Source organism: Kitasatospora sp. NPDC028055 (assembly GCF_040637885.1).
GTDB lineage: Bacteria > Actinomycetota > Actinomycetes > Streptomycetales > Streptomycetaceae > Kitasatospora.
In genome coordinates this window covers 729,208-784,912 of sequence record NZ_JBEZXE010000001.1, presented here as the reverse complement: position 1 = coordinate 784,912, position 55,705 = coordinate 729,208, and the positions used below count along the sequence as shown (strand labels likewise).

General features: G+C 73.7%; 49 protein-coding genes, 2 tRNA genes and 2 pseudogenes (2 of these 53 running past the window's edge). 31 read left to right on the top strand and 22 right to left on the bottom strand.

The window, feature by feature from the left end; translation table 11 throughout:
* The 11 genes and pseudogenes from AB0F71_RS03810 to AB0F71_RS03760 form a co-directional block, all read left to right on the top strand.
* Positions 1–443, top strand: partial view of an NAD(P)H-dependent oxidoreductase gene (locus AB0F71_RS03810; protein WP_360227552.1) — the 3' portion only. It extends 205 nt beyond the left edge of the window; only the last 443 of its 648 coding nucleotides appear in the window; its start codon lies beyond the left edge, outside the window; the stop codon is at positions 441–443.
* 110 nt (positions 444–553) lie between these two features.
* On the top strand, positions 554–1,621 hold the full coding sequence (locus AB0F71_RS03805; RefSeq protein WP_360227549.1) for an MBL fold metallo-hydrolase: 1,068 nt from the start codon (positions 554–556) through the stop codon (positions 1,619–1,621).
* A pseudogene (locus AB0F71_RS03800) lies at positions 1,551–2,211 on the top strand (molybdenum cofactor guanylyltransferase); the annotation flags it as partial. The gene AB0F71_RS03805 and the pseudogene AB0F71_RS03800, both read left to right, overlap by 71 nt.
* 113 nt (positions 2,212–2,324) lie before the next feature.
* A pseudogene (locus AB0F71_RS03795) lies at positions 2,325–2,606 on the top strand (DUF6457 domain-containing protein); the annotation flags it as partial.
* 50 nt (positions 2,607–2,656) lie between these two features.
* A complete protein-coding gene (locus AB0F71_RS03790) occupies positions 2,657–3,811 on the top strand; it encodes a molybdopterin molybdotransferase MoeA (RefSeq protein WP_360227731.1) in 1,155 nt (384 codons plus the stop codon).
* Between the two features lie 53 nt (positions 3,812–3,864).
* Entirely contained in the window at positions 3,865–4,866 is a 1,002-nt protein-coding gene (locus AB0F71_RS03785; protein WP_360227728.1) for an NAD-binding protein, read from the top strand.
* A 36-nt stretch (positions 4,867–4,902) separates the two neighbouring features.
* Positions 4,903–5,880 carry an NAD(P)H-quinone oxidoreductase gene (locus tag AB0F71_RS03780; protein WP_360227546.1) on the top strand — a complete coding sequence of 326 codons (978 nt, stop codon included), beginning with the start codon at positions 4,903–4,905 and terminating at the stop codon, positions 5,878–5,880.
* A 166-nt stretch (positions 5,881–6,046) separates the two neighbouring features.
* A complete protein-coding gene (locus tag AB0F71_RS03775; RefSeq protein WP_360227543.1) occupies positions 6,047–6,871 on the top strand; it encodes a hypothetical protein in 825 nt (274 codons plus the stop codon).
* A 302-nt stretch (positions 6,872–7,173) separates the two neighbouring features.
* On the top strand, positions 7,174–7,788 hold the full coding sequence (locus AB0F71_RS03770; protein ID WP_360227540.1) for a bacterial proteasome activator family protein: 615 nt from the start codon (positions 7,174–7,176) through the stop codon (positions 7,786–7,788).
* A gap of 318 nt (positions 7,789–8,106) precedes the next feature.
* Positions 8,107–9,510: a protein kinase gene (locus AB0F71_RS03765; protein ID WP_360227537.1), complete on the top strand. Its 1,404-nt coding sequence runs from the start codon at positions 8,107–8,109 to the stop codon at positions 9,508–9,510.
* Positions 9,511–9,775: 265 nt separating this feature from the next.
* Positions 9,776–11,323 carry a protein kinase gene (locus AB0F71_RS03760; protein WP_360227725.1) on the top strand — a complete coding sequence of 516 codons (1,548 nt, stop codon included), beginning with the start codon at positions 9,776–9,778 and terminating at the stop codon, positions 11,321–11,323.
* A 4-nt stretch (positions 11,324–11,327) separates the two neighbouring features.
* On the opposite strand, the gene AB0F71_RS03755 is transcribed toward AB0F71_RS03760, so the two are convergent.
* Both AB0F71_RS03755 and AB0F71_RS03750 read right to left on the bottom strand, forming a co-directional pair.
* Positions 11,328–12,431 (bottom strand): phosphotransferase, encoded by a 1,104-nt coding sequence (locus AB0F71_RS03755; RefSeq protein ID WP_360227534.1) that lies wholly within the window; start codon positions 12,429–12,431, stop codon positions 11,328–11,330.
* A gap of 64 nt (positions 12,432–12,495) precedes the next feature.
* Complete coding sequence (locus AB0F71_RS03750) at positions 12,496–13,155, bottom strand: response regulator transcription factor (RefSeq protein ID WP_360227531.1); 660 nt, start codon at positions 13,153–13,155, stop codon at positions 12,496–12,498.
* Between the two features lie 426 nt (positions 13,156–13,581).
* Between AB0F71_RS03750 and pdhA the strand changes: the two genes are divergently transcribed.
* From pdhA to AB0F71_RS03735, 3 genes are read left to right on the top strand one after another with little or no spacing between them, the layout of a single operon-like run.
* Positions 13,582–14,736 carry a pyruvate dehydrogenase (acetyl-transferring) E1 component subunit alpha gene (gene pdhA / locus AB0F71_RS03745; RefSeq protein ID WP_360227528.1) on the top strand — a complete coding sequence of 385 codons (1,155 nt, stop codon included), beginning with the start codon at positions 13,582–13,584 and terminating at the stop codon, positions 14,734–14,736.
* Positions 14,736–15,707, top strand: a complete 972-nt coding sequence (locus tag AB0F71_RS03740) for an alpha-ketoacid dehydrogenase subunit beta (RefSeq protein ID WP_360227525.1) — start codon at positions 14,736–14,738, stop codon at positions 15,705–15,707. Before pdhA ends, AB0F71_RS03740 begins: the two co-directional genes overlap by 1 nt.
* Positions 15,708–15,722: 15 nt before the next feature.
* Positions 15,723–17,183: a dihydrolipoamide acetyltransferase family protein gene (locus tag AB0F71_RS03735; RefSeq protein WP_360227522.1), complete on the top strand. Its 1,461-nt coding sequence runs from the start codon at positions 15,723–15,725 to the stop codon at positions 17,181–17,183.
* Positions 17,184–17,263: 80 nt separating this feature from the next.
* On the opposite strand, the gene AB0F71_RS03730 is transcribed toward AB0F71_RS03735, so the two are convergent.
* Positions 17,264–18,196: an LAETG motif-containing sortase-dependent surface protein gene (locus AB0F71_RS03730; RefSeq protein WP_360227519.1), complete on the bottom strand. Its 933-nt coding sequence runs from the start codon at positions 18,194–18,196 to the stop codon at positions 17,264–17,266.
* A 207-nt stretch (positions 18,197–18,403) separates the two neighbouring features.
* Here AB0F71_RS03730 and AB0F71_RS03725 point away from each other — a divergent pair, with 207 nt between their 5' ends.
* The 3 genes from AB0F71_RS03725 to AB0F71_RS03715 all read left to right on the top strand — a co-directional run bounded on the left by AB0F71_RS03725 (position 18,404) and on the right by AB0F71_RS03715 (position 22,524).
* On the top strand, positions 18,404–19,669 hold the full coding sequence (locus AB0F71_RS03725; protein ID WP_360227516.1) for a benzoate/H(+) symporter BenE family transporter: 1,266 nt from the start codon (positions 18,404–18,406) through the stop codon (positions 19,667–19,669).
* 158 nt (positions 19,670–19,827) lie between these two features.
* Entirely contained in the window at positions 19,828–21,060 is a 1,233-nt protein-coding gene (locus AB0F71_RS03720; protein ID WP_360227513.1) for a M64 family metallopeptidase, read from the top strand.
* A gap of 126 nt (positions 21,061–21,186) precedes the next feature.
* The gene (locus AB0F71_RS03715; RefSeq protein WP_360227510.1) at positions 21,187–22,524 is read left to right on the top strand and encodes an MFS transporter; all 1,338 of its coding nucleotides are present in this window, start codon (positions 21,187–21,189) and stop codon (positions 22,522–22,524) included.
* Positions 22,525–22,583: 59 nt separating this feature from the next.
* Here AB0F71_RS03715 and AB0F71_RS03710 read toward each other — a convergent pair whose 3' ends face one another.
* Both AB0F71_RS03710 and AB0F71_RS03705 read right to left on the bottom strand, forming a co-directional pair.
* Positions 22,584–22,808: a hypothetical protein gene (locus AB0F71_RS03710; protein WP_360227507.1), complete on the bottom strand. Its 225-nt coding sequence runs from the start codon at positions 22,806–22,808 to the stop codon at positions 22,584–22,586.
* 194 nt (positions 22,809–23,002) lie between these two features.
* On the bottom strand, positions 23,003–23,824 hold the full coding sequence (locus tag AB0F71_RS03705; RefSeq protein ID WP_360227504.1) for a maleylpyruvate isomerase family mycothiol-dependent enzyme: 822 nt from the start codon (positions 23,822–23,824) through the stop codon (positions 23,003–23,005).
* Positions 23,825–23,997: 173 nt separating this feature from the next.
* Between AB0F71_RS03705 and AB0F71_RS03700 the strand changes: the two genes are divergently transcribed.
* The 3 genes from AB0F71_RS03700 to AB0F71_RS03690 all read left to right on the top strand — a co-directional run bounded on the left by AB0F71_RS03700 (position 23,998) and on the right by AB0F71_RS03690 (position 26,786).
* Entirely contained in the window at positions 23,998–24,795 is a 798-nt protein-coding gene (locus tag AB0F71_RS03700; protein ID WP_360227501.1) for a carbon-nitrogen family hydrolase, read from the top strand.
* 148 nt (positions 24,796–24,943) lie between these two features.
* A complete protein-coding gene (locus AB0F71_RS03695; RefSeq protein ID WP_360227498.1) occupies positions 24,944–26,026 on the top strand; it encodes a GntR family transcriptional regulator in 1,083 nt (360 codons plus the stop codon).
* A 112-nt stretch (positions 26,027–26,138) separates the two neighbouring features.
* Positions 26,139–26,786, top strand: coding sequence for a hypothetical protein (locus AB0F71_RS03690; RefSeq protein WP_360227495.1), 648 nt, complete (start codon positions 26,139–26,141; stop codon positions 26,784–26,786).
* A gap of 61 nt (positions 26,787–26,847) precedes the next feature.
* Here the strand turns inward: AB0F71_RS03690 and AB0F71_RS03685 are convergent, their stop codons facing one another.
* Complete coding sequence (locus tag AB0F71_RS03685) at positions 26,848–27,633, bottom strand: SLATT domain-containing protein (RefSeq protein WP_360227492.1); 786 nt, start codon at positions 27,631–27,633, stop codon at positions 26,848–26,850.
* A 366-nt stretch (positions 27,634–27,999) separates the two neighbouring features.
* Between AB0F71_RS03685 and purD the strand changes: the two genes are divergently transcribed.
* From purD to AB0F71_RS03665, 4 genes are all read left to right on the top strand, one after another.
* Positions 28,000–29,247: a phosphoribosylamine--glycine ligase gene (purD, locus tag AB0F71_RS03680; RefSeq protein WP_360227489.1), complete on the top strand. Its 1,248-nt coding sequence runs from the start codon at positions 28,000–28,002 to the stop codon at positions 29,245–29,247.
* 688 nt (positions 29,248–29,935) lie between these two features.
* Positions 29,936–31,516: a hypothetical protein gene (locus AB0F71_RS03675; protein ID WP_360227486.1), complete on the top strand. Its 1,581-nt coding sequence runs from the start codon at positions 29,936–29,938 to the stop codon at positions 31,514–31,516.
* A gap of 235 nt (positions 31,517–31,751) precedes the next feature.
* Positions 31,752–33,290 (top strand): N,N-dimethylformamidase beta subunit family domain-containing protein, encoded by a 1,539-nt coding sequence (locus tag AB0F71_RS03670; RefSeq protein WP_360227483.1) that lies wholly within the window; start codon positions 31,752–31,754, stop codon positions 33,288–33,290.
* Positions 33,291–33,401: 111 nt separating this feature from the next.
* Complete coding sequence (locus AB0F71_RS03665; protein WP_360227480.1) at positions 33,402–34,301, top strand: phosphoribosylaminoimidazolesuccinocarboxamide synthase; 900 nt, start codon at positions 33,402–33,404, stop codon at positions 34,299–34,301.
* A gap of 31 nt (positions 34,302–34,332) precedes the next feature.
* On the opposite strand, the gene AB0F71_RS03660 is transcribed toward AB0F71_RS03665, so the two are convergent.
* The 7 genes from AB0F71_RS03660 to AB0F71_RS03630 all read right to left on the bottom strand — a co-directional run bounded on the left by AB0F71_RS03660 (position 34,333) and on the right by AB0F71_RS03630 (position 39,048).
* Positions 34,333–34,953 carry a response regulator transcription factor gene (locus tag AB0F71_RS03660; protein ID WP_360227477.1) on the bottom strand — a complete coding sequence of 207 codons (621 nt, stop codon included), beginning with the start codon at positions 34,951–34,953 and terminating at the stop codon, positions 34,333–34,335.
* Positions 34,954–35,047: 94 nt separating this feature from the next.
* On the bottom strand, positions 35,048–36,274 hold the full coding sequence (locus AB0F71_RS03655) for a sensor histidine kinase (RefSeq protein ID WP_360227474.1): 1,227 nt from the start codon (positions 36,272–36,274) through the stop codon (positions 35,048–35,050).
* A gap of 91 nt (positions 36,275–36,365) precedes the next feature.
* Complete coding sequence (locus AB0F71_RS03650; protein WP_360227471.1) at positions 36,366–37,220, bottom strand: ABC transporter permease; 855 nt, start codon at positions 37,218–37,220, stop codon at positions 36,366–36,368.
* Entirely contained in the window at positions 37,217–38,239 is a 1,023-nt protein-coding gene (locus AB0F71_RS03645; RefSeq protein ID WP_360227468.1) for an ABC transporter ATP-binding protein, read from the bottom strand. The genes AB0F71_RS03650 and AB0F71_RS03645 overlap by 4 nt, the downstream gene beginning before the upstream one ends.
* 161 nt (positions 38,240–38,400) lie before the next feature.
* A tRNA-Gly gene (locus tag AB0F71_RS03640) sits at positions 38,401–38,476 on the bottom strand.
* A gap of 39 nt (positions 38,477–38,515) precedes the next feature.
* Positions 38,516–38,588: transfer RNA gene (locus tag AB0F71_RS03635), tRNA-Gly, on the bottom strand.
* 142 nt (positions 38,589–38,730) lie between these two features.
* Positions 38,731–39,048 (bottom strand): Lsr2 family protein, encoded by a 318-nt coding sequence (locus AB0F71_RS03630; RefSeq protein ID WP_030056585.1) that lies wholly within the window; start codon positions 39,046–39,048, stop codon positions 38,731–38,733.
* Between the two features lie 468 nt (positions 39,049–39,516).
* Between AB0F71_RS03630 and purS the strand changes: the two genes are divergently transcribed.
* The 4 genes from purS to AB0F71_RS03610 all read left to right on the top strand — a co-directional run bounded on the left by purS (position 39,517) and on the right by AB0F71_RS03610 (position 43,579).
* Positions 39,517–39,771 carry a phosphoribosylformylglycinamidine synthase subunit PurS gene (gene purS, locus AB0F71_RS03625; RefSeq protein WP_030278336.1) on the top strand — a complete coding sequence of 85 codons (255 nt, stop codon included), beginning with the start codon at positions 39,517–39,519 and terminating at the stop codon, positions 39,769–39,771.
* A complete protein-coding gene (gene purQ / locus AB0F71_RS03620; protein WP_360227465.1) occupies positions 39,768–40,445 on the top strand; it encodes a phosphoribosylformylglycinamidine synthase subunit PurQ in 678 nt (225 codons plus the stop codon). Before purS ends, purQ begins: the two co-directional genes overlap by 4 nt.
* Positions 40,445–42,700 carry a phosphoribosylformylglycinamidine synthase subunit PurL gene (gene purL / locus AB0F71_RS03615; RefSeq protein WP_360227462.1) on the top strand — a complete coding sequence of 752 codons (2,256 nt, stop codon included), beginning with the start codon at positions 40,445–40,447 and terminating at the stop codon, positions 42,698–42,700. Before purQ ends, purL begins: the two co-directional genes overlap by 1 nt.
* Before the next feature lie 66 nt (positions 42,701–42,766).
* A complete protein-coding gene (locus tag AB0F71_RS03610; RefSeq protein WP_360227459.1) occupies positions 42,767–43,579 on the top strand; it encodes a sterol carrier family protein in 813 nt (270 codons plus the stop codon).
* Between the two features lie 206 nt (positions 43,580–43,785).
* Here the strand turns inward: AB0F71_RS03610 and AB0F71_RS03605 are convergent, their stop codons facing one another.
* Positions 43,786–44,505: a hypothetical protein gene (locus AB0F71_RS03605; RefSeq protein ID WP_360227456.1), complete on the bottom strand. Its 720-nt coding sequence runs from the start codon at positions 44,503–44,505 to the stop codon at positions 43,786–43,788.
* 118 nt (positions 44,506–44,623) lie between these two features.
* Positions 44,624–45,406, bottom strand: coding sequence for a DUF3152 domain-containing protein (locus AB0F71_RS03600; RefSeq protein WP_360227453.1), 783 nt, complete (start codon positions 45,404–45,406; stop codon positions 44,624–44,626).
* 252 nt (positions 45,407–45,658) lie between these two features.
* On the opposite strand from AB0F71_RS03600, the gene AB0F71_RS03595 reads away from it, so the two are divergent.
* Positions 45,659–46,090 (top strand): DUF3151 domain-containing protein, encoded by a 432-nt coding sequence (locus AB0F71_RS03595; RefSeq protein WP_360227450.1) that lies wholly within the window; start codon positions 45,659–45,661, stop codon positions 46,088–46,090.
* 139 nt (positions 46,091–46,229) lie between these two features.
* Here AB0F71_RS03595 and fbaA read toward each other — a convergent pair whose 3' ends face one another.
* On the bottom strand, positions 46,230–47,252 hold the full coding sequence (gene fbaA, locus AB0F71_RS03590) for a class II fructose-bisphosphate aldolase (protein ID WP_360227447.1): 1,023 nt from the start codon (positions 47,250–47,252) through the stop codon (positions 46,230–46,232).
* Positions 47,253–47,598: 346 nt separating this feature from the next.
* Here fbaA and AB0F71_RS03585 point away from each other — a divergent pair, with 346 nt between their 5' ends.
* Entirely contained in the window at positions 47,599–48,318 is a 720-nt protein-coding gene (locus AB0F71_RS03585) for a VTT domain-containing protein (protein ID WP_360227444.1), read from the top strand.
* Positions 48,319–48,457: 139 nt separating this feature from the next.
* Here the strand turns inward: AB0F71_RS03585 and pyrE are convergent, their stop codons facing one another.
* The 5 genes from pyrE to AB0F71_RS03560 form a co-directional block, all read right to left on the bottom strand.
* Complete coding sequence (gene pyrE, locus AB0F71_RS03580) at positions 48,458–48,994, bottom strand: orotate phosphoribosyltransferase (RefSeq protein ID WP_360227441.1); 537 nt, start codon at positions 48,992–48,994, stop codon at positions 48,458–48,460.
* A gap of 53 nt (positions 48,995–49,047) precedes the next feature.
* Positions 49,048–50,133, bottom strand: coding sequence for a hypothetical protein (locus AB0F71_RS03575; RefSeq protein WP_360227438.1), 1,086 nt, complete (start codon positions 50,131–50,133; stop codon positions 49,048–49,050).
* A gap of 296 nt (positions 50,134–50,429) precedes the next feature.
* Positions 50,430–51,986, bottom strand: a complete 1,557-nt coding sequence (locus AB0F71_RS03570) for a polyamine aminopropyltransferase (protein WP_360227722.1) — start codon at positions 51,984–51,986, stop codon at positions 50,430–50,432.
* Positions 51,987–52,270: 284 nt separating this feature from the next.
* On the bottom strand, positions 52,271–52,798 hold the full coding sequence (locus AB0F71_RS03565) for a DUF2617 family protein (RefSeq protein WP_360227435.1): 528 nt from the start codon (positions 52,796–52,798) through the stop codon (positions 52,271–52,273).
* A gap of 937 nt (positions 52,799–53,735) precedes the next feature.
* Positions 53,736–54,896 carry a pyridoxal phosphate-dependent aminotransferase gene (locus AB0F71_RS03560; protein WP_360227432.1) on the bottom strand — a complete coding sequence of 387 codons (1,161 nt, stop codon included), beginning with the start codon at positions 54,894–54,896 and terminating at the stop codon, positions 53,736–53,738.
* Between the two features lie 39 nt (positions 54,897–54,935).
* On the opposite strand from AB0F71_RS03560, the gene AB0F71_RS03555 reads away from it, so the two are divergent.
* The gene (locus tag AB0F71_RS03555; protein WP_360227429.1) at positions 54,936–55,073 is read left to right on the top strand and encodes a hypothetical protein; all 138 of its coding nucleotides are present in this window, start codon (positions 54,936–54,938) and stop codon (positions 55,071–55,073) included.
* A 331-nt stretch (positions 55,074–55,404) separates the two neighbouring features.
* Here AB0F71_RS03555 and AB0F71_RS03550 read toward each other — a convergent pair whose 3' ends face one another.
* On the bottom strand, positions 55,405–55,705 hold the 3' portion of the coding sequence (locus AB0F71_RS03550; protein WP_360227426.1) for a hypothetical protein. It continues 227 nt past the right edge of the window; only the last 301 of its 528 coding nucleotides appear in the window; the start codon falls outside the window, past its right edge; its stop codon occupies positions 55,405–55,407.

Sequence of the window (55,705 nt, the reverse complement as noted above, 5' to 3'; positions counted from 1 at the left end):
AGCAGGCCGCCGCCTTCGCGCTGCGCGAGCGGCTGATGGTCGAGCTGGAGACCGCCGACGCGGTGCTGATCGGCGCCCCGATGTACAACTTCACGATCCCGTCGACCCTCAAGGCCTGGCTGGACCAGGTGATCCTGATGGGCCGCACCGCCGGCGAGCAGCCCTCCGCCAAGGGCACCCCCGTCACCGTGGTCGCCTCCCGCGGCGGCTCGTACGGCCCGGGCGCCCCGCGCGAGCCGTTCGAGTTCGTCACCACCTACCTGGAGAAGGTGCTGGCCGGCGGGCTCGGGCTGGAGGTCGACTTCATCGTCCCGGAGTTCACCATGGCGCCGAACGTCCCGGCGCTGGCCGAGTTCGTCCCGGCGGCCGCCGAGTCCAAGGCCAGGGCCCTGGAACTGGCCGCCACCCGGGGCAAGGAGCTCGCCGCCCGGGCCGCGGTGTGACGTGCGCCGGACGGCGCGCCCCGCCGGGCGCGCCTTCCGCGCAATCGGCCGCCGGTACTCCCATGCTGTAGGGCGCAGGAAGTCCGACCGCCGACCAGAGGGAGCAGCCCGTGACGTCGTCCCCGCCCGAGGAGAGCGCCGGCGCGGAACGGGTGGACGCCGAGCCCGTCGCGGCCGGACTCCCCGACGACACCGAGCGGACCGCCCGGCCGCTGGAGGTCGCGGTCTTCACCGGGCCCGAGTCGGCCTTCTTCGCCACCTCCACGCTGATCCTCGGCGAGCACACCGCGATCCTCGTCGACGCCCAGCTCACCCGCAGCGCCGGGCGCGAACTGGCCGAATGGGTCGCGGGCAAGGGCCGCCGGCTGCTCGCCATCGTGGTCACCCACCAGCACCCGGACCACTACTTCGGGGCCGAGGAGGTGCTGAGGCTCTTCCCGGACGCCCAGCTGCTGGCCGCCCCGGCCGTGGTCGAGGGCATCCGGCGCACCGTCGCGGCCAAGGTCGCCCAGTGGAAGCCGGTCTACGGCGACGACATCCCGGACCACCCGCTGGTGCCCGCCCCGCTGCTGCCGCAGCCGCTGATGCTCGACCGCCAGGTCATTCCGGTGCTGCTGCTCGGCCAGGCCGACTGTGGGGAGTCCACCGTCGTCCACGTGCCGAGCATCCGGACCGTGATCGCCGGGGACTTCGTCTGCAACGGCACCCATGTGTGGACCGCCGACACCACCCCGGCCCAGCGCACCACCTGGGGCCACAACCTCGGCCGGATCGCCGACCTCGGCGTGGACCGGGTGATCGCCGGGCACCGCGCCCCCGAGCAGGGCGACGACGCGGCCCGGGTGCTCGCCTTCACCGGGGAGTACCTCCGGGACTTCGACCGGCTGCTCGCCGAGCACCCGGACGACCCGGAGGCGCTGGTCACGGCGATGAACGAGCGGTACGGGGAGCTGACCCTGCCGGCCTTCCTGGACCTGGGGGCGGCCGCCAACACCGCCCGGTCCGCCGCCGCTTCGGCGGCCGGGGCGGAGACCGGGGCCGAGGCCGAGGGTGAGGGTGAGGGCGACGACGGGACGGCCGAGGCCGAGGCCGGGGCCGAGGCCGAGGGTGAGGGCGAGGGCAAGACGGCCGGGACCGAGGGAGAGGCCGGGACGGACCGGGACGGGGACGGCCGGTAGGGCGGGATACTGGCCGCATGACGACGCCGTACGACGTGATCGTTCCGGCGGGCGGCGCGGCCCGGAGGCTGGGCGGCGTCGACAAACCAGGCCTGACCGTCGGCGAGACCACCCTGCTGGACCGGGTGCTCGCCGCCTGCACCGGCGCCCGGACCACCGTGGTGGTCGGCCCCGCCCGGCCCACCGCGGACCCGGGCGTCCGCTGGACCAGGGAGCAGCCGCCCGGCGGCGGGCCGGTCGCCGCCGTCGCGGCCGGGCTCGACCTGGTCACCGCGGACACCGTGCTGCTGCTCGCCGCCGACCTGCCCTTCCTGGACCGCCGTACGGTGGACCGGCTGGTCGCCGCCCTCGACCGGGCCGGACCGCACGTGGACGCCGCCGTGCTGGTCGACGCGGGCGGCCGCGACCAGCCGCTCGCCGCCGCCTACCGCACCGCCCCGCTGCGCGCCGCGCTCACCGCGCTCGGCGACCCGGCCGGGCAGCCGCTGCGCCGCCTGGTCGGCGGGCTGAGCGGGCTGCGGGTCGCCGACACCGACAACGTCGCGTACGACTGCGACACCTGGGAGGACCTGGAACGGGCCCGGGAGCGGGAGAAGTCCTGACCTGGGGCCGGGCGGTGGGCGGGCCTCACCCGGCCGGGCCGCCGGTGGTGCGGGAAGCGACGCGCGCCGCACACGGGGCGAACACCTCGGGGAAACCACCGATCGGGCAGCATGGGCGCATGGAGCGCACGCTGGAAGACTGGATCGCCGAGGTCAAGGCCGACCTGGGCATCGACCTGGACGTGGACGTCCGGGGACTGCTCGACCTGGCCCGGGTGGTCGCCCACGGGGTGGCCCGGCCCGCGGCGCCGCTGACCGCCTTCCTGATCGGCTACGCGGCCGCGCAGCAGGGCGGCGGGGCGCAGGCCGTGGCCGAGGCGTCCCGGCGGACCGCGGCGCTCGCCGAGCGGTGGAGCCCGGCCGACGGCCCGGGGGAGCCGTGAGCGAGGTCGGACGGACCACCGTGACCGTTCCCGCCACCGGCCCCGGCGTGCTGAGCTGGTCGCGTGCCCGGGAGGCCGCGCGCCGGGCCGGACTGCGGCCGCTGCCGGTGATCGGGCTGCCGCTGGCCGAGGCGCTCGGGCACGTCCTCGCCGAACCGCTCGGCGCGCTCACCGACCTGCCCGCCTTCGACACCTCCGCGATGGACGGCTGGGCGGTCGCCGGGCCGGGGCCCTGGCGGGTCACCGGCCGGGTGCTGGCCGGCCGCACCGAGGTGGCGCCGCTGGCCGACGGCAACGCCGTCGAGATCGCCACCGGCGCCCAACTGCCGCCCGGCGCCACCGCCGTACTGCGGCGCGAACACGGCCGGGCGGAGGGCACGCTGCTGCGCGACAGCGGCCCCCAGCAGCTGACCACCGGCCAGGACGTCCGCCCGCGCGGCCAGGAGTGCCGCCGGGGCGAGGAGTTGCTGCCGGCGGGGACGGTGATCGGGCCGGCCGTGCTCGGCCTGGCCGCCGCCTGCGGCCACGACCGGCTCGCCGTGCGCCGCCGTCCGGTGGTCCAACTGCTGGTGCTCGGTGACGAGTTGCTCGACACCGGGATCCCCGGGCCGGGACTGGTCCGGGACGCGCTCGGGCCGCTGCTGCCGCCCTGGCTGCGGGCGGCCGGCGCCGAGGTGGCCGAAGTCCGTTGCGTCCGGGACGACTTCGGGCTGTTGCGGGACGCCCTGCGGCACTCCACCGCCGACGTCGTGGTCACCACCGGCGGGACGGCCGCCGGTCCGGTGGACTTCCTGCACCGGGCGCTCGCCGAGGCCGGCGCCCGACTGCTGGTGGACGGCGTGGCCGTCCGGCCCGGACACCCCATGCTGCTGGCCGAACTCACCGGCGGGCGCCACCTGGTGGGCCTGCCGGGCAACCCGCTCGCCGCCACGGCCGGCATGGTCACCCTGGCGCTGCCGCTGCTGCACGCCCGCGCCGGCCGGGCCGCCGCCGCGCCCGCGCTCGCCCCGGCGGCCGTCCTGCTGCCCGGGCACCCGGTGGACACCCGGCTGCAACCGGTGCGGCGCACCGCCGGGGGCGTGGTGCCGCTCGCCTTCGACGGGCCCGCGATGCTGCGGGGCCTGGCCCGGGCCGAGGCCCTGGCCGTCGTCCCGCCCGGCGGCGCGGCCGCGGGGGAGACCGTCGAGCTGGTGGAGGCCCCGTGAGCAGGCTGCGGCGGATCTCGGCGCCGGGGACGGAACCGTGGGCGGACGCCGGGATCGTGCTGCCCGCGCGCCGTACCGCGCCCGCCCTCCGGCAGGTCGGCTCGCGGCTGCTGCTCGCGCTGGCCGTGCTGGTCGCCACCTCGGTGATCGTCTACCTGGACCGGGCCGGCTACCACGACAACGCGGGCGGCGAACTCAGCTTCCTGGACGCGGCGTACTACGCCACCGTGACGCTCTCCACCACCGGCTACGGCGACATCACCCCGTACAGCGACGGCGCGCGGCTCACCAACATCTTCGTGATCACCCCGCTGCGCGTGGTGTTCCTGATCATCCTGGTCGGCACCACGCTGGAGGTGCTCACCGAACGGACCCGCCTGCAATGGCGGTTGAACCGCTGGAGGTCCACCGTGCGCGAGCACACCGTCGTCATCGGCTTCGGGACGAAGGGGCGCAGCGCCGTCGACACCCTGCTCGGGCAGGGGGTGAAGGCCGAGGAGATCGTCGTCGTCGACCCCCAGCGCAAGGTGATCGAGCACGCCTCGCAGCACGGCCTGGTCGGGGTGGTCGGCGACGCGACCCGGACCGACACCCTGGTGCGGGCCGCCGTCCCCGCCGCGGCCCGGATCGTGGTCGCCCCGGAACGGGACGACACGGCGGTGCTGATCACCCTGACGGCGCGGCAGCTGAACAAGGGCGCCACCGTGGTCGCGGCCGTCCGGGAGGACGAGAACGCACCCCTGCTGCGGCAGAGCGGCGCCGACGTGGTGGTCACCAGCTCCAGTTCGGCCGGGCGGCTGCTCGGGCTGTCCATGCTCAGCCCGCACGCCGGGGCGGTGATGGAGGACCTGCTGACGTACGGGAACGGGCTGGACGTGGTCGAGCGTCCGGTCACCCGGGCCGAGGCGGGACACAGCCCGCGCGAGAGCGAGGAGCTGGTGGTCGCGGTGGTGCGGGGCCGGCGGGTGCTCAACTACACCGAGCCGGAGGCCGCGGTGCTGCAGCTCACCGACCGGGTGATCGTCATCAAGTCGGCCGCGCAGGGCGGGGCCTGAGCCCCGGAGCGCCGTGCGCCGCAGTAGGTTCGGGGCATGCATGCGATGACGATTCCCGTACCCGGCGGCCCCGAGGCACTGGTGTGGGCCGAGGTCCCCGACCCGGTGCCCGGCGAGGGCGAGGTCCTGGTCGAGGTGGCGGCCACCGCCGTCAACCGCGCCGACCTGCTCCAGCGGCAGGGCTTCTACAACCCGCCGCCCGGCGCCTCCCCCTACCCCGGGCTGGAGTGCGCCGGGCGGATCGTCGCGCTCGGCCCGGGCGTGGCCGGCTGGGCCGTCGGCGACGAGGTGTGCGCGCTGCTGGCCGGCGGAGGCTACGCCCAGCGGGTCGCGGTGCCGAGCGGGCAGCTGCTGCCGCTGCCGAAGGGGCTGAGCCCGGAGCAGGCCGCGGCCCTGCCGGAGGTGGCCTGCACCGTGTGGTCCAACGTCTTCCTCACCGCGCACCTGCGGCCGGGCGAGACGGTGCTGCTGCACGGCGGCGCGAGCGGGATCGGGACGATGGCGATCCAGCTGGCCAAGGCGGTCGGCGCCCGGGTCGCGGTGACGGCCGGCAGCGCGGCGAAGCTGGCCCGGTGCACCGAGCTGGGCGCGGACATCGCGATCGACTACCGCGAGCAGGACTTCGTCGAGGCGCTCCGGGAGGCCACCGACGGGGCCGGGGCGGACGTGATCCTGGACATCATGGGCGCCAAGTACCTGCAGCGGAACGTGGACGCGCTGGCCGTCAACGGGCGGCTGGTGATCATCGGGCTGCAGGGCGGGGTGAAGGGCGAACTCGACCTCAACGCGCTGCTGCGCAAGCGGGCGGCGGTGATCGCCACCAACCTGCGCGGGCGGCCGCTGGCCGAGAAGGCGGCGATCGTGGCGGCGGTGCGGGAGCACGTGTGGCCGCTGGTGGAGTCCGGGGTGGTGAAGCCGGTGGTGGACCGGGTGCTGCCGCTGACGGAGGTCGGCGAGGCGCACCGGGTGCTGGAGGCGGGGGAGCAGGTCGGGAAGGTCGTGCTGACGGTCTGAGCACGGGGGCGGCGGGGCGCCGTGGAGGCGGGGTGCCGGGGCGGTGGGGCGGGGCTGCCAGGCTGTCCGAAATGCCGCGATTGTCGGACTGTGTGAATCTGGTGCGGAGCTGTCCCGCTGCCGAACCCGCCTCCGGGCGTGGTCGGCCGTCGGAAGGACTCCGACCGTGGCCGCACCCCCGCACGCCGTCCTCGGGCCGCTGCCCGCCGCGCTCCACCACTGTTTTGACCGCTGTGCCCGTCGTCCTCGCCGAGCCCGTCCGACCGGTCGGGCCCGGCGGCTGGTCGCGGCGGCCGTGCTGGGGCTGACGCTCCCGCTGGCCGCCGCGACCGGCGCGGTGGCGGCCCCCGCGCCGGGTGCCTCGGCACCGGCGGACGCGCGGGCGGACGCTCCGGTGCCGGGCGGCAAGGCGCAGCGGGCGGCGCAGCCCGATCAGTCGGACCAGTCGGACCAGTCGGATCAGCTGGACCAGTCGGATCAGCTGGATCAGGTGGATCTGTCCGCCCAGGCGGACGGGGCGGACCAGGGCTGGTCCTCGCCGAAGGCCGCACCGCCGCAGTACGGGGTGCCCGACCGGTCGCGCCCCGACCTCGCCGAGCTCAGGGCGCACCGCCACCACCCGGCCGCCGTCCTGGAGCGGCCCGACCAGGCCGTCGGGCAGGTGCCGGACCAGGCGCCGGACCAGGCTGCCGCGCAGGCCCCGGACCAGGCCGTCGAGCAGCCCCCCGAGCAGCCGCCCGCGCAGGCCCCGGACCAGGGCGCCCAGGCCGACCGGCCGGACCCGGCCCCGGACACCCAGGACGCCCAGGACCCGGCCGTCGACCAGGACACCGTCACGACGGCCGCCCAGCCGCTGACGGCCACGGCGGCCAGCGGGGTCCTCCCCGCCCGCTGGCAGGACCCCTCCACCCTCCAGCTGCCGCTGGGCGTGGGCCTGGGGCTGATCGGCTGCGGCCTGGGGCTGGTGGGCCTGCGCCTGCGGAAGGGTTGAGGGGGTGGTGCCAAGGCCCGGGGGCGGGCCGGTGGCGTGGAGGTTCGGTGCGGGTTCGCGGGGGACGGGCCCGCGGTGAGGGGTGGGTTTCGCGGGGTGGTCGGGGAGGTGCTGTGTGCGACCGGGCGGCGCGCGGGACGGCGCACGCGCGGGCGCGGACGGTCGGGTCAGGGCGGGAACTGAGTATCCGTACGGATTCCCGGCCGGGCCGCGGGGGCGTACCGTCGTGACGGGGTGGCGCAGGACGGCGGGACGCACGGGGGCTTCCGCCCGACCAACCCCAGTGAGAGAGAATGTTGTTCATGACGAATCCGATGAACGAGCGCTCGTCGCAGGAGCCCTTCCGGGCCGCCGGCGGGCAGTCGCAGGACGGCCAGAAGGTGCTGATCGTCGGACCGGACGGGCTGCCCGTGGGACAGGGGTTCGCCGGGGCGCCGATCGAGGGGCACGAGGACTCGGAGATGCCGCGGGAGCTCCCGGTGACCGAGATGGTCGAGCAGCCCGCCAAGGTCATGCGCATCGGCAGCATGATCAAGCAGCTGCTGGAGGAGGTCCGGGCGGCGCCCCTCGACGAGGCCAGCCGGGTCCGGTTGAAGGACATCCACGCCAGCTCGATCAAGGAGCTGGAGCTCGGGCTGGCCCCGGAGCTGGTCGCCGAGCTGGAGCGGCTCTCGCTGCCGTTCACCGACGACACCATCCCGACCGAGGCCGAGCTGCGGATCGCCCAGGCCCAGCTGGTGGGGTGGCTGGAGGGCCTGTTCCACGGCATCCAGACCGCCCTGTTCGCGCAGCAGATGGCCGCGCGGGCGCAGCTGGAGCAGATGCGGCGCGCGCTGCCGCCCGGCCTGCACGGCGGCGAGCCGGACGAGGAGGAGCCGGGCCAGGGCCGCGGCATCCGCTCCGGTCCGTACCTGTAGGCCCGTACCTGTGGGCCCGACCCCGCAGGACCGTACCCGTGAGCCCGTGGGTACGGTCCGGGGCCGGTCCGGGGCCGGACGTACCGTGACGGTCCGCCCCGGGCCGGGGCGCGGGGACCGGGCGCCGACGGTCCGGGGGCGGGACCGGCCCTGGGCCGATCACCGTCGGCGGGAGCCGATACCCTGACCCCTGTCGCAGGCCGGTGGAGCCGCCGCGACAGGGGTTCGCCGGGCCAGCGGGCCGGGCCACCACGCACGGACGAGACCGAACGTCACCGGTTGCGGCAGGACCACCGCGCCGAGGGGGAGCAGAGGACCATGAGCGAGCACGGCAACGCGGCGGCCGAGGGCTTCTCCCTGGGCAACGGCCGCTATGTGCTGCAGCGGCTGCTGGGCGAGGGCGGCATGGCCTCCGTGCACCTCGCGTACGACAGCGTGCTGGACCGGCAGGTCGCGTTGAAGAGCATGCACAGCGAGCTGGGCCGGGACGACTCGTTCAAGGAGCGGTTCCGCCGTGAGGCCCAGGCGGTGGCCCGGCTGGAGCACCCGAACATCGTCACGGTGTACGACAGCGGCGAGGACGTCGCCCCGGACGGCTCCAGCACGCCGTACATCGTCATGCAGCTGATCGACGGCAAGGGCCTGCGCGAGGCGATCAACGAGGCGGTCGCCCAGTACGGCGCGATGCCGGCCGACGAGGCCCTGAAGGTCATCGTCGGCGTGCTGAACGCGCTGGAGGCCTCGCACGACATGGGCCTGGTGCACCGCGACATCAAGCCCGGCAACGTCATGTTCGACCGCAAGGGCAACGTCAAGGTCATGGACTTCGGCATCGCCCGGGCGCTGGAGTCCGGGGTCACGTCGATGACCCAGACCGGCATGGTGGTCGGCACCCCGCAGTACCTGTCGCCCGAGCAGGCCCTCGGCAAGCCGGTGGACGCCCGCTCCGACCTGTACTCGGTCGGCGTGATGCTCTTCGAGATGCTCACCGGCCAGCTGGTCTTCGACGGCGACTCGGCCTTCTCGATCGCCTACAAGCACGTCCAGGAGGAGCCGCCGGCGGCCTCCAGCCTCAACCGGTCGATCACCCCGGTGGTGGACGCCTTCGTGGCGCAGGCGCTGCGCAAGGACCCGGCGCACCGGTTCCAGAGCGCGGCCGCGATGCGGGACGAGGCGGAGCGGCTGATCGCCGAGTTGAAGGGCGGCGGCGCCGGGCACGCGCTGCAGGCCAGCTCCCCGCTGGTGATCAAGGAGGGGCCGCGCTCGGTGCACGCCACCCCGCAGGCGCCGCAGACCCCGCACCCGTTCCCCCAGCAGCAGCCGCCGCAGTACCAGACCCCGCCGCCCGCGTACCAGACGCCGCACCCGCAGTACCTCCAGCAGGGCGGCCCGCAGGCCCAGCCGCAGTACCGGACCCCGCCGCCCGCGTACCAGACCCCGGTCCCGCAGGCCCCGCACACGCCGCAGCCCTTCCAGCGGCCGATGCACACCCCGGGCCCGCAGCCGATGCCGCCGTACCAGCAGCCGAAGCCCAGCAGCGGCGGCTGCTCCACGGCCTTCGTGGTGATCGCGATCATCGTCGGTGTGCTGGTGCTGGCCGGCATCATCATCGCGATCGTGGTCAACAAGGCGCAGAACAACACCAACGGCAAGTTCCACTCCGAGCGCCCGGCCGCGGTCGTGGTGGTGGACCCGCAGGCCGACCGGGGCGGTCTGCTCTGACGTTTCCCGCTCCTCCGCGCGTGTCACGGCTGCGCGCCGGAAGCGGTAGCGTTCGGGGATACGTAAGCGACAGGGCACCGCGAATCCGAGCGAACGCCCGGGGCGAGGAGCGATGGCACAGACGCAGCAGCCGGACGACGAGACGGGTGCCCGAGCGAACGGCCGGACCGGCGGCGCGCCGAGGATCCCCGAGCCGGGCAGCGAATCCGCGACCTCCGCGCTGCCGCCGTTCGGCGGTTCGCAGACGCCGGGCCGCGGGGTGCCGATGGGCACGGTCGGCGACGGCCGCTACCGGCTGACCCACCGGCTCGGCCGCGGCGGCATGGCCGAGGTGTTCGCCGCCGAGGACGTGCGGCTGGGCCGCACCGTCGCGGTCAAGCTGCTGCGCGGCGAGCTGGCGCAGGACGACATCGCCCGGGTGCGCTTCACCCGCGAGGCGCACGCCGTCGCGGCGCTCAACCACCATTCGATCGTCGCGGTCTACGACACCGGCGAGGAGTACGTCGGGGACGAGTCCACGCCGTACATCGTGATGGAGCTGGTCGAGGGCCGGACGGTCCGCGAGCTGCTGGCGGACGAGGAGGCGCCGCCGGTCGACCAGGCGCTGATCATCATCGCCGGGGTGCTGGAGGCGCTGGCCTACAGCCACCGCAACGGCATCGTGCACCGCGACATCAAGCCCGCCAACGTGATCATCACCAACGCCGGCGCGGTCAAGGTGATGGACTTCGGCATCGCCCGGGCGCTGACCGGCGGGGCCACCACGATGACCCAGACCGGCATGGTCATGGGCACCCCGCAGTACCTGTCGCCCGAGCAGGCGCTCGGCAAGCCGGTCGACCACCGGTCCGACCTGTACGCGGCCGGCTGCATGCTCTTCGAACTGCTCACGCTGCGCCCGCCGTTCACCGGCGACACCCCGCTCTCGGTGGTCTACCAGCACGTCCAGGACCCGCCGATGCCGCCCTCGCAGGCCAACAGCCGGGTGCCGGTCGGCCTGGACCCGCTGGTGCTGCGCTCGCTCGCCAAGAACCCGGACGACCGCTTCCAGGACGCCGACGAGTTCCGCGCCCACCTGCAGCACGCGCTGCGCGAGATGCACGGCGCGGGCGGGGCCGGCTGGGTCGGCGCGGGCACCGGGCTGCCCGGGGACACCGGGGCCACCCAGGTGCTCCGGCCGGACCAGGCGGCCGCCACCCAGGCCTTCGGCGCGGTCGGCGCCGGTGACCAGACCTCGGTGCTGCCGTACTCCACGGGCGGCCCGCACGCCCCCTCCCCGTACCAGGGCGGCGGTTCGTACGGCGGCGGTGGCGGCGAGGACGACCACGGTGACCACGGCGGTCGGCGGCGCGGGCCCTGGGGCTGGGTGGCCGGCGGGATCGCCGTGCTGGTCGCGGCCGGGGCCGGGATCGCCTTCGCGCTCAGCGGCACTGACGTGAAGACGCCGGTGGTGCCCAACACACCCGAGCCGGCGGTCAGCACCGTCGAGTCGACCACCCCGACCCAGAACGGCCAGCCGACCCCGCCGCCGTCCACCTCCGGCAGCCGGCGGCCGCAGCTGCCGAGCGACCCGGGGACGTACAGCGGGAACGGCGGCGGGGGCGGCAACAACATGTCGCCGTCGCCGACGGGGAAGCACACACCGACCCCGACGCCCACGGCGACCCACACGCCGAGCGCCTCCGCGACGGCGACCGGTGGGGCGAGCACCTCGCCGTCGGCGCCCTCGGGTGACGGTACGGCGTCCTCGAAGCCGCAGCCGTCGCAGACCCCGGTCAAGCCGCCGGTGACGCCGCCGGTCGGCGGCAACTGACGGATCAGTTGGCGAAGGCGTCCAGGACCTGCTCGTACTCCTGGCACCACCACGCCAACTGGCCCGCCGAGGCGGGGTAGAGCGGGTCGGCCCGGTGGTCGGCCCGCTGGTAGCGCCACTGCAGCATCCAGAAGTCGTTCAGCCGCTCCCACCAGACCCGGTGGACGGCGGCGGCCAGGTGTTCGGGGGTGGCCGCGCCGGAGGCCCGGTAGGCCTGGGAGTAGCGGCGGACCCGGACCAGGTCGAGGGCGCCGGTGGTGCGGTCGTTGAAGAGCAGGGTGGCGGCCCGGACGGCCTCCTCGGCGCGCGGCTGCGGGCCGAGCTTGTCCCAGTCGAGCACCGCGGTGACCCGCTCGCCGCCGTCCGGGCCCGCGGTGTGGATCAGGTTGAGACCGTGGAAGTCGCCGTGGGTCCAGCCGGTGGGCGGGGCGGCGAGCGGGTCGGGCCGTCGGTGGGCGTGCTCGGCGAGCAGTTCCAGCCGTTCGTCGAGCCGTCGGACGACGAGGGCGTCCAGCTCGCCGTACGGGCGGTGCTCGCGGGCGCGGCGGCGCAGGTCGCGGGCCAGTTCGGCGCTGTCGAGGGGGTCGGCGCTGCGGTAGCCGTCGGGCTGGTCGAGGGGGGCGCAGACGTCGTCGAGCGCGCCGTGCAGTCGGCCGAGCAGCGCGCCGAGGGCGTCGCACTGCGGCGGTTCCAGCTCCGTACCGTGCCGGTGTCGGCCATCGGTCCAGGGGAACAGGGCGAACAGCCGGCCGTTCAGGCCGGCCACCGTCGCGCCGCGGTCGGAGCAGCTCAGCGGGGGCGCCACCGGCAGGCCGAGGGCGTGCAGGTCGGTCATGGCGCGGTGGTGGGCGAGGATCTTCGGGCGGTTGGCGGTGGCCGCGTCGACGTAGCACTTCAGGAAGTACGTGCCGGCTTCGGTGGTGACCCGGTAACCCCGGTTGAGCAGGCCTTCGGCGACCGGTTCGGCGGTGAGCAGCCGCCCCACCCGGAAGCGGGCCAGGACCTCGGCGAGTGCGCTGCGCGGTACCGGTGGGCTGAGGGTCCCTATCGGCGGTGCGGAGAGGTCGGGGCGGGCCGGGGCGCAGGCGAGGGTCTGGCTGAAAGTCACGTGCAGAGGTTATGGCCCCCTGGTGGGGGCCCTTGACAAACCGTCACATGTGTGAAGGGAAGTATCAGTACTGATGATCGGCCTGGTGCCGCGCCACGTACGCCGCCGCCTGGGTGCGTCGCTCCATGCCCATCTTGGCGAGCAGACTGGAGACGTAGTTCTTCACCGTCTTCTCGGCCAGGTGCAACTCGTTGCCGATCTGACGGTTGGTCATCCCCTCGCCGATCAGATCGAGGATCCGCCGCTCCTGCTTGGTGAGTTGGGCCAGCCGCTCGTCCTCCTTCCCGCCGCCGTCGCGCAGCCGGGCGAGCACCCGGCTGGTGGCGACCGGGTCGAGCAGGGAGCGGCCGGCCGCGACGTCCCGGACAGCGGTGATCAGGTCGGTGCCGCGGATCGCCTTCAGGACGTAGCCGGAGGCGCCGGCCATGATCGAGTCGAACAGTGCCTCGTCGTCGGAGAACGAGGTCAGCATCAGGCACTTGATCCCGGGCAGCCGGGACCGGATCTCGCGGCAGACCTCGACCCCGTTGCCGTCCGGCAGCCGGACGTCGAGCACCGCGACGTCGGGGTGGACCGCGGGGATCCGGGTGAGCGCCTCGGCGGCCGTGCCGGCCTCGCCGACGATCTCGATGTCGTCCTCGACCGACAGCAGGTCGTGCACGCCCCGTCGGACGACCTCGTGGTCGTCGAGCAGGAACACCCTGATTTGTCCGTTATCAGTCACGCCCAAAGCCTCCCATACCACCGTACAAAAGGCCTATCGTCCCCAGTGCCGTAAAGGCGTGATCCAGCCACACCCGACCGAAACCGATACCGAGAACCCCCTTACGCACGGGCTTCCGCCCGGATAACGTGCGCTGGTGTCCTGAAGGCGCTCGAATTGAGAGCTGCGTCACGCCGACCGTCACCCCCACCCTTCCGACGGCGAGCCGGACGCGGCACCCTCGGGGTTGTAGGCCCTGAACAAGTAGGACGTCCTAGCGCAAGCGCGCCAAGGGCGGACGCTGGGTAACGTTCTCGTGAGGGACGCCGTCGGAACAGGATCACCACCTGCCACGCAGTAGGTGCGCACACCCACGCGCGCCCCGCGAGGCGGTGACCGGACCGGTCACCGGCGACCCCGGGCGGCCGGACAGACCGAGGAGTGAACGTGACCGTCAAAAGCACGGCGAGGACCCGCAAGAAGGCGGCTCCCGCTGTTCCTGACACCCTCCGCGCCACGGGGACGGACGCCCAGCCGGAGCTCGTCCAGCTGCTCACGCCGGAAGGCGAGCGGGTCGAGCACCCGGACTACCCCCTCACCACCACCCCCGAGGAGCTTCGCTCCCTCTACCGCGACCTGGTGCTGGTGCGCCGGTTCGACGGCGAGGCGACCTCGCTCCAGCGCCAGGGCGAGCTGGGCCTGTGGGCCTCGCTGCTCGGCCAGGAGGCCGCCCAGGTCGGTTCCGGCCGGGCCATGCGCCCCGGTGACTACGCCTTCCCGACCTACCGCGAGCACGGCGTCGCCTGGTGCCGCGACGTCGACCCGTTGAACCTGCTCGGCATGTTCCGCGGCGTGAACCACGGCGGCTGGGACCCGAACGAGAAGAACTTCCACCTCTACACCATCGTGATCGGCGCGCAGACCCTGCACGCCACCGGCTACGCGATGGGCATCACCAAGGACGGCACCGACGACGCGGTGATCGCGTACTTCGGCGACGGCGCGTCCAGCCAGGGCGACGTCAACGAGGCCTTCACCTTCGCCTCGGTCTACAACTCGCCGGTGGTGTTCTTCTGCCAGAACAACCAGTGGGCGATCTCCGAGCCCACCACCACCCAGACCAGGATCCCGCTGTACCGCCGCGCCTCCGGCTTCGGCTTCCCCGGCGTCCGGGTCGACGGCAACGACGTGCTGGCCTGCCTCGCGGTCACCCGCTGGGCGCTCGACCACGCCCGCAGCGGCAACGGCCCGGTGCTGATCGAGGCCTTCACCTACCGGATGGGCGCGCACACCACCTCCGACGACCCCACCCGCTACCGGGCCACCGAGGAGACCGAGGCCTGGAAGGCCAAGGACCCGATCCTGCGGCTGCGCACCCTCCTGGAGAAGGAGGGCCTGGCGGACGAGGAGTTCTTCGCCTCCGTCGACGCCGAGAGCGAGCAGCTGGGGCTGCGGGTGCGCGAGGGCGTGCGCAGCATGCCGGACCCGGACCCGACGCTGATCTTCGACCACGTGTACAGCGAGCCGCACGCGCTGGTCGATCAGGAACGGGCCGAATACGTCGAGTACGCGGCCTCCTTCGAGGCGGGGGAGAACCACTGATGGCCGGTCAGAGCATCGCCAAGGCGCTCAACGACGCGCTGCGCAAGTCGCTGGAGAACGACCCGAAGACCGTCCTGATGGGCGAGGACATCGGCAAGCTCGGCGGCGTCTTCCGGATCACCGACGGCCTGCAGAAGGACTTCGGCGAGGACCGGGTGATCGACACCCCGCTGGCCGAGTCCGGCATCATGGGCACCGCGATCGGCCTCGCGCTGCGCGGCTACCGCCCCGTCGTGGAGATCCAGTTCGACGGTTTCGTCTACCCGGCCTTCGACCAGATCGTCTCCCAGCTGGCGAAGATGCACGCCCGCGCGCTCGGGCACGTCAAGATGCCGGTCACCGTCCGCATCCCCTACGCGGGTGGCATCGGCGCGGTCGAGCACCACAGCGAGTCGCACGAGGCGTACTTCGCGCACACCGCCGGTCTGCGGGTGGTCACCCCGTCCAACGCGCACGACGCGCACTGGATGCTGCGGCAGGCCATCGAGTCCGACGACCCGGTCATCTTCCTGGAGCCCAAGCGGCGTTACTGGGACAAGGGCGAGGTCGGCGCCGCCGCCGACCTGGGGCTGCACCAGGCCCGGATCGTCCGCCCTGGCACCGACGCGACGCTGATCGCGTACGGCCCGATGGTCAAGGTCTGCCTGGAGGCCGCCGCGGCCGCCGAGGAGGACGGCCGCCGACTGGAGGTCGTCGACCTGCGCTCGCTCTCCCCGGTGGACTTCGCCGCCCTGGAGGAGTCGGTCAAGCGCACCGGGCGGGCCGTCGTGGTGCACGAGGCCCCGGTCTTCCTGGGCATGGGCGCCGAGCTGGCCGCCCGGCTCACCGAGCGGTGCTTCTACCACCTGGAGGCACCGGTCCTGCGGGTCGGCGGCTACTACGCGCCGTACCCGCCGTCCCGCGTCGAGGAGGCCTTCCTCCCCGACCTGGACCGCGTGCTCGACGCCGTCGACCGCGCGCTCGCGTACTGATACCGGGGAGCGTAGATGACCACCGAAGTTCGCTCGCTCCGCGAGTTCAAGATGCCCGACGTGGGCGAGGGCCTCACCGAGGCCGAGATCCTCAGCTGGTACGTCAAGCCCGGTGACACCGTCACCGACGGGCAGGTCGTGTGCGAGGTGGAGACCGCCAAGGCGGCGGTGGAGCTGCCGATCCCGTTCAACGGGGTCGTCGAGCAGCTCTTCTTCCCCGAGGGCGCGACGGTCGACGTCGGCACCGTGATCATCTCGGTGGCGGTCGCCGGGGAGGCGGGGGCCGCTCCGGCCGCCGTGCCCGCGCCCGTGCCCGCGCCCGCGCCCGCTGTCGCCGCGGCTGCGGAGCCGGCCGCCGAGGCCGAGCCGGAGCGGCGGGAGGTGCTGGTCGGGTACGGCCCGCGCACCGGCACCGCCCAGCGCCGAGCCCGGCGGACCGGTGCGGCCACCGGTACGGCCGCTGGTACGGCGAAGGCCGCGGCTCCGGCTGCTCCGGTCCTTCCGGCTGCCGCCCCGGTTCCGGCCGCTCCGGCCGCGTCCGTCGAACTGCCCGCCGGTGAGCGGCCGTTGGCGAAGCCGCCGGTGCGCAAGCTGGCCAAGGACCTGGGCATCGACCTGCGGTCCGTCACCCCGACCGGTGTGGGCGGGGTGATCACCCGCGATGACCTGCACGCCCACGCCGCGGCCCAGGCCGCTCCGGCCGTCCCGGCCGTCGAGCCGGTCGTGGCCGAGGCCGTCGAGGCCGTGGCGGCTCCGGTGCCGGTGTCCGGTTCGGGCGACGTCCGGGTGCCGATCAAGGGCGTCCGCAAGGCGACCGCGCAGGCGATGGTGGCCTCGGCCTTCACCGCCCCGCACGTCACCGAGTTCGTCCAGGTCGACGTGACCCGCACGATGAAGTTCGTCCGCAAGCTCAAGGAGAGCGGCGAACTGGGCCGCGACGTCCGGGTCAGCCCGCTGCTGCTGGTCGCCAAGGCGCTGCTGGTGGCGATCAAGCGGCACCCGGAGATCAACGCCCAGTGGGACGAGGCGGCCCAGGAGATCGTGGTCAAGGGCCAGGTGAACCTCGGCATCGCCGCGGCCACCCCGCGCGGCCTGATCGTCCCGAACATCAAGGACGCCGGGTCCAAGACCCTTTCCGGCCTGGCGACTTCGCTCGGCGAGCTGGTCGAGACCGCCCGCCAGGGCAAGACCTCGCCGGCCGACATGCAGGGCGGCACGGTCACCATCACCAACGTCGGCGTCTTCGGCGTCGACACCGGCACCCCGATTCTCAACCCGGGCGAGGCGGCCATCCTCGCCTTCGGCGCGGTCCGGGAACTGCCGTGGGTGCACAAGGGCAAGGTGGTCCCGCGCCAGGTCACCACGCTCGCGCTCTCCTTCGACCACCGCCTGGTGGACGGGGAGTTGGGCTCCCGGGTGCTGGCCGACGTGGCCGGGCTGCTGGAGTTCCCGAAGCGCCTGATCACCTGGGGCTGACGCCCCCGGAGACATGACGAAGGGGCCCTGCTCCGCACCGCCGTGCGGACCAGGGCCCCTTCGTCGTACCCGCCCGGCGACTACCGCTGGCGGCGGAGGCGCCGGACGGCGAGCAGGACACCGCCGCCGATCGCGAGCAGCACGGCGGAGGAGGTGGCGAGGAAGGCGTTGGTGGAGGAGGCGCCGGTGTGGGCGAGCTCCGGGGTGCCGGCGGGCGCGGTGGTGGCCGGTGCGGCGGACGGGGTGGCGGTGGGGGCCTTGGCGGGCTCGGTGGCCTTGGCGGGGGTGCGGTCGGCGGCCGGCTCGGCCAGGGCGGCGGGCCTGGCCTCCTTGGTCGGCGCGGGCTTCGGCTTGGCCGGTGCGGTGGGCCCGGTGGTCTCGGCGGAGGCCTGGCGTACGACCTTGACCGTCGTCATGGCACCCGAGAAGTTGGCGCCGGCGCCGTACACCTGGAGTTCCTTGACGTCCTTGGGGGCGTCGGCCGAGATCGAGACCCGGAACAGGTAGCGGCGGGCGTGGCCGACCGTGAGCGGCTCGGCGACGGACTCCAGCCCGGTGGCGTGGATGGCCGGGTCGCAGCCGCCCGCCATGGTCAGGTGCTTCCACTGGCCGTGGTCCATGACGTCCACGCTGACCTGGGACGGCTTGGGGGTGGCGCCGCTCGGGTTGAAGAGCCCGAAGCCGGCAACGGCCTTGTGGAAGTCGGCCTTGCTGAAGTTCGCGATCTCCACCCCGAACTCGGCCTTGGGGCCGCCGATGGTGATCGTGGCCGGGGTGGGGCTGATGAACGCGGACTTCGCACCGGGGCCGTGCAGGTCGAAGTCGTTGTCCTGGGCGACCTCCTGGGAGACCGGGGCGGTGGCGACGCCGTCCCCGCAGGCCCAGCCGGTGTCGGCGGCGATGAACTGGACGCCGCCGGCGAGGACGGTGGTGGCGGCGAGGACGGCGATGCGGCGGCGGCCGGAGAAGGCGCGGTCGTTCTTCGCAAAACGGTTGATAACGGACGTACGCATGACGTGACTCCCCAAGGTCATGAGCCTGACGGTGTGTTGGATGAAGACGACCGGCTCCGCTCCTGGTGAGCGGAAGCGCCCCCCGGCTCCGCCGGTCTCGCTCTCCGTGCCTTCACCCTGATAGACGTCCATCCCCGCCGGGGGTTGCAGGTGGATCGAAAAGTTTTTTCGGCGGCTCCCGCAGGGCGGTTTCGGGATACTGCCGGAATGACGGATGAGCTGACGATTCGACCGGAACAGACGGCGGCCGGGGACGGCGAACGTCGGTCGCTGCGGCGGGACGCGTCGGTGCCGGCCTTGCTGGCGGGGCTGGTCTGCGTCGCGGTGTCGTTCTCCGGGCCGCTGGTGGTCGTGCTCGCGGCGGCTGCCGCCGGGCGGCTGGACCCGGCGCACACCACCTCCTGGATCTGGGCGGTGGCGATCGGCAGCGGGGTGAGCGGCTTCGCGCTCAGCTGGTGGACCAGGACGCCGGTGATCACCGCCTGGTCCACGCCGGGGGCGGCGCTGCTGGTGACCAGTCTGGGCCACTACCCGTACCGGGAGGCGATCGGGGCGTTCCTGGTGAGCGCGGCCGTGGTGGCGCTGTTCGGGGTGACCGGGTGGTTCGGCCGGCTGATCGCGGCGGTGCCGGTGGGGATCGTGAACGCGATGCTCGCGGGCATCCTGTTCTCCTTCGGCGCCGGCATCTTCGGTGCCGTGCACGGCGCTCCGGTGCTGGTGGTGGGCAGCTTCGCGGCCTTCCTGCTGGCCAAGCGGTTCACGCCGCGGTACGCCGTGCTGATCGCGCTGGTGGTCGGCGGGGTGCTGGCGGCACTCACCGTCGGGCTGCCGCTGCACCTGGGCTCGGGCGGTCCGACCGTGCCGGTGCTGACCGCGCCGGCGTTCTCCTGGTCGGCCCTGGTGGGGCTGGCGCTGCCGCTCACCATCGTCACCCTGGCCTCGCAGAACGCGCCCGGACTCGGGGTGATGCGGGCCTTCGGCTACCGGGCCGACGACCGGCTGCTGATCGGTGCGACCGGGGCGATGTCGGTGCTGGTGGCGCCGTTCGGCTCGCCGGGGGTGAACCTGGCGGCCATCACGGCGGCGATCTGCTCCGGCCCGGAGGCCCACCCGGACCCGCGCCGCCGGTACGTCGCGGGGATGTCCTCGGGCGTGCTGTACGTGCTGGTGGGCAGCTTCGGCGGGGTGCTGGTGAGCCTGTTCACCGGGCTGCCGAAGGAGCTGATCGCGGTGATCGCCGGGGTCGCGCTGCTGGCCTCGCTGCAGGGCAGCCTGGCGGCGGCGGTCTCGGCGGAGCGCGGGCGGGACGCGGCGGTGGTGACCTTCCTGGCGAGCGCCTCGGGGATGAGCCTGTTCGGCATCGGCTCGGCCTTCTGGGGGCTGCTCTTCGGGCTCGGGACGCACCTGGTGCTGGAACTGGGCAGGGCGCACCCGGTGAGCCCTGCGGGAGGCCCGCCGGGAGCCCGGGGGTGAGCCGCCGAGATTCATTGGTATGACAGGTACAACGGGAATCGTTCGGCCAGGTCGGTGACATTTTCTTCGGCCGGTGGGGGCGACACGCCGGTGCGGGTACGTCTCCGCTCCACCACCCGGGCGACACCGGGTGACCGGAGCCCCGAGGACGCACCCGTATGCCTGCTGGCAACCCTGGCCGTCTCGTCCGGAGTCTGGCCGCCCTCGTACTGGTGTCCACCGCCGTACTCCCGGCCGCCCTGGAACTCGTCGGCCCCTCGCCGTTCGGCGTGATCGGGGCGGGCGCCCCCGTCGACCGGGCGGTCCCCCCGCACACCGCCCTCCGCGCCGACCAGCGGACGCTCGCGGCCGCCCCGACCTTCGACATACGCCGCACCGGGGACCCGGCCAACCGGATCACCCTGGTCCTGCTCGGCGACGGCTACACGGCGGACGAGCAGGAGACGTTCCGGCAACAGGCCGACAAGGCCTGGCACGCGCTGATGGACATCGAGCCGTTCCGCACCTACCAGGGGTTCTTCAACATACGTCGGGTCGAGGTGGTCTCCCCGACCTCCGGGATAGCCGAGACCGAGAGCCGCGGCCGCCACCCCACCACCCCGCTGGGCATGCACTTCTGGTGCGAGGGGACCGCCCGGCTGCTCTGCGCCGACGAGGGCGCCACCGCCCGCTACGCCGGGGACAGCACCGGCCCGCAGTACCTGATCGCGCTGGCCAACTCGGTCGAGTACGGCGGCGCCGGGGGCACCGGGGTGACCACCCTGGCCGGGGGCAGCCCGGACGCCGGGCGGATCATCCAGCACGAGATCGGCCACACCGTGGGGGACCTCGGCGACGAGTACGACAGCGCCCCGGACGACGCCGACTACCCGAACCTCTCCACCCTCAACGCCGAGGACATGCTCAAGAAGCAGACCAAGTGGTGGCGCTGGCTGGGCGCCGTCTCGCCGGACGGCGCCGGCGTCGTCGGGGCGTACCGCAGCGCCAACGGCCTCTACCGGCCCACCCCCGACTCCGTGATGCGCACCCTGGGCAGTGCCTACAACCTGCCCTCCCGCGAGGCGATCGTCGAGGAGCTGTACCGCAAGGTCCGGCCGACCGACGCCCCCTCGCCGCCGCCCGGCGAGGTCGCCGGGCTCCCCCGGCTGGACGTCCGGCCGCTGCCGCTGACCGGCGCCCGGCAGCTGACCGTGGACTGGAAGGTGGACGGCGCCCCGGCCGCCCCGCAGGCCGTGGACGGGGGCCGGCTGGACACCGCGCTGCTGGGCCTCGCCCCGGGCCGGACGGCGACCGTGACGGCGACCGTCCGGGACACCACGGACTGGGTGCGGGACGAGGCCTTCCGGGACCGCTACATGACCCGGTCGGTGTCCTGGACGGTCACCGGCTGAGAGTCGGCGGGTTGCCGGCCGGTCGCCGGTCGCCGGTCGCCGGTCGCTGGTCGCCGGCCGGGGTTCGCGAGCTCACACCGCAGGGAGCTGGGCGTCCAATCATGGGATGACTAGTCTGGACGGACTATGACCGTGGAGCCCGCTCGTTCAGCCGCGTCCCTGTCCGTCCCCGCTCCTCGATCCGCCGTCGAGCCGCCGACGGCCGGGGCCCCCGTACCGCCCGGCGGCCGCGCGGCCTGGCTGGCCTGGTCCGTCGGCGTCAGCGTCTACGTCCTGGCCGTCATCCACCGCACCAGCCTCGGCGTGGCCGGACTGGACGCGGCCGAGCGCTTCGGCATCGGCGCCTCGGCGCTGTCCACCTTCTCGATCCTCCAGGTGCTGGTCTACGCGGCCATGCAGGTCCCGGTCGGCCTGCTGGTCGACCGGTTCGGGCCGCGCCGGGTGCTGCTGCTCGGCGTGCTGCTGCTGAGCACCGGCCAGCTGGCCTTCGCGTTCAGCTCCTCCTTCGCCCCGGCGCTGGCCTCCCGGGCGGTGCTCGGCTGCGGCGACGCGATGACCTTCATCAGCGTGCTGCGGATCGCCGCCCGGTGGTTCCCGGCGGCGAAGAACCCGTTCGTCGCCCAGCTGACCGGCCTCGCCGGGATGGGCGGCAACCTGGTCACCACCGTGGTGCTCGCCCAGGCGCTGCACAGCGAGGGCTGGACGCCCACCTTCACCGCGATCGCGCTGCTCGGCGTGGCGGTGTTCGCCCTGGTCGCGCTCTTCCTCAAGGACGCGCCGGCGGTCGTACGACCGGTCGGGCCGCCCGCCGCCCGCCCGAAGGTCCGACGGCAGATCCAGGACTGCTGGCGGGAGCCGGGCACCCGGCTGGGCCTGTGGATCCACTTCACCACCCAGTTCCCCGGCAACGCCTTCGGCCTGCTCTGGGGCATGCCCTACCTGATCGAGGCCCAGGGCATGTCCCGGGGCGAGGCCGGCGGGCTGCTGACCCTGCTGGTGCTCTCCAACATGTCCTTCGGCTTCCTCTTCGGCCGACTGCTCTCCCGCTCCGCCCGGGCCCGGATGCCCATCGTGCTCACCGTCGTCGCCACCACCGCGTCCGGCTGGGCGCTGGTGCTCGCCTGGCCCGGCGGGCACCCGCCGATGTGGCTGCTGATCGGGATCATCCTGGTAATGGGCAGCAACGGCCCCGCCTCACTGGTCGGCCTGGACTACGCCCGCACCCGCAACCCGGCCGAACGGCTCGGCACCGCCTCCGGGATCGTCAACATGGGCGGCTTCATCGGCACGATGATCACCCTGTTCGGCATCGGCGTGCTCCTGGACGCCCTCTCCCCGTCCGGCGCCGGCGCCTACTCCGCCGACGCCTTCCGCTGGGCCTTCTGCTGGCAGTACGTGCCGCTGGCGCTGGGGACGGCGATGATCCTGCGGCTGCGCCGGAGGCTTGCGGCGGCGGATGCGTAGGGTTTCCGACCTGCGGAAATGCCGCTAACCATCATTGAAAGTGATGGTTAGCGGCGGGATCAGCGGCCGTACTCCCTCATCAGCTCGGCGATCTGCGGCGCGGTTCCGTAGATCCGGGCCCCGTGCATCTCCACGGTCAGGGTTCCTTGCCGTGGCACTCGGCTGGGTTGGGGCTTCGCCGCTTTCCGCAGGCGGATCAGGTCCACCAGCTTCAACTTCGGGCACCCCGGGACGATCCGGCTGCCCCGGATGCCGACCCGCTCCCCGCCCGGGCAGGCGGGCATTGGGTTTCCTCGACCTCATGATGAGGAGATAGAGCCCCGCCTCGCTGATGAGGCTCAGAGATGGATCTCCACGGACGGATCCATTCCCACCTGCGGAAACGTCGTATGAGTGAGTTGAACTCACCCATACCGAGCGCATGTCGATGGTCCCGCCGGGTGGTGCGCGCCGGTTGGGCCGGGTGCGCCGATGGGCGTCAGATGGTGACGGCGAAGTTGGCCAGCACCCGCTCGGCCAGCTCCTTGTCGCCCTCGACGCTCACCGGCCCGGGTCGGCCGCGGCCGCAGGCGAGGCGGACGTAGGTCTCCCAGTCCATGGTGAGCTGGACGTCGGGGGCCAGGCTGATCGACTCGTCCACGCTGCCGCGCCCGGTGGCGTCCACCCGGACGGTGCGCAGGAACTCCACCGGGCCGGTCACGTCCAGCACCAGGGCCGTCCCGGCCGGCGCGCCGGCGGTGTGGGCGACGGCCTTGGGCAGCAGCTCCAGCAGCACGTCCCGGGCGATCAGGGCGCCGGGGGAGTCCAGGTTGCCGGGGGTGTCGAGGGCCCGGCGCAGGTCCTGCTCGTGCACCCAGACGTCGAAGGCCCGCATCCGCAGCAGCTGGTGGTACGGCACGTCCGTGGCCAGCGGGCCGGCCGGCCAGCGGACCGGCTCCCCGGGCGTCTGCTTGGCGTTCCGCAGCGCGCGGGAGCGGCGGATGATCGTGTACTCCAGCTCGCTGGTCATCTCCAGCGCGGTGTGGCAGCGGCGCTTGTCGACGGGCAGTTCGACGTAGCGGGCGAATTCGGTGGTCACGTGGCGAAGGTCACGCGGCAGCGAGTGGATCGGGCGGGGGTCGCCGAGCAGCTCGGACTCGACCGCGATCACGTGCGAGACGACGTCCCGGACCGACCAGCCGGGGCACTCGGTGGCCCGGTTCCAGGAGCCTTCGGGGAGGGGGGCGACCAGCTCCGATATGGACTCGATGCTCTGGGTCCACGCCTCCGTGTAAGCCTGCACGGTCTGGTTGTCCGTCACGGGAATCTCCGGCCCTCCGTCAGCTTTCCTACGCTCGGCGCCCGGCCGTCGCGGTCGGCCGGGATGGTCCGGCTTCCGGGCGCGCACGCTAACCGCACGTTACGCTGCCGGGAGACAGCTGGGCAGCGCTTTCGGGTGACGATCGTAGGTCTCTTGCCGTGGACGGTGGTACTGTGCGCGCTTCATTGATCCAACTCGCGGTCTCCGACGCCGAGCCGGCCGCCGAACGGCGGGCCCGGGCCGCGTCGTTGGTACGGGCCCAGCAGGGCGCCGACCTGGTGGTCCTGCCGGAGTTGTGGCCGCTCGGCGGCTTCGCCCACGACCTCTGGTCGGAGGGTGCCGAGACGCTCGACGGGCCCACCTCGGACGCGATGGCGGCCGCCGCCCGGGCCGCCGGGGTGTGGCTGCACGCCGGTTCGATCGTCGAACGCGACCCGGACGGTCCGATCTACAACACCTCGATGCTGTTCGCCCCGGACGGCGAGCTGGTGCACACCTACCGCAAGATCCACCGCTTCGGCTTCGACAGCGGCGAGGCGGTGGTGATGGGCGCCGGGCAGGAGATCGTCACCGCGCCCACCGAGTTCGGCACCCTGGGCCTGGCCACCTGCTACGACCTGCGCTTCCCGGAGCTGTTCCGGGCCCTGCTGGACGCCGGGGCCCAGCTGCTGGTGGTCCCGGCGGCCTGGCCGGCCAAGCGGCGCGAGCACTGGACGCTGCTGGCCCGGGCCCGGGCGGTGGAGGAGCAGGCCTTCGTGCTGGCCTGCAACACCGCCGGGACGCACGCCGGGGTCGAGCAGGCCGGGCACAGCATCGTGGTGGACCCGTGGGGCCGGGTGCTGGCCGAGGCGGGGGCCGCCGAGGAGGTGCTGACCGTCGAGTTCGACCCGGCCGAGGTGGGTCGGGCGCGCGAGGAGTTCCCGGTGCTGCGGGACCGTCTGCTGGGCATCCCGGCGCCGGTCCAGCGGTAGGCACGGGCGGGGGGCACGGGGTCCGGGAGGGTTGGTTCGTACCTGTTCCGGGTCCGTTTGAGAAGATGAGCACTCGTCGTGTTCCCCGCCGCCGGTCGGCCGGTCCGTCGCGGGTCGGTACGGTGGCCCGCCCCAGGAGGTCGCGCGCATGTCCGGCACCGGCGCCGGCGACACCCCCCGCCCCGTCATCCAGCGCAACAGCCTGCGCGAGCAGATCGCCGGTGCGCTCCGCGAGGAGATGATGGCCGGCCGGCTGGAGGCAGGCCGCAACTTCACCGTCAAGGAGATCGCTGAGCTGTACGGCGTCTCCGCGACCCCGGCCCGCGAGGCGCTGGTCGACCTCGGCGCCCAGGGGCTGCTGCGGACCGAGCACCACCGCGGCTTCACGGTGCCGGAGCTGGGCTGGGAGGACTTCCTGGAGATCTTCGAGGCCAGGGTGCTGCTCACCGACAGCTTCTACCGCCAGTTCGCCACCCGCCGGTCCCTGCCCGACCTCACCCGGCTGCCCTCGCTCAGCCGCCGGGCCGACGCGGCGGTGCGGGCCGCCCGGGCCGGGAACCTGGACGTGATGGTGGGCTGCGACCGCCGGTTCTGGCAGGAGGTCTCCGCCCTGCTCGGCAACCGCCGGATCGCGGAGTACCTGGACTGGCTGCGGGTGCAGTCCTGGATGTTCGCCGCGCGCTACCTGCGGGCGATGCCCACCCTGGGCGGGGTCTGCTGGGACCGCCACCCGGACCTGGTCGAGGCGATCGGGGCCCACGACCTGCACGGGGCGCACCGGATCATCTGCGAGTACAACCTGTTCACCGTCCGGCTGCTGGCCGGGCTGGCCGGGCGGCCGCTGGAGTCGGTGACGGTGCTCGGGCTGCTCACCGAGGTCGCGGACGGCGAGCCGCTGCCCGTCCCGGTGGAGCCGCCCGCGCCGCAGTCGGCGTGGCACCGGTCCCACCGCCTCCCGGCGGACCGGCCGACGGACCGGCCGGCGCCGGCCCCCGCGCCGGACGCCGTACCGGAGCCCGGGGCCGCTCCGGAGCCCGGGGCGGCCCGGGGCGGGCGGCCCCGACGGGGTGACGAGGTCGGCCGTGAACTGGGCCGTGAGCTGGGACTCGGCCTCGGTCTGGTGCCGCAACCGCGCTGGGTTCCGCACACCAGGTTCGGCCGGCGGCTGCCCGAGTCGCCCCCCGAGACTCCGCAGGGACGGCCCGGTCCGCGCCCGGCCCCGGGCCGGTAGGGTGGGCGGGCGTCGGACCGGCCGCCCGCACGGGCCGTCCGGGTACCGACCCCGCCCCCGTCGTCGCCCCGCCCCGCGGGCGATCCCGCCGTCCGGAGAGGAACTGCCGGCCATGGCCTGCGACCTCTGGCTCGTCCCGCTGGTGGACGTGCTGAGCCACAGCCCCGACAACCCCTTCCGGGACGACCTCGCGCTCTACAACGCGGTGCTCACCTCGCGCGGCCTGCCCGAAGTGCCGGTCTACCAGTTCGTCCCCGGGCTGAGCGGGGCGGTCGAGCCGATAGCCGCCTTCGACTACGACTCGCTGCACTTCCTGCGCCGTGCCTACCTGTTGGGCCTCACCGGCCTGGACATCACCCCGGTCGACGCGCTCGGCAGCGACTACGAGCAGCTGCTGGAGATGTTCGAGAGCAGTGCCGAACAGTCGCACCTGGTCTGGCACTTCGACCACGCCGGCGCCTACGTGCCGATCGAGTTCCAGGCCCCGCTGGTGGACGAGACGCTGCTCGCCGCCGGCGGCCCGCTCGGCTCCAGCCACGGACTGCTGCGCGAACTGCAGGCCGTGGCACCGGCCCTGGGGATCGACCCGCTCAACCCGCCGAGCCCGACCCGACCGCTCGGCCCGACCGGCCTGGAGCAGCCGTTCGGGCCGCCGATCGACGACCTGCACCCCTTCGCCCGGGAGCGGCACGCGTGGTCGGGCCTGTACGCGGCGGCGACCCGGAGCCTCGGCCAGGGCTCGATGATCGTCTTCGCGTAACGCCCGGGCACCGCCTGTGCCTTCGCCCGGGCCCCAGGGCCGAGGCCCCAGGCCCGTCCGGCTAGCGCAGCGGTCCCTCCGGCGGCCGCTGCCGCGGCATGGTGGGCCTCGTCCCCGGCGGCGGCAGCACCCGCACCTGGGCGCCCACCCCGGGTTCGGTGCGGCCGCCCCAGGCCCCCGCGGACTGGGTGGGCAGCTGGGTCATCGAGGCGCGGAACTCCAGCATCCACTCCGAGGTCTCGGTGCGGACCATGTCCGAGACGTCCTCGCAGAACCGGCGCAGCACGCCCAGGCAGCGCTCGGCGGCCTCGCCCGCGGTGCCCTCGGTCGGGCCGAGCACCTCGCGCACGCACTCCGACGCCCAGTCGAACTGGAAGGCCTCCAGGCGGCGTTGCAGGGCCTGCGCGGTGGAGACGTCCCGCATCCAGCCGGAGGTGAGGCCGAAGACCCGGTCGGCGCCGTAGCAGGCGGCGGAGAGCGCGAAGGCCACGTAGCCCCAGGCGGTGCCGTGGGCGAGCGTGCCGGTGAGGCCCACCAGCGGGGCGGTCACCCCGCCCGCCGCGAAGCCGGCGGACCCGAAGCGCAGCAGGCGCGCCCAGCGGCGCTTCCAGATCCGGTCCCGGCGGTACCACTCGATCGCCTCGACCGCCCGCTCCTCGGACCAGCGGTAGAGCTCCTCCAGCCGCTCCGCGGGCTCGCCCCAGTCCCCGAGCGGGAACTGGCGGGCACTCAGATCGGTCCGGTACCGGGTGGAGGCCCGCCGGGCCACGGCTGCGGCGGGCTGGTCCTCCTCACCGATGTCCTTGCCCCAGGCACTCTCCTCGGGCTGCATTTCCGGCTGGCTCACCTGTGGGGCTCCCTGTGGCGGGCGGGCGGCATGGTCTGTCGGCGCATCGGCTGACGCGACGTCCGCCGGTGGTTGTCCAACAGCACTTCTTACCGCCAAATGGCTGACCGCGGGGCGCTTCCCCGGTGATCGTTACCGGTTTCGGCCACCGGAACGCGAGGTGGGGCGGTTGCGGGGCCCGACGAGATTTCACCCGTCCGAGCGAGGCGCCGGTGACCCGCCGTCCTGACCCGGACACCCGGAGCGCATCCGAGCCGGTCCGGTTTGGAGGATCCTCCTAGCTCATCGGTGCACGGACCGCTTCTCCTGGAGGATCCGACGGGACCGGAGAGCGGCCGGAACAGGCCACCGACTACGCTGCCAGGCGTGAAGGTCCTCGTCATCGGCGGCGGCGCCCGCGAACACGCCCTGTGCCGCTCCCTGTCCCAAGATCCCTCCGTGACCGAGCTGCACTGTGCCCCGGGCAACGCCGGGATCGCCCAGGTGGCGACGGTCCACCCCATCGACCAGTCGGACGGCGCCCAGGTCGCCGCCCTCGCCGCGGAACTCGGCGCCGACCTCGTGGTGGTCGGCCCCGAGGCCCCGCTGGTGGCCGGCGTCGCCGACGCCGTCCGCGCGGCCGGCATCCCGGTCTTCGGTCCCTCCGGCGCGGCCGCGCAGCTGGAGGGCTCCAAGGCCTTCGCCAAGGACGTGATGGCCGGCGCCGGCGTGCCCACCGCCCGCTCGTACGTCTGCACCACCGCCGAGGAGGCCGCCGAGGCGCTGGACGCCTTCGGGGCCCCCTACGTGGTCAAGGACGACGGCCTGGCGGCCGGCAAGGGCGTGGTGGTCACCTCCGACCGCGCGGCCGCGCTGGCGCACGCCGCCTCCTGCGAGCGCGTGGTCATCGAGGAGTACCTCGACGGGCCCGAGGTCTCGCTGTTCGCCGTCACCGACGGCACCACCGTGCTGCCGCTGCAGCCCGCGCAGGACTTCAAGCGCGCGCTGGACGGCGACGAGGGCCCCAACACCGGCGGCATGGGCGCCTACTCGCCGCTGCCCTGGGCGCCCGCCGGGCTGGTCCAGGAGGTCCTGGACACCGTCCTGCAGCCGACCGTGGACGAGCTGCGCCGCCGCGGCACCGAGTTCTCCGGCCTGCTCTACGCGGGCCTGGCGCTCACCTCGCGCGGCACCCGGGTGATCGAGTTCAACGCCCGCTTCGGCGACCCGGAGACCCAGGTCGTGCTGGCCCGGCTGCGCACCCCGCTGGCCGGCGTCCTGTTCGCCTCCGCCACCGGCACCCTGGACCAGCTGGAGCCGCTGCGCTGGGACGAGGGGGCGGCCGTCACCGTGGTCGTCGCCTCCGAGGGCTACCCGGCCGCGCCGCGCACCGGCGACCCGATCGAGGGCCTCGCCGAGGCCGAGGCGGACGGCACCGCGTACGTGCTGCACGCCGGGACGAAGGCGGACGGGGACGGCCGGGTGCTCAGCGCCGGCGGCCGCGTGCTGTCGGTCACCGCGACCGGCGCCGACCTGGCCGAGGCGCGCGAGCGCGCGTACGCGGCCGTGGACAGGATCTCCCTCAAGGGCGGCCAGCACCGCACCGACATCGCGCTCAAGGCGGCCAACGGCTGACGCCACCGCGACCCCGGCGGCCCCCGTGCGAACCCCTCGCACGGGGGCCGCGGCCATGACGCGGCCATGACGCGGCGCGCGGGCGCGCCGGGCTCCGGAGGCGGGCGGGCGCCGGAGAGCAGCGGAACAACCCGCAGGGCGCAGCGCCTGCGGCGTTTCCGGGGTCGGAGCGGTTCCGGGGCCCGACGCACCGATCGGCGGGCGGATTCCAGCCCATCGGGTGACACCACCCGCATCCGGCTGACGTAACCGGGCGCCCGGCCTTATGGTGCGCTGGATCGCCGTGCGACGGTGCCGTGCGCCGGGGTCGCCGCCGGGTGGCGGCGCGCCCGCGGGGGGATGCTGGACGGCGATCGGCCGGGTGGTCGCCCGGTGCTCCGTACCGGACCGGTAGCGGCCTCCGGGCGGCGTCGCCGGACCGACGGCGGCGTCACCGGGTCGACCGGGCGGCGTCACCGGGTCGACCGGGCGGCGTCACCGGGACAACCGGGCGGTGTCACCGGGACGAGTGGAAACCTGGGCGATCCGGAACGCCCGCCCGGACCGGGGCGTCGAAAGTGTCAGTAGCGCCACACAGCATGCACTGCCGGGATCGGACGCCTCCGCTTCCCGGTCGGAACTGATCGTTTCGAGTCGTCTCAGGGCCCGTGGCGGGTGCCCGAGGGCTCCGAAGGGGGTGCCGCACCGTATGGCCGTCGACACCGCGCGCGCTCACGCCCAAGCGGTCCTGCGGATCCGGGGCCTCGCCCTGGCCGCGGCCGTCCTGCCCTCCGCCGTGGCGGTGGTCCTGCTCGCGGGCCGGTTCACCGGCCGGATCGGGGCCGCCGGCTCCGCCGACGCCGCCGGCTGGGACGCCGTCCGGTGGGTGGTCTGCGCGGTCGCCGCGCTGACCCTGCTGGTGGCCGGGCTGACCGCCCGGGCACTGCGCCGGGCCGTCCCGCCGCAGATCCCGGCGGTGCCGGTCGAGCGGGCCGGCGCCCCCGAGCTGTACCGGCTGATCGGCGAACTGGCCGAGCGGCTGGACGTCCCGGCCCCGTCCGCGGTGGCGCTCACCCCGGACTGCGACAGCTGGCTGGAGGACGTGGCCCCGCCGCGCCGCCCCCACCCGCTGCGGCCGCACCCCGAGCCCGCCGCGCCGGTCCTGGTGATTGGCTCGCCGTTCCTGTGGTGGATGCGGTCCGGCGAGCTGCGCGCCCTGCTCGCCCCCGTGGTGGCCGGCACCGCGGCCTCCGCCGACCCCGAGATCGCCGCCGCCCGCCGCTTCCTGCGCGCCCTGGACGCCTGTCTGGACTCCGGTCCGGCCGCGGCCCCCGGGCTCGGCGGCGGCACCCTGACCGTCCCGCCGGCCCCGCCCCGCCGGGGCCCGGCCCGGCTCGCCGACCGGATCACCCGGCGGATCACCCGCCGGCTGCTGGGCGCCTGCCGCGGCCACTCCGCCGAGCTGGAGCGGTCCGTCGCGAGCTGGGCCTCCGAGCAGGCCAGGACGGTCGACTACGGCCTGCGGATCGCCGCCCAGGAGCAGGTCGGCCTGGCCTACGCCGGCTGGGACCGGCTGCTCACCCGGGTCGCGCTGCCCGCCTGGCGGCTCGGCCGCCACCCCGCGCACCTGAACGCCGGCGTGGTCGCCGCACTCACCGAGCTGTCCCGCCGCGACCGGCTGGCCGACGGCTACGGCAACCGGCTCGGCGACCGCCCCGCCTGCGACCTGTTGGAGGAGCCCGGCGCGGTGGACCGCGCGGTCTCCCGGCTGGCCGCCGAGCTGTTCTTCGGCCGCCCGGCGGCCGGGGCCTGGCACGAGCTGGAGTGGGCCGAGTACCCGGCCGAGGTGGTGGACGCCGGCTGGCGGGCCCGGGCCGCCGCCCTGCAGTCCGCCCTGGACCGGCTCGCCCCGCAGTCCCGCCCGGGCGCCCCGACCCTCACCCGGCTGCTGCTCCGGCTCGCCGAGGGCGACGGCGAGCAGCTGGCCGCCGCCCTGGCCGCCCAGCTCGCCCGCACCACCACCCCGGCCCCGCTGCTGGAGCCCGACCGCACCGGCCGCGACCTGTTGGTCGACCACGTCACCGCGATGGTCTGCTGCGCCGCCGTGGACACCGCGGGCGGCGCGCCCGGCCTGGACTGGCTGGACGGCCCGGTGCTGCTGCTCGGCGGGGTCCGCCGCACCGACCTGGCCGGCCCGGTCGCCCAGGCGGTGGAGCAGGGCCAGGACGGGCCGCTGCGCGCCTGGCTGGACGCCGCCGAGGTGCGCCTGGAGAAGCCCGTCCGCCTCTGAGGTCCTGGCCGCCCCGGCCGCCCCGGGCGGCGCTCGGCACCCCGGCACGCGCCCCCGGGGGCCCCGGCCGCCGGCCGTCTCCGCAGGCCGGAGGCCCCGTCCCGGCGGAGCGGAAGATTCCCGACACCAATTGCTACCGTGGGGTGACGGAGCGCCAGCACTGTGTGGTGTATTAGACCGCACGCACATCCGGGGGGCACGTGCCACCGGACGGAAGTGCACCTGGGAGGGGCGCGTGGGGACCGAACTCAACCGCCGCTGGGAGTCGGGCACGCACGCTTACAGCGTCTCCGACCCCTTCGGCCAGGGCCCGCTGCCCTGGCTGCGCAGCCCCGACCAGTACCTCGCCGGGGCCGAGGGCGCCGTGCCCTGGTACGTCTCGGTGGACGCGCCCGGCCAGCAGCCGCTCTCGGCGGGGGTGCGGCCCAAGCCGCCGGTCGGCACCCCGCAGAGCGCCAACGACGTGGACCAGCAGATCAAGGGCTTCGCCTCGGCGGGGGTGATCCGCCCCGGCGGCTCGGTGGACTTCCGGGTCACCGTCAACCCGCCGCGCGAGTTCACCGTGGACGTCTACCGGATCGGCCACTACGGCGGCGACGGCGCCCGCCACATGACGTCCAGTCCGCTGATCGCCGGTCTGGCCCAGCCCGCGCCGCTGGTGGTCGAGCGGACGGTCTCCTGCCACCACTGGTGGCACTCCTGGCGGTTGCAGGTCCCGCTGCACTGGCAGCCCGGCGCTTACGTCGCCGTGCTGACCACCGCGGACATGCTGCACCGCAGCCACATCCCGTTCACCGTACGGGACTTCGCCGACCAGGGGCGGACCGCCGAACTGCTCCTGGTGGTCCCGGACGTGACCTGGCAGGCGTACAACCTGTTCCCCGAGGACGGCCGGACCGGCGCCAGCCTCTACCACGCCTGGGACGGGCAGGGCGGCCTGGTCGGCGAGCCCGAGGCGGCCGTCACCGTCTCCTTCGACCGCCCGCACGCCACCGCCGGGCTGCCGCTGCACGTCGGCCACGCGTACGACTTCATCCGCTGGGCCGAGCGCTACGGCTACGACCTCTCCTACGCCACCGCGACCGACCTGCACGCCGGGCTGGTCGACCCGGGCGAGCACCGCGCGCTGGTCTTCCCCGGCCACGACGAGTACTGGTCCGAGCCAATGCGCCGGACCGCCGAGCGGGCCAGGGACGGCGGCACCTCGCTGGTCTTCCTGTCCGCCAACACCATGTACTGGCGGGTCGAGCTGACCGCCGCGGCCTCCGGCGAACCGAACCGGCTGCTCAACTGCCGCAAGCGGCAGAAGGTCGGGCCGGGCAGCCCGGCCGCCGGGGTGCCCGGCGCGGCCAGCGCGCTCTGGCGGGACGCCGGGGAGCCGGAGCAGCACCTGCTGGGGGTGCAGTACTCGGGCCGGGTCGCGGCGCCCGTCCCGCTGGTCGCCCGGCACACCGCGCACTGGCTCTGGGACGGCACCGGGCTGCAGGAGGGGGACGAGCTGCCCGGCCTGGTCGCGGGGGAGGCCGACCGGTACTACCCGAAGGTCGCGCTGCCCGAGCACACCGAGCGGGTGCTGCTGGCCCACTCGCCGTACCGGGACCTGGCCGGCCGCACCCGCTACCAGGAGACCTCGCTGTACCGGGCGCCCAGCGGCGCGTACGTCTTCGCGGCCGGGACCTTCGCCTGGTCGCCCGCCCTCGGCCGCCCCGGACTCACCGACGAACGGGTCCAGCGCGCCACCGCCAACCTGCTGGACCGGCTCTGCAAGAACTGAGCCCCGGGCTCCCCGGGAGCCCGGGCGGGCGGGCGTGAAAGACTGCGGGGGCAGTGACCTCCCCTTTCGCGGTGCCCCACGCCCGTGAACGACCCCTGAGGACTGAACACCTTGAGCGGATTTGTCACCAAGCCCGAGCCGGTCCAGGTACCCGGCCTGGTCCACCTGCACACCGGCAAGGTGCGCGACCTGTACCGCACCGGGTCGGGCGAGCTGGTGATGGTGGCCAGCGACCGGATGTCCGCCCACGACTGGGTGCTGCCGAACGAGATCCCGGACAAGGGCCGGGTGCTCACCCAGCTCTCGCTCTGGTGGTTCGAGCGGATCGCCGACATCGTCCCCAACCACGTGATCTCCACCGAGGCCCCGGCCGGCGCCCCCGCCGACTGGAAGGGCCGCACGCTGATCTGCAAGAGCCTGGACATGATCCCGGTGGAGGCGGTCGCCCGCGGCTACCTGGCCGGCTCCGGCCTGACCGAGTACGAGGAGAGCCGGACGGTCTGCGGCATCGCCCTGCCGGAGGGCCTGGAGAACAGCTCCGAGCTGCCCGCCCCGATCTACACCCCGGCGCTCAAGGCCGAGGTCGGCGAGCACGACGAGAACGTCACCTACGAGGAGACCGCCCGCCGGATCGGCGCCGAGCTCGCCAACCAGGTGCGCCGCACCACCCTGGACGTCTACGCCCGGGCCCGGGACATCGCCCGCGACCGCGGCATCATCCTGGCCGACACCAAGTTCGAGTTCGGCCTGCTGGACGGCGAGCTGATCATCGGCGACGAGGTGCTCACCCCGGACTCCTCCCGCTACTGGCCGGCCGACGAGTACCAGCCGGGCCACTCGCAGGCCTCCTTCGACAAGCAGCTGATCCGCGACTGGCTGGTCTCCCCGGCCTCCGGCTGGGACCGCTACAGCGAGCAGCCGCCGCCGGAGCTGCCCGCCGAGGTGGTCGAGCGGACCCGGGCCAAGTACATCGAGGTGTACGAGCGGCTGACCGGCACCAGCTGGGTCTGAGCCGCGCCGCCGCCCGCGGGCACGGGATCGGTCAGATCCAGCCGTGCTCGCGGGCGATCCGCACCGCCGCGTGCCGGTTCTCGGCGCCCAGCTTGGTGGCCGCCGAGGACAGGTAGTTGCGCACGGTGCCCTGGGACAGCCCGGCCCGCTGGGCGATCTCCGCGATCGGGGTGCCGTCCGCGGCCAGCTCCAGGACGTCCGTCTCGCGCGGGGTCAGCGGGGTCTCCCCGGCGCTGATCGCATCCGCCGCCAGCTCCGGGTCCACGTACCGGCCGCCGGAGAGCACGGTGCGGATGATGCCGGCCAGGTCGGCCGCCGAGACGGTCTTCGGCAGGAAGCCGCGCACCCCGACCTCCAGCGCCCGCTTGAGGTAGCCGGGGCGGCCGTGGCCGGTGACGATCATGCAGCGGCAGTCCGGCAGCAGCCGGCGCAGCTCGGTGGCCACCTCGATGCCGTCCTTGCCCGGCATCTGGAGGTCCAGCACCGCGACGTCCGGCCGGTGCGTCCGGGCCATCGCCAGCGCCTCGGGGCCGGATCCGGCCTGGGCGACCACCTCGATGTCGTCCTCCAGCGAGAGCAGCGCGGCCATGGCGCCGCGGATCAGGTGCTCGTCGTCGGCGAGCAGGACGCGCACGGGCGGGGTGTCGGTCATCGGACGGCCTTCCTCGGCAGCGGGATCCGCAGTGGCGGCGGACCCCCGGTGGCAGCGGATCCGCAGCGGCAGCGGATCCGCAGTGGCAGGGGGGTCAGAGCGGTACGGCGGCGAGCATCCGGAAGGTGCCCGGTACGGCCGTCGGGACGGTCAGTTCGCCGTCGTGGGCGGCCAGCCGCTCGCGCAGGCCGCGCAGCCCGGTGCCGGCCCCCTGGGAGGGCGACGGGACCTCCGGCACCCCGTCGTTCTCCAGTTCCAGCACCGCCCGGCCGTGCTCCCGCCGCAGCCGGATCCGGCAGTGGGCGGCCTCGCTGTGCCGCAGCACGTTGGTGGTGGCCTCGCGGATCACCCAGCCGAGCACCGACTGCACCGGCAGCGGCAGCCCGTCGGCGTTCTCGCCGAGGTCGATCTCGCAGGCGATGTCGGCGGAGCGCAGCACCGCCCGGGCGCCGATCGCCTCGGCGCGCAGGTCGGCGGTGCGGTAGCCGCGGACGACGTCCCGGACCTCCCGCTGCGACTCCTGGGCGATCCGCTGCACCTCGGACATCTGCTCGGCGGCCTCCGGGCGCCCGCGCCGGGCGAGTTGGACGGCGAGCTCGCTCTTCAACGCGATGGTGGTGAGGTTGCGCCCCATCACGTCGTGCAGGTCGCGGGAGAAGCGCAGCCGCTCCTCGGCGACGGCCAGCCGGGACTGCGCCTCGCGGGCGGCGTCCAACTCCCAGACGACGGCGGTCACCCACGCGGCGCTGCGGCAACTGCCGATCAGGACGAGGGTGCCGAAGATCGCGCCGACCACCCAGCCCGTGGTGACGCCGGGGCCGATGCCGGCCAGCAGCATCGGAGGGGCGACCGCGAGCGGCGCGGCGGCCGCGCCGACGAAGGCCCAGCGCAACGGCAGGCTCACCCCGGCCGGTCCGGTGGCCCCGCCCACCAGGGCGGCGGCGATCACCATGGTGAACGGCGGGCCGGGGTGGGGTGACAGCCCGTCGGACGACGGTCCGAGCAGCAGCAGGGCCCAGGAACCGGCCATCGCGAGGACGGCGTTGACGGTCAGCCAGCGGCGGTAGGTGCTGGGCCGCCCCAGGTAGTGGTCGAGGGAGGTGCGGTAGGCCCGGAGGGTGACCAGGATCGAGGCGAGGGACAGCACCAGGGCGGTCCGGGCGACGGAGGCCGAGTCCGCGATCTGTACCGAGGAGGCGCTGGCCAGCAGGTTCACCGGCAGCCCGATGCACGCCACCAGGTAGAGCGACCAGCGGAAGTACAGCTCGGCGCGTTGCGGCTTGCCGTAGCCCTTCCAGCGGCGGACCGGCCCCCGGACCATCGCAGTGCCCCCCGTCTGCTCACGATCGTGTCGCTGCCTTCATATCAGAGGTGGGCCGGGGACGGATCCTTCGGTTTCCCGTTCGCCCTGGTCAGCGGCGCGGTTCCCAGCGGAAGTGGCGGACCGCGCCCCAGATCGCGAGGCCCAGCCAGACCGTGCCGGTGACCAGGTGCGGGGCGGCCGCGCCCCAGCTGCCCAGGAAGTCGGTCGGGGCGGCCGAGCCGTCGGTGCCGAACCAGCCGACCCGGATCAGCTGGAAGGCCGGGGTGGTCGGCAGCAGTCGGCAGACGTCGGCCAGCTGGGAGGGCATGACCTCCAGCGGGACGAACAGGCCGGAGCCGAACTGCATGACCAGCATGACCGGCAGGGTGGTGATGCCCGCGCTCTCCACGGTTTTGGTGAAGGCGCTGGACAGTGCGGCCAGGGCGATCATGGTGGCCAGCGTGAGCACCAGGCCGACCAGCATCAGCAGCGGGTTGACCGGCACCGCCAGGTGCAGGCCCAGGCTGCCGCCGACCCCGATCAGGGCGGCCATCAGCAGGCCGAGGGCGAGCGAGGGGACGGCGGTGCCGAGCAGGATCTCCAGGTCCCGGGCCTCGCCGGTGCGCAGCCGCTTGAGCACCAGCTCGCCGCGCCGCCCGACGTACGCGGCGGTCAGGTTGTAGTACACGACGAAGGCCAGGACCATCCCGACCGAGCCGTAGACCAGCATCGAGTCGATGTCCAGGCCGGGGTTGTGCTCGGCCTGCTGCTTGAGGATCCCGCGCAGCGAGCCGATCAGCACCACCGGCAGCACCACGGCGGTGAACAGGGCGGTGCGGTTGCGCAGCAGCAGGGTGGCCTCGGCGCGGCCGAGGGCGAGCAGACGGCCGGCGGTGGTGCTCGGGGCGCCCGTGGCGGTGGTGCTGCTCGGGGATCCCGTGGCGGTGGTGGCGGGGGTGGTCATCGGGCGGATCCGATCAGGCGGCGGCGGGCGGGACGGGAGGCGGCGGGTCCGGAAGGCGGTGTGGTGTGCGGCGGGGTCTGGTGGGCGGCCTCGGAGGCGATGGCGAGGAAGGCCTCCTCCAGCGTGGCGCTGCGGGCGTCCAGGGCGCCGAGCGCGATCCCGTGGTGCCGGGCCCAGCCGAGCAGGTCGGTGAGGGTGTCCTGGAGGCCGGTGCTCTGCACGGTGACCTTGCGGCCGTCGACGGTGACCTCGGCGCCGGCCAGGACGGGCAGCGCGGCCCCGGTGTACTCGGGGAGCTCGAAGGTGATCCGGGAGGGCCGGTCGGCGATCACCTCGGCGACGGTGCCGGTGGTGACGACCCGGCCGCCGTGCATGATGGCCAGCCGGTCGGCGAGCTCCTCGGCCTCCTCCAGGTAGTGGGTGGTGAGCAGCACCGTGGTGCCCTGGGCGCGCAGTTCGCGGACCAGCCGCCAGACGGCGGCGCGCGCCTCCGGGTCGAGGCCGGTGCTCGGCTCGTCCAGGAACAGCACCTCGGGGCGGCCGAGCAGGGCCATCGCGAGGTCGAGCCGGCGCCGTTCGCCGCCGGACAGCTGCTTGACCCGGACGTCGGCGCGGTGGCCGAGGCCGACCAGCTCCAGCGCCTCCGCCACCGGGCGGGCGCCGCTGGTCATCCCGGCCCAGGTGCGGCCGGTCTCGGCGGCGGTGAGCTCGCCGGGGAACCCGCCCTCCTGGAGCATGATCCCGATCCGCGGCCGGACGGCGGCGCGCTCCGCGAAGGGGTCGTGGCCGAGCACCCGGACGCTGCCGGCACCGGGGGCGGCCAGGCCCTCGATGACCTCCATGGTGGACGTCTTGCCGGCGCCGTTGGTGCCGAGCAGGGCGAACAGCTCACCGCGGCCGACGGTCAGGTCGACGCCGCGGACGGCGTGGTACTCGGCGGCGCCGGTGCCGTAGTGGCGGTGCAGGTCGGTGACCTCGATCACACTGTCGCCGGGGCGGGCGGGCTGGCTCTTCTCCATGCCCCCAGCCTTCCGCCGCCGGGGCCTCCCGGGCAGTGCGGGCCGTCATCGGTCCGCGGTGCGGATCCACGGGTCGGCGATGACAAATGTCATGGGGAGGAGCTGGGGAAGATGTGCCGGAATACGCCGAAGGCCCCCTCGATCCGAGGGGGCCTTCGATCTGGAGCGGACGACGAGATTCGAACTCGCGACCCTCACCTTGGCAAGGTGATGCTCTACCAACTGAGCCACGTCCGCAGGTCAAACTATTGAGTTGTGCTGTGCTCGCGCACTGCGAGCGGACGACGAGATTCGAACTCGCGACCCTCACCTTGGCAAGGTGATGCTCTACCAACTGAGCCACGTCCGCATGGTGCCTGGTGGGGCACCCGCCGCCTCTTCGGATCTCTCCGTTGCGGCGACGAGGAATACTCTACAGCATCGTTCGGGGTGGTCGCCCCACCCTTTCGGTCCAGGCGGGCGGGGCGACCGGGGGCGGTGCCCCGACGCGGTCAGTTCGCCTCGGCGAACGCCTCGTAGACATGCTTGGGGATGCGACCGCGGGCCGGGAGTTCCATGCCGCGCGACAGGGCCCAGGCGCGCACGGCGGCCGGGTCCGGGGTGAGCGCGGTGCGGCGGAAGGACTTTCCGGTGCGGCTCTGCCGGCGGCCGGCCGCGACGAACGGAGCGAGGGCCTCCCGCAGCTTTTCCGCGTTGTCCACGGACAGGTCGATCTCGTACGACTTCCCGTCGACACCGAAGTGGACGGTTTCCGCTGCGGCACCGCCGTCCAGGTCGTCGGAGAGCGTGACAACTACACGCTGAGCCATGGGTGTCAATCCTCTCGGGCAATTCGGCCGCCGGTTCGCGGAGTGCGCCCGCCGGCCTGATGTGCACCAACTCGCGCAAGCGCACACGGGCAGGCCTGGTGGCCCGCCGGATACGCAGCACTTGCCGCGACAGGTGGCCCTATTCTGCACCCGAAGGGGGTCGAAATCGAAGAGTCCGGCATTCTTTTCCGGATATTCACGAGTCTTGGTGGGACTGCCGGATACCGGAGTGCGGGACGGGAGGTTCTGTCCCCAAGTGCCGTATTCGGGTGTTCTTCGGGCAGTGCGGTTCGGGGCTCCGAATCCCGGGAAACGGGACGGCCCGGACGGGGGGCGGGGGCGTCGGATCCCTTGTGGCGTAAGGGTCCTGGGTCTACGCGCGTCACCCTCCCCGGCCAGCAATCCTGCCCCGAACGGCCGGTAGTCTGGAGTTCCCCCGCCTCACCGAAGACACCACCGGGAGTGCCAGTGGCACGCGTCGTAGTCGACGTCATGCTCAAGCCGGAGATCCTCGACCCCCAGGGACAGGCGGTGCAGCGTGCACTGCCCCGCCTCGGATTCACCGGGATCGCCGACGTCCGCCAGGGCAAGCGTTTCGAGCTGGAGCTGGAGGGCCCGGTCGACGACGCCGCGCTCGCCCGTATCCGCGAAGCCGCCGAGACCTTTCTCGCCAACACCGTGATCGAGGACTTCACCGTCCGGGTCGAGGAGGCGGCGAAGTGACCACCCGCGTAGGCGTCGTCACTTTCCCCGGATCCCTCGACGACCGCGACGCCCAGCGCGCGGTCCGCCTGGCCGGCGCGGAGCCGGTCGCCCTCTGGCACCGTGACAAGGATCTCCACCAGGTCGACGCCGTCGTCCTGCCGGGCGGATTCAGTTACGGCGACTATCTGCGCTGCGGCGCGATCTCCCGCTTCTCGCCGGTGATGGAGACCGTCATCGAGCAGGCCAGGCTCGGAATGCCGGTGCTCGGTATCTGCAACGGCTTCCAGGTGCTGTGCGAATCGCACCTGCTGCCCGGCGCGCTCACCCGGAACGACTCGCTGCACTTCGTCTGCCGCGACCAGAAGCTCCGGATCGAGAACGCCGGCACCGCCTGGACCGGGGATTACTCGGTGGGCCAGGAAATCGTCGTCCCGCTCAAGAACGGCGAGGGCCGCTTCGTCGCGGACACCCACGTCCTGGACGAGCTGGAGGCCGAGGGCCGGGTCGTGGCCCGATACCTGGACGTCAACCCGAACGGTTCGTACCGCGACATTGCCGGCATCACCAACGCCGCCGGCAATGTCGTCGGCCTGATGCCGCACCCGGAGCACGCCGTGGAGCCGCTCACCGGTCCGACCACCGAGGGACTGGGCTTCTTCACTTCCGTCCTCAAGCAGCTGGTGAACGCCTGATGAGCCTCGACACCGTCAAGAACGCCGAGCAGACCCCGGACGCCGCCCAGCCGTGGGCCGAACTCGGCCTCAAGCAGGACGAGTACGCGCGCATCCGGGAGATTCTCGGCCGCCGTCCGACCGGCGCCGAACTCGCGATGTACTCGGTCATGTGGTCCGAGCACTGTTCGTACAAGAGCAGCAAGGTCCACCTCAAGCAGTTCGGCGAGAAGAAGCCGGATTCGGACGCGATGCTCGTCGGCATCGGCGAGAACGCCGGTGTGGTCGACGTCGGCCAGGGCTACGCGGTGACCTTCAAGGTCGAGTCGCACAACCACCCGTCGTACATCGAGCCCTACCAGGGCGCGGCCACCGGCATCGGCGGCATCGTGCGCGACATCCTGGCGATGGGCGCCCGCCCGGTCGCCGTGATGGACCCGCTGCGCTTCGGTGCGGCCGACCACCCCGACACCCGGCGCGTGCTGCCCGGCATCGTCGCGGGCATCGGCGGCTACGGCAACTGCCTGGGCCTGCCGAACATCGGCGGCGAGGTCGTCTTCGACTCCTGCTACCAGGGCAACCCGCTGGTCAACGCGCTGTGCGTGGGCGTCATGAAGCACGAGGACATCCACCTCGCGCAGGCCTCCGGCGCCGGCAACAAGGTCATCCTGTACGGCGCCCGCACCGGCGGCGACGGCATCGGCGGCGTCTCGGTGCTGGCCTCCGAGACCTTCGACGACACCAAGCCGACCAAGCGCCCCGCCGTCCAGGTCGGCGACCCGTTCCAGGAGAAGCTCCTGATCGAGTGCACCCTGGAGATCTTCCGGGAGAAGCTCGTCAAGGGCATCCAGGACCTCGGCGGCGCCGGCCTGTCCTGCGCCACCAGCGAGCTGGCCTCGGCCGGCTCCGGCGGCATGCGGATCGACCTCGACACCGTGCACCTGCGCGACCACACGCTCTCGCCCGAGGAGATCCTCATGAGCGAGTCGCAGGAGCGCATGTGCGCGATCGTCGAGCCCGACAAGGTAGCCCGCTTCCTGGAGATCTGCGAGAAGTGGGACGTCATCGCCAACGTCATCGGCGAGGTGACCGACGGCGAGCGCCTGGAGATCTTCTGGCACGGCGAGCTCGTGGTGGACGTGCCCCCGCGCACCGTCGCCCACGAGGGCCCGACCTACCAGCGCCCCTACGCCCGCCCGAGCTGGCAGGACGCGCTCCAGGCCGACGCCCCCACCGCCGAGCGGCTGGCCCGCCCGACCACCGGCGAGGGCCTCAAGGCCGACCTGCTCAAGGTCGCGAGCCACCCGAACCAGGCCTCCAAGTCCTGGATCACCGACCAGTACGACCGCTACGTGCTCGGCAACACCGTGCTCTCGCACGGCGAGGACTCGGGCATGATCCGGATCGACGACGAGACCAACCTCGGCGTCTCGGTCGCCACCGACGGCAACGGCCGCTACGCCAAGCTGGACCCGTACACCGGCGCCCAGCTGGCCCTGGCCGAGGCGTACCGCAACGTCGCGGCCGGCGGTGCCAAGCCGCTCGCCGTCTCCGACTGCCTCAACTTCGGCTCCCCCGAGGACCCGGACGTCATGTGGCAGTTCGCCGAGGCCACCCGCGGCCTGGCCGACGCCTGCCTGGTGCTCGGCACCCCGGTCACCGGCGGCAACGTCTCGCTGTACAACCAGACCGGCGACGTCGCCATCCACCCGACCCCCGTGGTCGCGGTGCTCGGCGTCATCGACGACGTCACCCGGCGCACCCCGGTCGCCTTCGCCGAGGAGGGGCAGCTGCTCTACCTGCTCGGCGACACCGCGGACGAGCTCGGCGGCTCGGCCTGGTCCCAGGTCGTCCACGACCACCTCGGCGGCCTGCCGCCCAAGGTGGACCTGGAGCGCGAGCGGCTGCTCGGCGACATCCTGATCGCCGCCTCGCGCGACGGCATGATCGACGCCGCGCACGACCTCTCCGACGGCGGCCTCGGCCAGGCGCTCGTGGAGAGCTGCCTCAAGGGCGGCCACGGCGCCCGGATCGTCGTGCCCGAGGGCATGGACCCGTTCGTCCTGCTGTTCTCGGAGTCGGCCGGCCGCGCCGTCGTGGCGGTGCCGCGCAGCGAGGAGCTCCGCTTCAACGACATGTGCACCGCGCGTGGCCTGCCGGCCACCCGGATCGGTGTCGTGGACGGCGACAGCCTCGACGTCCAGGGGCAGTTCAGCGTCACGCTGGCCGAGCTGAGGGACGCCCACACCGGCGTCATCGAGGCCCTGCTGGCCTGAGTGCTGTTGTCGAGGGGCGGGCGGTTCTTTCCGGAACCGTCCGTCCCTCGGCGTATGTTGGGCCCCATGCCTCCCAAGTCCCGTACGTACCAGCCGCAGAAGGTCCGCGCCGCGCTGGCCGCCCAGAGCGAGGCGCTGCGCGCCGTCGTGCACGGCCTCGGCGCGGACCAGTTGGACCGGCCGACCCGGCTCGGGACCTGGCGGGTACGGGAGTTGCTGGCCCACCTGAGCCTGGCGCTGGGCCGGATGCCGGCCGCGCTGGACGCCCCGGCCCCGGACGGGCCGGTGCTCTCGCTGGCCGGCTACGCGGAGGTGAGCCGGACGCTGGCCGGGGCCGTCGACAGCGCGGTGACGGAGCACGCGGCGACCGGGTTCGCGGGCCCGCCCGCGGAGGTGGTCGCCGCGTTCGACCAATCGCTCGACGCCGTACGGGCGGTGCTCGACCGGCCTGCCGGGGCGGCACCGGAGCCGACCGCCGTCGTGGTCGGTCGTCGGATGCTGCTGACCGACTACCTGGTGACCAGGCTGGTCGAGGCCGTGGTGCACGCCGACGACCTGGCCGAGGCGCTCCGCCTGGAGGCCTTCCCGCACGACCGCCAGGCCCTCGCCGCCGTCACCCGGATGCTGGCGGACGCCTTCGCGGACCGGGTGCCCGGCGGCGCGGTCGAGCTGCGGATCCCGCCGTATGCCGTCGTCCAGGCCGTCGAGGGCCCCCGGCACACCCGGGGCACCCCGCCGAACGTGGTCGAGACCGACCCGCTGACCTGGATCCGGCTGGCCACCGGCCGGCTGCCCTGGGCGGCGGCGGTGGCCGACCACCAGGTGTCCGCCTCGGGGGAGCGCAGCGATCTGGGAGCGTACCTGCCGGTCCTGGGGTAGCGACCCGGGCCCCAGGGCGTGTCTGACAATTCGCGTCGGATCAGCGCGCGGCGTTGGGGTGCGTGCATCGCAAGGCGGAGGAGGGAGTCCATGCGGAGCATCGGCGACTGACGACAACGCGGCGAGGTGCGCTTGTGCCCTGGGGGTACCTCCCGGCCGAAGGCTGGGGGAGCGTCGCGCGCCCGGCGGGAATTGTCAGACACGCCCTAATGCAGCTGGTCGACCAGGGCCGCGGCGGCCTTGCGCAGGGGTTCGCCGGTGAGGGCCTGGTCCGGCTCGCCGGTGCTGGGGTTCTGGGACAGCATCAGGACGATGTCGCCCTCGCCCTGGTGCGCGATCCGGGCGAGGGCCGCCGTTCCCTTGCTGCCGAGGAGCCTGGTCTGGCCGGGGCCCGGCTGCTCGGTGGCGACCTGCTGGAGTGCGGCGACGGGCAGCCCCGCCGCGCGCTGGATGCCCGGCAGGAGCAGGTTGACGGCCACCTCGGGCTGGGGGACGGCGAACAGTTCGAGGTCCAGCCTCGCCGTGCCGACCTGGTAGGCGCAGATGACGTCGGCGTGCGGGGGAGTGGCCGGGATCGACGGCATGGCCGGCGGGTGGCTCGCGCCGGACGGCCACGGCTGCGGCGGCAGGCCGTCGCCGACGCTGCCCTGCACGGCGTGCCCGTACTCGTGGTCCGGGGTGGCGGTGCCGGGGATCCCGGCCGCCTGCAGCGCCTTGCCGAGGTCGAGGCCGAACGGGCAGGTGTCCTGCTTGTCCTGCTGGAGCTTCTCGGCGGTCGAGCGGACGGAGCCGTAGGACAGTGCGCCGGGCCCGGGGACGCCCCCGGCCGAGGACGAGCAGGCGGCGGCGCCGAGGGCGATCCCGGCGGCGGCGAACACGGCGGTGAGCTTTCGGCGTTGGGCAGCGGTCAGCTGGGCAGCGGTCATGGTCGCAGGGTAGGCGCCGGGTGTCCCGCCGGTCTGTCGATCAGGTCTCAACTCCGTTCCGAAGCGGGGCGTCGGTCCGAAGCGGGGCGTCGGTCCGAAGCGGGGCGTCGGACGCTCCTCAGGGCACGGCCGGGCCGCTCAGGTAGGTGCCCTCGGCCGAGTACGGCCAGGCGTTCGGCGTGCAGCCCTTGAGTCCGTAGATCTGCTGCATCATCGCGGGTGCGGGCTTGCCCGGGCCGGGGCAGGTCTCGTGGCCGTGGCCGATCCGGTGGCCGACCTCGTGGTTGATGATCAGGGCCCGGTAGTCGTCCAGCGGTCCGTCGAACTGGGGTGAACCGGTGTTCCAGCGCTTGGAGTTGACGAGCACCTGGTTGCCGACGTTGCAGTTGACCTCGCCGTGGGTGTCCAGGCCGGAGGCGCCGCAGATCTTGTCGACGGTGGCCGGGGAGGCGATCTTCACGGTGAAGTCGTAGGAGCCGCCGGCGACCAGCTGGAAGGCGTTCTTGCGGTCGTTGGTCCAGCCGCGGCGGTCGCCGAGGATGCCGTGGATCTGGGCGGCGGCGGAGGCGGCGTCGATGCCGATGCCGTCCTCGACCTCCACCCGGTAGCGGCGCACGGTGCCGCGCCCGACCGCCTTGGCGTTGGCGGGGGCGGTGCTGAACGTGCCCGCGCCCTTGGCGGGGCCGGGGTCCGGCGCGGTGGGCGTCGGCGTGGGTGTCGGTGTCGGGGTGTTCGCCGGGGTCGGGGTGGGCGCCGTCGACGGGCTGCCGGGTGCCTGTTCGGCGGGCGGGGCGAGCCGGGCCTGGGCGGAGGCGGCGGGGGCCGGGGCGTCCGGGGAGCGGTCCAGGGCGAAGGCCGCGGCGCCCAGCAGCAGCACGGAGGCCACCAGTGCCGTGAGCATGCCAGGTCCGATCCGACGGGGTGCCCGGCGACGGCGTCTGCTGCGAGCGTTCTCGGGTCGGGTGGCTCGCCGGCGGGCGGATCTGGCTGCGGGCACGCGCCACACCCTGGCATGGCGAACGGGTGAATGTCCATATACCCGGTATGCAGCCCTCGGGGCGCGTCGTGCGCTGGACGGCGCGCCGCCGGACCAGTGGGCGGCCGATCACCGGGGGACGGTTGACCCCAGGGCCCCGGATGGCAGACTGCACCCATGGCGATTCACAGGAATCTTCTCGACGGCCCCGAACCGACTCTCCTGCCGGAGGACGAGCAGCCCTACCGGATGCTGGCGGAGGAGTCCGCCTCACCGACCCAGGTGGCCGCGGAGTTCCCGACCTTCTGCCTCGCCTGGGCCATGCTCGCCGACGACGCCTACGCGGCCGGCCGGCACGTCGAGTCGTACGCCTACGCCCGCACCGGCTACCACCGGGGCCTCGACGCGCTGCGCCGCAACGGCTGGAAGGGCCACGGGCCGGTGCCGTGGGAGCACCGCGGCAACCGCGGCTTCCTGCGCTGCCTGGCGGCGCTCGCCCGGGCGGCCGGCGCGATCAAGGAGACCGAGGAGGAGGCCCGCTGCTGGCAGTTCCTCAAGGACAGCAGCGCGGAGGCGTACGCGGAGCTCAAGCCGTCGACCGAGCTGTAGGGACCTCGGACCGCGTGGCCCCGTGCCCTCGGACCTCGTGACCTGGTGATTCCGGCACCCCGATGATGTGACCGTGCCCCCGGTGGATGATCCACCGGGGGCACTCAGCACTCCGGGCGCCGGTCGGGCCGGCCGCCGGCTACTTCAGGCGCTTGCCGGCCGAGCGCAGCTGCTCCGCGGCCTCGACCACGCGGGCGGCCATGCCGGCCTCGGCCAGCTTGCCCCAGGTGCGCGGGTCGTAGGTGTTCTTCTTGCCGACCTCGCCGTCGACCTTCAGCACGCCGTCGTAGTTGGCGAACATGTGGCCGGCCACCGGGCGGGTGAAGGCGTACTGGGTGTCGGTGTCCAGGTTCATCTTCACGACGCCGTTCTCCAGCGCGGTGGCGATCTCCTCGGCGGTCGAGCCCGAACCGCCGTGGAAGACGAAGTCGAACGGGTCGGTCTTGCCGTACTGCTTGCCGATCGCGTCCTGCAGCTCGCGCAGCAGCTCCGGCTTGAGCACGACGTTGCCCGGCTTGTACACGCCGTGCACGTTGCCGAAGGAGGCGGCCAGCAGGTAGCGGCCCTTCTCGCCCAGGCCCAGCGCCTCGGCGGTGCGCACCGCGTCGTTGACGGTGGTGTACAGCTCGTCGTTGATCTCGTGGGTGACGCCGTCCTCCTCGCCGCCGGTCGGGGTGATCTCGACCTCGAGGATGATCTTGGCGGCGGCGGCCTGGGCCAGCAGCTCCTGGGCGATCTCCAGGTTGTCGGCCAGGGTCTCGGCCGAGCCGTCCCACATGTGCGACTGGAACAGCGGGTTCAGGCCCTTGGCCACGCGCTCGGCGGAGACCGCCAGCAGCGGGCGGACGTAGCCGTCCAGCTTGTCCTTCGGGCAGTGGTCGGTGTGCAGCGCGACGGTGACGTCGTACTTGGCGGCGACGATGTGGGCGAACTCGGCGAGCGCGACCGCGCCGGTCACCATGTCCTTGTTGTGCTGGCCGCCCAGGAACTCCGCGCCACCGGTCGAGATCTGGATGATGCCGTCGCTCTCGGCCTCGGCGAAACCGCGCAGCGCGGCGTGCAGGGTCTGCGAGGAGGTGACGTTGATGGCCGGGTAGGCGAACTTGCCCGCCTTGGCCCGGTCCAGCATCTCGTTGTAGACCTCGGGAGTTGCGATGGGCATGCGATCCGCTCCTGTCGGGTTGCGGCGTACGGACGGTGCTGTCCGACGCTGTGTACGCCTTCGTGACGACTCCGTGCCGGCCCGCCGACGCGCGGCGCTGCGGTGTGGCTCTCCGGCACCAAGGTTCGAGGCGACCTCCGCGGTACGGCCATGAGGGTGGTGGGCCGCCGCGGACCGGACGCCGGTGTCATCTTCCCAGACTCGTGCCCGCAGGTCAGCAGGAGCCCGTCTGTCGGGACGCCGTACCGGACGGCTCGGCCGGAACTCGCCGCCCGGTCCGGGGCCGCGGCCGGGCGGCGGGCTCGGCCGGAAGCCGCCGGAAAGGTACGCCCGCTATCCTGCGCCCGTGGACTACAACCAGCTGGCCGTCAACGTGCTCGACGCCAAATCCCTGATCTCGTCCCTCGGCGCCATCGGGCTGATCGCGATCATCTTCGCGGAGACCGGCCTGCTGGTCGGCTTCTTCTTCCCGGGTGACTCGCTGCTGATCCTGGCGGGCGTGGCCGCCTCGAACGCGGCCTCCTCGGTCCTCGGCGACGGTGCGAAGCTGCCGATCGCCGTCCTGCTCGTGGGCTGCCCGATCGCGGCGATCGCCGGTGCCCAGCTGGGGCACCTGATCGGTGCCAAGGTCGGACCGAGGATGTTCGACAAGCCCGATTCGAAGATCTTCCGCCGCGAGTACGTGGTGAAGGCGGAGGAGTACTTCAACAAGTTCGGCTCGGGCAAGGCCGTGGTGCTGGCCCGCTTCATGCCGATCATCCGGACCTTCCTGAACCCGGTGGCCGGCACCCTGGAGATGCCCGCCAGGACCTTCTTCGTGTGGAACGTCGTCGGCGGCGTGCTCTGGACCGAGTCCATGCTGCTGATCGGCTACTTCTTCGGCGACGCGCTCGCCCCGGTGATCGACAAGTACCTGATCCCGGCCGTGCTGCTGATCGTGCTGCTGTCGATCTCGCCGATCCTGGTCGAGGTCATGCGGGAGCGCCGCAAGAAGAAGGCGGGCATCGTCGAGGCCCCGGCCGGCGACGCGGTGCAGAGCGGCAGCGGGCGGCACCGCCGCGGCTGAGGCCGCACGGGTGTAGTGCTCTACGGCCGCGTGGCTTTTACGGCCGCACGGTGTCGTGACGGAGGGCCGGGCCCTGTTCCACGTGGTTTCACGTGAAACAGGGCCCGGCCCTCCGTGCTGCTCGGGGTGCCCGTACGGGTCAGAGGCCCAGGTCGTCCAGGTCGTACGCGGTCACGTACTCCAGGCCCTGCTCCGCGATCGCGGCCGCGCCACCGCGCTCGACGATCACCGCGACGCCGACCACCTCGGCGCCCGCCTCACGCAGCGCCTCGACGGCGGTCAGCACCGAGCCACCGGTGGTGGAGGTGTCCTCGACCGCCAGCACCCGGCGGCCCTTCACCTCGGGGCCCTCGATCCGGCGCTGCAGGCCGTGCGCCTTGCCGGCCTTGCGGACCACGAAGGCGTCCAGCTTCTGCCCGCGCGCGGCGGCGGCGTGCAGCATCGAGGTCGCCACCGGGTCGGCGCCCAGGGTCAGGCCGCCGACGGCGTCGTACTCCAGGTGGGAGGTCGCGTCCAGCATCACCCGGCCGACCAGCGGGGCGGCCTCGCCGTCCAGGGTGATCCGGCGCAGGTCGACGTAGTAGTCGGCCTCCTTGCCGGAGGAAAGGGTGACCTTGCCGTGCACGACGGCCTTGTCCTTGATCTGTGCCAGCAGGGCGTCGCGGTCGTTGCTCATGAGCGTTCAGTCTAGGGCCTGAGGCCCTCCCGGGCCCTCGCGGGCGCTCGCGGCTAGCGTCGGCGCAGCACCCTGGCCAGCACCACGGCGCCGCCCAGCAGGGCCACCGAGCCGCCGATCACCCACGGCACCGCGCTGCGGCCACCCGTGCCCGGCACGACGATGCCACCGGCCTCGCCGCCCCAGCGGGACGCCGCCCGGGCCCGCGCGCTGCGGGTCGGCAGCGCCGGGGCGTACCGGCCGCGCGGCGGGGCGTGGTCCACCTCCTCGGCCGAACGGCCGACGATGCTGCGGCGGACCGGGCCGGAGAGCTCCGGCTCGTCCTCGTACGCGAAGAGCGGCCCGACCGGGAGTTCCTCGGCGACCCCGTCCTGCGGGCCACGGGTGCCGGCCTCGTCGGCGTTGCCGTCGCCGTGCTCGTCGATGTCGTCATCGCCGTCGTTGTCGTCGTCGGCGGCGGAGCCGGTGGGGAGGCCGAAACGCTCGGCATCGGCGTCGGAGAAGGCGATCAGGTCGGAGAGGTCGTCGTCCAGGTCGTCACCGGGCTGGTCCTGGCGGTCCTCGATGAACACGACCTCGGCGTCCGTCCCGGTGTCCGTCCCGGTGTCCGTTCCGGCGTCGGTCTCGTCCGCGGGCTCCGACCCGGCCTCGTCGGCGGCCTCGCCGGAGAATTCCTCGTCGCCCTCGGCCGGGGCGTCCGGGGAGGTGAGCGAGACGGCGAAGCGCTCCAGCAGGCGGCGGCCGACGGCGTCGAGGGTCTCGGCGTCGAACTCGGTCAGCCGGCCGGTGGCGCTCAGGTCGCCGGTGAAGCGGAGCGTCGCGGTGCCGTCCTCGGCACCCTCCGCGACGCTGACCCGCACGGTGGCGGTCGCCTCGCCGCTGCCCCGGGCCTCCTCGCCCTCGGCCAGCACGGTCAGCACACCGCCCCGGCCCTCGATCAGCGACAGCACGCCCTTGTAGGTGATCGTGGAGCCGCCGATCCGCAGTTTCAGCCGCCCGCCGATCTCCTCGGCCGGCCCGGCCCCGACCGCCGCCGGCTCGGTGCTCAGCCCCGGCACGCTCCGCGCCAGCAGCGCCGGATCCTGCAAGGCCTGCCGCACCAGCTCTGCGGACATCGGGACGACAACCTCATGCTCCATGCCACGGAGCCTACCGACTGGGCCCCGCCCGGTCCCCACCCACCACCGCCCGAGTTTCCCGGGGCCACCCCTGCCCGCCCGGGCCCCGGGGCGTGCCCCGCGCCCGGCCGCCCGGGGCGGGTGCCGCGTCGCGCGCGGTCGGCCCGTTGGGGCCGGAGCGGGCCGCCGTTGTCGGGGCCCTGCCGGAGGCTCTATCGCGTCGTAGGGGCGCCTCCAGCCGGGTCGGCCCGAGGGCTGGGAGCCGCTCCGCCCACCCCGCCCACCGGCCCGGGCGCCCCGGGCCGCCTGCCGCCGGGTCAGCGTGGCGCCAGGAGGGTGAGGGGGGCCGGGGGGCGGGGTGGGCGGAGGGCGGTGAGGCGGGTGGCCGAGGTGTGGAGGGTGTCGGGGGTGAAGGCGCGGGGCAGTGGGGCGTCGGGGGCGAGGGTGAGCGGAGGCGGGGTGGCGGCGGCGAGCAGGAAGTCCTGGGCGGTGTCCGGCAGGCCGGGGCGGCAGTCGGCGGTGGCGCTGCCGTCGACCGCGTACGGGGTGGTCCGCAGCCCGACCGCGCGGAGGCCGGACTCGATCTGCCAGAGACCGTCCCCGCGGTTCCCGCCTCCCCGGGTGTCCCCGCCTTCCCCGCCTTCCCCGCCGGCGCGGACGGCGATCCGGCCGCCCGGGGCCAGCAGCCGGGCGGCGAGGCCGTAGAACTCCTGGGAGTGGAACTTGACCGGGCCGCCGTCCGAGGGCGCGGGCAGGTCGGCGAGCACCACGTCGTACTCCTCACCGGGTGCGCCGCGCAGCCAGGCCAGCGGGTCGGCGGCGGTGGTGCGGACCCTGGGGTCGTCCAGGGAGTGGCCGTCGAGGGCGGCGAGGCCGGGGTCGGTGCGGGCGAGCCGGGGGAGGGCCGGGTCGGCGTCGACGAGGAGGACCGAGCGGACGCCGCGGTGCCGCAGCACCTCCCGCAGGGCGAGGCCGTCGCCGCCGCCGAGCAGCAGGACCCGCGCGTCGGGGCCGGCGGCCATGGCGGGGTGGACGAGGCCTTCGCTGCCCCGGTACTCGTCGGGCCCGCAGACCGCGAGCCGTCCGTCGAGGTAGAGCCGGAGCGGGCCCTCGGCGGGGCCGGTGAGCACGATCTCCTGGTACCGGCTGCGGATGGCGTAGCGGACCTGGTCGCCGTAGAGGGCGTGCCGGGCGGCGCGTTCGATCGGGTCGGAGCCGACGGCGGCCGCGGCGAGCAGGACGAGGACGAGGGTGCAGCCGGCCCAGAGCAGCCGTCGTATCCGGGGGGCGGGTTCCTCGCGGAAGAGCCAGAGCACCACGGCGGCCCCGGCGACGGCGTTGACCGCCCCGGTGAGCAGGGCGCCGTCGCCGGGGCCGAGCAGGGGGAGGATCAGGAACGGGAAGGCGAGGCCGCCGATCAGCGCGCCCACGTAGTCGGCGGCGAACAGGTCGGCGACGGCGCGTCCGGCGTCCTCGCGCCGGATGCGTTGGATGAGGGTCATCAGCAGCGGGATCTCGGCGCCGATGAGGATGCCGATGAGGCAGGTGAGGGCGACCATCGCGGCCTGGTAGCGGCCGATCCAGGCCCAGCAGGAGTACAGGGCGAGGACGGAGAGCCCGCCGGTGAGGGCGAGGGCGCACTCGACGAGGGCGAAGGCGGTGGCGGGCCGGCGGGTGAGCCGTTTGGCGAGCAGGGAGCCGAGGCCCATCGCGAAGACCATGACGGAGAGCACCACGGAGGTCTGGGTGACGGTGTCCCCGAGCAGGTAGTCGCCGAGCGCCACGAGTTCGAGTTCGTAGACGAGTCCGCAGGCCGCGCAGACGAACGCGGCCAGTAGGACGGTCAGCCGGGCGAGCCGGGGGCGGGAGCGCAGCCGGGAGCGACGGCGGGCGGGCAGGGGGATGAGGCTTCGCCCGGGCCGGGGTGGGGTGCCGTCGTCGAGGTCCACTCGCGGGCGTGCGGGCGGACCGGCCGGATGATTGATCACGAACAAACGCTAGGGGACGTGCGGGACGGATCGCTGCGCCCATCCGACGGACAGCGGGAGCCCTCGGATTGACGAATCGTTCCTGCGTACGATTCGTAGGTCTGTGCCGGGTGGCATATGACCGGGTTCGGTGCTGTCGGACGGGCTCCTGGTGCCCGGCGCGCGGGCTGTCACGGCCCCGACACCACCAGCGCGGACCGGGTGCAGACCAGCTGCCCCTCCTGCGGGTAGGCGTGCCAGGTCCGCCAGAGCAGCCGGTCGGTGCCGCCCTGGGTGACCAGGGCGGTGAAGGCGCTCGGGTCGCCCGGGAAGACCCCGGCGAGGCCGCGCGGGTGCCCCTCGACCAGGGCCAGCAGCTCCTGGGCGCGGGCCGCGAAGTCGTGCGGGGGCAGGGCCTCGATGCGGGCGGCGAACTCGTACTCCCAGCCGCCGACCTGCTTGGCCACCCGGGCGGGCAGCGGGGTGCGGCGGCCGGGCATGCAGGCGACGGTCTCCAGGCAGTCCCCGGGGCCGGCCGAGATCACCACCTGGTGCGAGGCGCCCAGCAGCCGCAGCTGGAGGGTGCCGGAGGTTCCGGGGCGGCCGCCGTCGAGTCTCAGGTCGCGGACGGCGAGAGCGGGCAGTGGGTCGCCGCCGAGGCACCAGGCCAGGTCACCGGCGCGGGTGTCCGTGTAGGAGGTCTGCAGTGTGGTGAGCATGCTCGGCTCCGCGTTTCAGCTCCGTGCGCGCCCGCCGAGCAGCAGCGAGTAGGCCTAGGCGATGGCGAGGCTGTTCGTGGCTGTGCGGCCCTGGGCGCGGCCGACCGTGGAAGGAAGGATTCCGGCTGGAGATTCAGCAGCAGAGAAGCATGAATACGCCGGGTCCGTCGGTGATTTACCCAACTTTGTCAAGCATTCACCGTTTCGAGCACACCTGCTTCCCGGCTCTGATCGACCCGGTGTGCGACTCTGAACAGCGCGCGCCCCTGTCACCGGCCTGTGCGCCGTGTGCGCCGGTCGTGCGCTCTTCACGCGCACCGTGCGCTGCCGCCTGCCACGCGGGGGATGCGGGCGGGTCTCCGGGTGTGCCCGACGGGCCGTGGGGCCTGCCTGACGGGCAGCAAAGGAGCATGCCACCCAGGGGAGTTGGGGGCGAATCGGCACGTTCGTCGGGCCAGAATTGGTCCCGTCCAAGGGGGGCGCGCAAAGTCGGACTCGCGCCGTATGTGCGCAATGGACTACCGGAGCCCCCCGATCCCCTTGCACAAACCGCTCCCCGTCGGGCTAGGTAGCGCCGCGCAGGCCGGGCGCAGGCCGGGCGCAGGCCGGGCGGGGCCGTCGAGCGGCGCCGTCGGCGGCTCAACTTCCTTGTGGAAAAGCCATGTTCATTGCGCGCGGCGGCTCCGGGGCGCGACCTGACGCGCGGCCGGACGGCAGCGGGGGCGGGAGCAGGGGGATGAGCCCGGGGCGACGGCCCCGGGCGCGGAGGAACGGGGGAGCGGAAGGCTATTCCGTCGCCCGGCATTCCGCACTTCGTGACGGGTGCGGTGACCGGCGAGGCGACCGGTTCGGTGACCGGTGAGGACGTCGGCGGCTTCTTCCGGTTCTACCGGACTCCGCCCGGCACCGAATTCGCCGCCGACGTCGATCTGGTCGCTCAGAGCCGCTGCAGCCGCTCGACGGCCTCCTGGAGCACCTCGTCCTTCTTGCAGAAGGTGAACCGGACCAGGCTGCGGCCGGCGTCCGGGTCGTCGTAGAAGACGGCGTTGGGGATGGCGACGACGCCGCAGCGGTCCGGGAGGGCGCGGCAGAAGTCGACACCGTCCTTCTCACCGAGCGGGGTGATGTCGGTGGTGATGAAGTACGTGCCCTCGGGGGTGAAGGCACGGAAGCCGGCCGCGGTGAGGCCGTTGAGCAGGAGGTCGCGCTTGCGGCGCAGGTCGGTGCGCAGGGTGTCGAAGTAGTCGCCGGGCAGGCGCAGGGCCTCGGCGACGGCGTACTGGAAGGGGCCGGCGCTGACGTAGGTGAGGTACTGCTTGGCGGTGCGCACGGCGGCGACCAGGGCGGGGCTCGCGGTGACCCAGCCGACCTTCCAGCCCGTGAAGGAGAAGGTCTTGCCGGCCGAGGAGATGGTGACGGTGCGCTCGCGCATGCCGGGGAGGGCGGCGAGGGGGTGGTGGGTGGCGCCGAAGACCAGGTGCTCGTAGACCTCGTCGGTGATCACCAGGAGGTCGTGCTCGATCGCGAGGGCGGCGATGCCGGCCAGCTCCTCGGAGGTGAGGACGGTGCCGGTCGGGTTGTGCGGGGTGTTGATCAGCAGCAGCCGGGTTCGCGGGGTGATCAGGGCGCGCAGCTCGTCCAGGTCGGGGCGGAAGTGCGGGGCCCGGAGGGTGAGCGGGCGGCGGACGGCGCCGGCCATGGCGATGCAGGCGGCGTAGGAGTCGTAGAAGGGTTCGAGGGCGATCACCTCGTCGCCGGGCTCCAGCAGGGCGAGCAGGGCGGCGGCGATGGCCTCGGTGGCGCCGGCGGTGACCAGGACCTCGGTGTCGGGGTCGTAGTTGAGCCCGTAGAACCGCTGCTGGTGCTCGGCGACGGCGGTGCGCAGCTCGGGGATGCCGGGGCCGGGCGGGTACTGGTTGCCGCGGCCCTCGCGCAGGGCCCGTACGGCCGCCTCGCGGACCTCCTCGGGCCCGTCGGTGTCCGGGAAGCCCTGCCCGAGGTTGATCGATCCGGTGGCCGTGGCCAGGGCGGACATCTCGGCGAAGATCGTCGTCCCCATGCCCGCCAGCCTGCGGTTCAGCAAAGGCCTCGTACCCATCAGCGGCTCCTCACGGCTCGTAGTCAGAGCCATCCTCTGATGGCTGGCGAGCGATGGACAAGCAAGCGCAACCCGTCGATCCAGCTGATGCCCTGGTACGGCATCGGCGAGCACCCGGGGGTGTGCGCACAGCACGCCACCGCCGAGCAGACCACCGCATCGACCGCGGCCGCTTGACGTGCCCCTTGACGTTTCCAGAGCGGATCCCGCCGCCCCGTTTCCAGACGTGTCCATCACGCCCCAGCGCCTCATCTGCTCCGTCTCGGTTGGCTGGGTCGCCAAGATCCTTGGCATGAACGAGAAGTACGTGTACGCGCGTACGTTCCTCGGCCGGAGCGGCCAGCCCTACGGCTGGCCGCTCCGCGGTAACGGTCTCTACGAGTGCCGCGAGATCGGCCCGTTCGGAAGGAAAGCCGCACGCATAGCCCGTCGGTTGGGCCCGCGGAGTGCCGACTCCTAGCAACCGGGACAGCCCCGCTACCAGCGAGATCTTCGACGGACTTCCAGCTCACCCGGTGGGTGGCTTGGTGCCGTTGGGCCAGACACACGGGGACACAAAGGCGATGTGCAGCGTGGTGCTCCAGTCGCCGCCGTCGTCGATGGTGGCGCTGAAATCGTCTTTCGGATTCTTGAGGAAGATGGCATCAGCGTGGCTGCTGGTGACCTTGAACCCGGCTTTGACGAGATGGTCGCGGAAGGCATCGAAGGTGGCGGCATGATGGTCGGCCGGGATGCCTCGCAGATAGCGGGAGGTTACGGCCATGGTCCGGCCGTCTTCCTCCGAAGGGGCGTCGTTCTTGAAGCACCAC

What these genes read in the sequence shown, in the direction of transcription:
- AB0F71_RS03735 (WP_360227522.1), top strand. Translation starts at nt 15,723, where the DNA reads ATGACCACCGAAGTTCGCTCGCTCCGCGAGTTCAAGATGCCCGACGTG.
- AB0F71_RS03760 (WP_360227725.1), top strand. Translation starts at nt 9,776, where the DNA reads ATGGGCACGGTCGGCGACGGCCGCTACCGGCTGACCCACCGGCTCGGC.
- AB0F71_RS03565 (WP_360227435.1), bottom strand. Translation starts at nt 52,798, where the DNA reads ATGCTCACCACACTGCAGACCTCCTACACGGACACCCGCGCCGGTGAC.
- AB0F71_RS03770 (WP_360227540.1), top strand. Translation starts at nt 7,174, where the DNA reads ATGACGAATCCGATGAACGAGCGCTCGTCGCAGGAGCCCTTCCGGGCC.
- fbaA (WP_360227447.1), bottom strand. Translation starts at nt 47,252, where the DNA reads ATGCCCATCGCAACTCCCGAGGTCTACAACGAGATGCTGGACCGGGCC.
- AB0F71_RS03710 (WP_360227507.1), bottom strand. Translation starts at nt 22,808, where the DNA reads ATGCCCGCCTGCCCGGGCGGGGAGCGGGTCGGCATCCGGGGCAGCCGG.
- AB0F71_RS03765 (WP_360227537.1), top strand. Translation starts at nt 8,107, where the DNA reads ATGAGCGAGCACGGCAACGCGGCGGCCGAGGGCTTCTCCCTGGGCAAC.
- AB0F71_RS03595 (WP_360227450.1), top strand. Translation starts at nt 45,659, where the DNA reads ATGGCGATTCACAGGAATCTTCTCGACGGCCCCGAACCGACTCTCCTG.
- purL (WP_360227462.1), top strand. Translation starts at nt 40,445, where the DNA reads ATGAGCCTCGACACCGTCAAGAACGCCGAGCAGACCCCGGACGCCGCC.
- AB0F71_RS03675 (WP_360227486.1), top strand. Translation starts at nt 29,936, where the DNA reads ATGGCCGTCGACACCGCGCGCGCTCACGCCCAAGCGGTCCTGCGGATC.
- AB0F71_RS03715 (WP_360227510.1), top strand. Translation starts at nt 21,187, where the DNA reads ATGACCGTGGAGCCCGCTCGTTCAGCCGCGTCCCTGTCCGTCCCCGCT.
- AB0F71_RS03725 (WP_360227516.1), top strand. Translation starts at nt 18,404, where the DNA reads ATGACGGATGAGCTGACGATTCGACCGGAACAGACGGCGGCCGGGGAC.
- AB0F71_RS03575 (WP_360227438.1), bottom strand. Translation starts at nt 50,133, where the DNA reads ATGGAGCATGAGGTTGTCGTCCCGATGTCCGCAGAGCTGGTGCGGCAG.
- AB0F71_RS03630 (WP_030056585.1), bottom strand. Translation starts at nt 39,048, where the DNA reads ATGGCTCAGCGTGTAGTTGTCACGCTCTCCGACGACCTGGACGGCGGT.
- AB0F71_RS03645 (WP_360227468.1), bottom strand. Translation starts at nt 38,239, where the DNA reads ATGGAGAAGAGCCAGCCCGCCCGCCCCGGCGACAGTGTGATCGAGGTC.
- AB0F71_RS03605 (WP_360227456.1), bottom strand. Translation starts at nt 44,505, where the DNA reads ATGACCGCTGCCCAGCTGACCGCTGCCCAACGCCGAAAGCTCACCGCC.
- AB0F71_RS03720 (WP_360227513.1), top strand. Translation starts at nt 19,828, where the DNA reads ATGCCTGCTGGCAACCCTGGCCGTCTCGTCCGGAGTCTGGCCGCCCTC.
- AB0F71_RS03780 (WP_360227546.1), top strand. Translation starts at nt 4,903, where the DNA reads ATGCATGCGATGACGATTCCCGTACCCGGCGGCCCCGAGGCACTGGTG.
- AB0F71_RS03555 (WP_360227429.1), top strand. Translation starts at nt 54,936, where the DNA reads ATGGCTGGCGAGCGATGGACAAGCAAGCGCAACCCGTCGATCCAGCTG.
- AB0F71_RS03600 (WP_360227453.1), bottom strand. Translation starts at nt 45,406, where the DNA reads ATGCTCACGGCACTGGTGGCCTCCGTGCTGCTGCTGGGCGCCGCGGCC.
- pyrE (WP_360227441.1), bottom strand. Translation starts at nt 48,994, where the DNA reads ATGAGCAACGACCGCGACGCCCTGCTGGCACAGATCAAGGACAAGGCC.
- AB0F71_RS03690 (WP_360227495.1), top strand. Translation starts at nt 26,139, where the DNA reads ATGGCCTGCGACCTCTGGCTCGTCCCGCTGGTGGACGTGCTGAGCCAC.
- AB0F71_RS03610 (WP_360227459.1), top strand. Translation starts at nt 42,767, where the DNA reads ATGCCTCCCAAGTCCCGTACGTACCAGCCGCAGAAGGTCCGCGCCGCG.
- AB0F71_RS03660 (WP_360227477.1), bottom strand. Translation starts at nt 34,953, where the DNA reads ATGACCGACACCCCGCCCGTGCGCGTCCTGCTCGCCGACGACGAGCAC.
- AB0F71_RS03650 (WP_360227471.1), bottom strand. Translation starts at nt 37,220, where the DNA reads ATGACCACCCCCGCCACCACCGCCACGGGATCCCCGAGCAGCACCACC.
- AB0F71_RS03695 (WP_360227498.1), top strand. Translation starts at nt 24,944, where the DNA reads ATGTCCGGCACCGGCGCCGGCGACACCCCCCGCCCCGTCATCCAGCGC.
- AB0F71_RS03730 (WP_360227519.1), bottom strand. Translation starts at nt 18,196, where the DNA reads ATGCGTACGTCCGTTATCAACCGTTTTGCGAAGAACGACCGCGCCTTC.
- AB0F71_RS03655 (WP_360227474.1), bottom strand. Translation starts at nt 36,274, where the DNA reads ATGGTCCGGGGGCCGGTCCGCCGCTGGAAGGGCTACGGCAAGCCGCAA.
- AB0F71_RS03740 (WP_360227525.1), top strand. Translation starts at nt 14,736, where the DNA reads ATGGCCGGTCAGAGCATCGCCAAGGCGCTCAACGACGCGCTGCGCAAG.
- AB0F71_RS03560 (WP_360227432.1), bottom strand. Translation starts at nt 54,896, where the DNA reads ATGGGTACGAGGCCTTTGCTGAACCGCAGGCTGGCGGGCATGGGGACG.